At 71.7% G+C, this 40,410-nt stretch carries 28 protein-coding genes and 2 pseudogenes; 16 read left to right on the plus strand and 14 right to left on the minus strand.

Annotated features, from left to right (window positions below; genetic code table 11):
- Positions 1-289 precede the first annotated feature (289 nt).
- Positions 290-784 carry a DUF3145 domain-containing protein gene (locus D455_RS0119110; protein ID WP_026122777.1) on the minus strand — a complete coding sequence of 165 codons (495 nt, stop codon included), beginning with the start codon at positions 782-784 and terminating at the stop codon, positions 290-292.
- Between the two features lie 373 nt (positions 785-1,157).
- On the opposite strand from D455_RS0119110, the gene D455_RS36045 reads away from it, so the two are divergent.
- The 3 genes from D455_RS36045 (at position 1,158) to D455_RS0119125 (ending at position 4,893) form a co-directional block, all read left to right on the plus strand.
- Positions 1,158-2,036, plus strand: a complete 879-nt coding sequence (locus D455_RS36045) for a sigma-70 family RNA polymerase sigma factor (protein WP_017572313.1) — start codon at positions 1,158-1,160, stop codon at positions 2,034-2,036.
- The gene (locus tag D455_RS0119120) at positions 2,033-2,449 is read left to right on the plus strand and encodes a hypothetical protein (RefSeq protein ID WP_017572314.1); all 417 of its coding nucleotides are present in this window, start codon (positions 2,033-2,035) and stop codon (positions 2,447-2,449) included. Before D455_RS36045 ends, D455_RS0119120 begins: the two co-directional genes overlap by 4 nt.
- A gap of 245 nt (positions 2,450-2,694) precedes the next feature.
- A complete protein-coding gene (locus D455_RS0119125) occupies positions 2,695-4,893 on the plus strand; it encodes a CHAT domain-containing protein (RefSeq protein WP_026122778.1) in 2,199 nt (732 codons plus the stop codon).
- A 32-nt stretch (positions 4,894-4,925) separates the two neighbouring features.
- On the opposite strand, the gene D455_RS0119130 is transcribed toward D455_RS0119125, so the two are convergent.
- The 4 genes from D455_RS0119130 to D455_RS0119145 form a co-directional block, all read right to left on the minus strand.
- Positions 4,926-5,579 (minus strand): MBL fold metallo-hydrolase, encoded by a 654-nt coding sequence (locus D455_RS0119130; protein ID WP_017572316.1) that lies wholly within the window; start codon positions 5,577-5,579, stop codon positions 4,926-4,928.
- A 100-nt stretch (positions 5,580-5,679) separates the two neighbouring features.
- Positions 5,680-6,495 (minus strand): enoyl-CoA hydratase-related protein, encoded by an 816-nt coding sequence (locus D455_RS0119135; RefSeq protein ID WP_017572317.1) that lies wholly within the window; start codon positions 6,493-6,495, stop codon positions 5,680-5,682.
- An 81-nt stretch (positions 6,496-6,576) separates the two neighbouring features.
- A complete protein-coding gene (locus D455_RS0119140) occupies positions 6,577-7,155 on the minus strand; it encodes a DUF5998 family protein (protein WP_017572318.1) in 579 nt (192 codons plus the stop codon).
- A gap of 86 nt (positions 7,156-7,241) precedes the next feature.
- Positions 7,242-9,962, minus strand: coding sequence for a bifunctional acetate--CoA ligase family protein/GNAT family N-acetyltransferase (locus D455_RS0119145; RefSeq protein ID WP_017572319.1), 2,721 nt, complete (start codon positions 9,960-9,962; stop codon positions 7,242-7,244).
- 154 nt (positions 9,963-10,116) lie between these two features.
- Here D455_RS0119145 and D455_RS0119150 point away from each other — a divergent pair, with 154 nt between their 5' ends.
- Entirely contained in the window at positions 10,117-11,052 is a 936-nt protein-coding gene (locus tag D455_RS0119150) for a carbohydrate kinase family protein (protein WP_017572320.1), read from the plus strand.
- 156 nt (positions 11,053-11,208) lie between these two features.
- Here the strand turns inward: D455_RS0119150 and D455_RS0119155 are convergent, their stop codons facing one another.
- Positions 11,209-13,380, minus strand: a complete 2,172-nt coding sequence (locus D455_RS0119155; protein WP_017572321.1) for a RecQ family ATP-dependent DNA helicase — start codon at positions 13,378-13,380, stop codon at positions 11,209-11,211.
- A 402-nt stretch (positions 13,381-13,782) separates the two neighbouring features.
- Here D455_RS0119155 and D455_RS0119160 point away from each other — a divergent pair, with 402 nt between their 5' ends.
- The 5 genes from D455_RS0119160 (at position 13,783) to D455_RS0119180 (ending at position 21,913) form a co-directional block, all read left to right on the plus strand.
- On the plus strand, positions 13,783-16,641 hold the full coding sequence (locus D455_RS0119160; protein WP_241480279.1) for a glycosyl hydrolase: 2,859 nt from the start codon (positions 13,783-13,785) through the stop codon (positions 16,639-16,641).
- A 316-nt stretch (positions 16,642-16,957) separates the two neighbouring features.
- Complete coding sequence (locus tag D455_RS0119165; RefSeq protein WP_026122780.1) at positions 16,958-19,444, plus strand: DNA gyrase/topoisomerase IV subunit A; 2,487 nt, start codon at positions 16,958-16,960, stop codon at positions 19,442-19,444.
- Between the two features lie 89 nt (positions 19,445-19,533).
- A complete protein-coding gene (locus tag D455_RS0119170; RefSeq protein WP_017572324.1) occupies positions 19,534-20,064 on the plus strand; it encodes a beta-class carbonic anhydrase in 531 nt (176 codons plus the stop codon).
- A 180-nt stretch (positions 20,065-20,244) separates the two neighbouring features.
- The gene (locus tag D455_RS0119175; RefSeq protein ID WP_017572325.1) at positions 20,245-20,571 is read left to right on the plus strand and encodes a tetratricopeptide repeat protein; all 327 of its coding nucleotides are present in this window, start codon (positions 20,245-20,247) and stop codon (positions 20,569-20,571) included.
- A 211-nt stretch (positions 20,572-20,782) separates the two neighbouring features.
- Positions 20,783-21,913, plus strand: a complete 1,131-nt coding sequence (locus D455_RS0119180) for an L-cysteine desulfhydrase Cds1 (protein WP_017572326.1) — start codon at positions 20,783-20,785, stop codon at positions 21,911-21,913.
- 10 nt (positions 21,914-21,923) lie between these two features.
- On the opposite strand, the gene D455_RS0119185 is transcribed toward D455_RS0119180, so the two are convergent.
- Positions 21,924-24,029, minus strand: coding sequence for a DNA gyrase/topoisomerase IV subunit B (locus D455_RS0119185; protein ID WP_026122781.1), 2,106 nt, complete (start codon positions 24,027-24,029; stop codon positions 21,924-21,926).
- Positions 24,030-24,385: 356 nt separating this feature from the next.
- Here D455_RS0119185 and D455_RS0119190 point away from each other — a divergent pair, with 356 nt between their 5' ends.
- Positions 24,386-24,604: a DUF7455 domain-containing protein gene (locus D455_RS0119190; protein ID WP_026122782.1), complete on the plus strand. Its 219-nt coding sequence runs from the start codon at positions 24,386-24,388 to the stop codon at positions 24,602-24,604.
- 47 nt (positions 24,605-24,651) lie between these two features.
- On the opposite strand, the gene D455_RS0119195 is transcribed toward D455_RS0119190, so the two are convergent.
- Positions 24,652-25,338, minus strand: a complete 687-nt coding sequence (locus D455_RS0119195; RefSeq protein ID WP_017572329.1) for a GNAT family N-acetyltransferase — start codon at positions 25,336-25,338, stop codon at positions 24,652-24,654.
- Between the two features lie 162 nt (positions 25,339-25,500).
- On the opposite strand from D455_RS0119195, the gene D455_RS0119200 reads away from it, so the two are divergent.
- Both D455_RS0119200 and yaaA read left to right on the plus strand, forming a co-directional pair.
- Positions 25,501-26,229 (plus strand): hypothetical protein, encoded by a 729-nt coding sequence (locus D455_RS0119200; RefSeq protein ID WP_017572330.1) that lies wholly within the window; start codon positions 25,501-25,503, stop codon positions 26,227-26,229.
- A 39-nt stretch (positions 26,230-26,268) separates the two neighbouring features.
- Positions 26,269-27,015, plus strand: a complete 747-nt coding sequence (gene yaaA, locus D455_RS0119205; protein ID WP_017572331.1) for a peroxide stress protein YaaA — start codon at positions 26,269-26,271, stop codon at positions 27,013-27,015.
- 356 nt (positions 27,016-27,371) lie between these two features.
- Here the strand turns inward: yaaA and D455_RS0119210 are convergent, their stop codons facing one another.
- Positions 27,372-29,066, minus strand: coding sequence for an RNA polymerase sigma factor (locus D455_RS0119210; protein WP_152487104.1), 1,695 nt, complete (start codon positions 29,064-29,066; stop codon positions 27,372-27,374).
- A 367-nt stretch (positions 29,067-29,433) separates the two neighbouring features.
- A pseudogene (locus tag D455_RS31010) lies at positions 29,434-31,490 on the minus strand (SpoIIE family protein phosphatase).
- Between the two features lie 569 nt (positions 31,491-32,059).
- On the opposite strand from D455_RS31010, the gene D455_RS0119220 reads away from it, so the two are divergent.
- Together D455_RS0119220 and D455_RS0119225 are read left to right on the plus strand one after the other, a co-directional pair.
- Entirely contained in the window at positions 32,060-32,347 is a 288-nt protein-coding gene (locus D455_RS0119220; protein ID WP_017572334.1) for a hypothetical protein, read from the plus strand.
- Between the two features lie 183 nt (positions 32,348-32,530).
- A complete protein-coding gene (locus tag D455_RS0119225) occupies positions 32,531-34,147 on the plus strand; it encodes a hypothetical protein (protein WP_026122784.1) in 1,617 nt (538 codons plus the stop codon).
- An 82-nt stretch (positions 34,148-34,229) separates the two neighbouring features.
- Here the strand turns inward: D455_RS0119225 and D455_RS0119230 are convergent, their stop codons facing one another.
- The 4 genes from D455_RS0119230 to D455_RS0119245 all read right to left on the minus strand — a co-directional run bounded on the left by D455_RS0119230 (position 34,230) and on the right by D455_RS0119245 (position 39,217).
- Positions 34,230-35,027, minus strand: coding sequence for a tyrosine-protein phosphatase (locus D455_RS0119230; RefSeq protein WP_017572336.1), 798 nt, complete (start codon positions 35,025-35,027; stop codon positions 34,230-34,232).
- A 61-nt stretch (positions 35,028-35,088) separates the two neighbouring features.
- Positions 35,089-35,823 (minus strand): nucleotidyltransferase family protein, encoded by a 735-nt coding sequence (locus D455_RS0119235; protein WP_017572337.1) that lies wholly within the window; start codon positions 35,821-35,823, stop codon positions 35,089-35,091.
- A 41-nt stretch (positions 35,824-35,864) separates the two neighbouring features.
- On the minus strand, positions 35,865-38,324 hold the full coding sequence (locus D455_RS0119240) for an AAA family ATPase (protein ID WP_017572338.1): 2,460 nt from the start codon (positions 38,322-38,324) through the stop codon (positions 35,865-35,867).
- Between the two features lie 194 nt (positions 38,325-38,518).
- Positions 38,519-39,217 carry a ribonuclease HII gene (locus D455_RS0119245; RefSeq protein ID WP_017572339.1) on the minus strand — a complete coding sequence of 233 codons (699 nt, stop codon included), beginning with the start codon at positions 39,215-39,217 and terminating at the stop codon, positions 38,519-38,521.
- A 231-nt stretch (positions 39,218-39,448) separates the two neighbouring features.
- Between D455_RS0119245 and D455_RS0119250 the strand changes: the two genes are divergently transcribed.
- A complete protein-coding gene (locus D455_RS0119250; protein ID WP_026122785.1) occupies positions 39,449-40,021 on the plus strand; it encodes a DoxX family protein in 573 nt (190 codons plus the stop codon).
- A 75-nt stretch (positions 40,022-40,096) separates the two neighbouring features.
- A pseudogene (locus tag D455_RS0119255) lies at positions 40,097-40,410 on the plus strand (hypothetical protein); the annotation flags it as partial.

Genomic DNA, 40,410 nt, shown 5'->3' on the forward strand with positions numbered 1-40,410 from the left:
TCTCCCAGGGGATCCTCTGGCGCTCATCAAATGCCCGCCCACTGGCCTTGTCGGAACATCCATCCTCAAAGTCCTGTTCCAGGCTCTTTGATTCCGGATCCCCGCGCTCTGAGGCTCCCGGATCCTTGGATTCCGCCTCTCTGCCCATCCCTCCACGAGATTGTGGGCATGCCGAAGCGCGCAGGGGTGGGATCCCCCCTATTTCCAGGAAACCATCACGATCCCACCCCGGGACAGCCCCAACCACCACCTGTGGAAAACCCTCCGGTGCCTGGGGGTAATCGTTGGGTCAGCCGACCGCGTGAAGCCAACGCACGGGAGCGCCGTCACCCGCGTAACGGAAGGGTTCCAGTTCCTCGTCCCAGGCACGGCCGGTGAGGCGTTCGATCTCGGCGGCCAGGTCGGTACCGTCGGCGGCGGCCTGTTCCATGGCCAGGCGCAGGCGGCCCTCGGGCACGAGGACCTCCCCGGCGGCGCTGGTGACAGCGGTGAACATGCCAAGGGTCGGCGTGTAGCTGTAGCGCACGCCGTCACAGCCGGGCGACCCCTCCTCGGTCACCTCGAAGCGCAGGCGCTGCCACGTGTTCAGCGCCGAGGCCACCGCGCCCGCGGTTCCCGGCTTCCCCTGCCAGTTGAGCTCGGCACGGTGGTTGCCAGGCGCCGCCGGTTGGGCGACCCAATCGAGTTTCACGGGTACTCCAACGACGCCCGCGACCGCCCACTCGACGTGTGGGCACAGCGCCGCGGGCGCGGAGTGGACGTACAAGACGCCACGTGCGGACACCGAACCTCCTGATACGAACGAGTGCGCTTCCCCGACGCCCTCGTACCACGAGAAGGTTGCATACCCGCCTGGATGCTTTTGCCCCATTGTGCCCCAAGGGCACCCTGAGAACCAGCGATCACTTTGGTTTTTCCAGCGTTCCCACCGCGACCCGAGGCTCCAGAGACTAGCGTGATCCCAGGCGAGCGGGAGTCCGATCATAGTGGGGGCGGGTGTGTCAGACCAGTCGCACGAGAGCATCGATGACGCCCAGGCACCTCCCCAAACCGTACTTTCGGCCTTTTCGGGGGAGGAAGCACCCCCACCGTTGCCAGTTCCGGCCACAACCAGCCGTGATACGGCCGAACCCAATCCGGGGCAGACCGAACAAGACGTGACCGAATACGGCGAACGCGAGGCAGACGACACCGATCCGGACATCCCTAACTCCGAACTGGCCCCCAACCCGAACCCATCCGCCGCTCCCCACCCGGCTCCATCCGCCGACTCGGCCCCATCCACCACTCCACACCCGCGCACCACCCCGGACCCGTCCCGGGACCCCCTCTCTCCCCCGGAGCCAGCCCTCTCCCCCGACTCGGTTCCGTCCCCTCCCGGCGGGTCCTTCTCTGACGCCTCCGCCGACGCGTCCTTCTCCAACGCCTCCGCCGACTCCCCCGACGGCAACGGGCACTCCGACGCGCAGGCCCCGTCCCCCAGCGACGCCGAGCTCGTGTGGCGGGCGACCCATGGTGAGCGAGCGGCCTGGGAGATCATCGTGGATCGCCACCTACCCGTCGTGAACGCGGTCGCGCGCTCCTATCACCTGTCCGCCCCGGACCGGGAGGACGCCGTGCAGACGGTGTGGCTCACCCTCAACCAGCACCTGCCCCGCCTGCACTCGCCGGAGCGCCTCCGCGCCTGGTTGCGCCGGGTCACCCGCGACGTCTGCGGCCGCCAGCGCCGCCACAGCGCCCGTCTTCAGCCGATCGATCCCCAGAGCCTCGCCCACCGTGCCCTCCCCGAGACGTCCGGCCCGGAGGCGGAGTACCTGCGCAAGGAGGAGCGCGAGGAGCTGCACCGCGCGATCCAGCGACTCACCGACCCCGGAGAACGACGGGCCGCCCTCCGCTTCCTCAACGAGTTCGCGGGGCCGCCCACGCCCTCCGACGCTTCACGGCCCGCTGACGGCCAGGTCCACGCGAGGACCGCGGCCAACCAGCGGCGCCGCATGCTCCGCAGACTTCGCCGTTTCCTGGAGGACCCGACGTGAGAGACCAGACCGAACCGACGTGGGCGTTGGAGGGAAGGTCCGCCGCCCTGGCCGCCTTCGACCGCGGTGACGACAACGCCGACATGGCGCACCTGACCGAGGAGACCGTCCCCGGTGCCGAGACCTTCCGTTCCTCGGACGGCACACTGGTCGCCGCCCTGCGGTTCGCGCACGAGGACATCACCGTGGATCTCCGTGTCCAGTCACACGGCCGGCTGCGCTCGGTGTCGGGACTGGCCACCGGGGAGTACGACCACGTGTTCCTGCGCGTGCGCCGTCCCGGTTCCACGGAGGGCGTATGGCTCGACGACGACGGTGGCTTCGCCCTGCCCGGGCTGGCTCGGGGGCCGATCAGCCTGTCACTGCACAGGGCGGGGCACAGGCCGGTGGTCACCGGCTGGTTCACCATCTGACCGCACGGCCTCAGGTCCTCAGCCCTCGGAGCCGCGCCGAGCGACGTCCCAACCGTCACAGAACGGGACACTCCGAATTCGGATTGAAGGCGCGCGTGAACCCACGTCCGTTGGTGATCCTTCACCCGGGTTCGTCCGGTTTCGCACCCGCCGACTTGTCCACAGGTCCGCCTCGCCCCTCCCGCGCACCCCTCCCCCGCTGTTATCACTGAGGGCGGCCAGCCCCTCAGCGAAAGGCAGCAGCCTTGTCCCTGTGCGCCCAGCCAGACCCCCTCTCTCCGGGCTCCCGCCCGACCGCTCACTCCCACCCGACCGCCCCACCGACCGTTCCTCCGACCCCTCCCCCGCCCTTTTCCCGTGCGGACGGACTCGATGACGGCGCGCTGCGCTCCGGCAGGTTCCTGCTCGGGCACGTGACCCGAGGGGTCCGGCTGGCCCAGAGCGGCATGTTCGAACAGACCGTGACGCTGCTGGACGGCGTGTGCCGGCGCATACGCGGCCACCCGGTGTCCGAGTCCGCGACGGTGATGCCGGGGGTGCTGCTCAACCTGGGACTGGCACAAACGCTGTGCGGCCGTTTCGCGCAGGCCGAGGACCATCTGCACGAGGCACGGTCCCTCGCGGAGGAGCGCCGCCTGCCGCTGATGAGCATGGTCATCCGCCAGAACCTGGGCTGCCTGAGCCTCTACCGGGGCGACACCTCCACGGCCATCGCCATCTTCCACGGCCTGACCGACCGGCTGCCCTCCGACCGGAGGGAGGCCCTGCACGTGGACCTGGCCGAGGCCCTGCTGGCCGAAGGCCTGGTGGAGGAGGCGGCGACGGCGCTCGCGGACGTGCCCTGGACCGACGACGCGTCCGCGTCGGCGAGCACCATGCTGGTGGAGGCCAAACTGCGGTATCTGCGGGGAGACCATCGACGCACGGTCGAGTTGACCCGCCTGGTCCGGTACGCGCTGGGCACGGACTCGCTGTGGCACCGACTGGCCGTCCGCCTGGAGAGGATCGCCCTTCGCGCCGACCGCCCCGCGTCCCCGGTGGTCCGCGCCAGGAACGCCCTGACCGTTCGGACACCCCTGGCGGCACCGCGGTCACGCCGCCGGCTCTCCTCCCACCGGGCCCTGAACGCCCTGGACGGAGCCGTGTCTCCCGCCCCGGGCCCCTGGCTCGCGGACGCGGCCCAGGACCCGCACGTGGTCCAGGCGGGTCTGGAGAACGCGCTCGCCGCCGGGAAACCGGCCACCGCACTGGAATGGGCGGAGCTGGCCCGTACCTGGGCGCTGTCCCACGTGCCCGGTCCCCGCGTGCGCACACCGGCGACGGCATCGCTGTCCGACCACTACCGCGAGGCCCTGGTCCACGGCCGGGATCCACACCCCATCGTCCGGCGCATGGAGTCCACCCGCTGGCAGGCGCATCACGAGGTCCGCGCCGCCCGTCTGGCCGCCGCGCCTCCCGCCTCCCCTCCGCCTGCTCCCACAGGCACGCCGCAGGAGGCCCGAGTTCCGGCGCCGGTGACCGACACTCTGCTGGAGCGGCTCGGTGATCAGGCGTTCGTCCGGTACACGCGGGCCGGCGGGAACGCCGTGGCGCTCGTGGCCGTGGCCGGACGGGTGCACGCCCGCGTCCTGGGCCCGTTCACCCGGGTGGCGCGGGCCCTCGCCCGGTTCACGCACCGGGCGTCGTACACCGGAAGCACGTCCGGAGCCGATGTCCACGAGGCCGCAGACGACGGCTGCCGCGCCCTCCTCGCACCGCTGCTGCCGCTCATCGGGGACCGACCCCTCATCGTGGCCGGTGACGCCTACCTCGGCGATCCCCCGTGGGGCATGCTGCCCGCGCTACGGGGCCGGGCGTTGACCCTGGTGCCCACCGCCGGGTTCTGGCTGGAGCGGACGGCCTCCGGTTCCCCCGCGCACCTCCCGCCGGAACGGGTCCTGCTGGTGGCGGCCCCCGAACCCGCCGGGGCCGGACGCGAGGTCGCCGAGCTGGCCGGGCTCCATCCGGGAGCGCGGGTGCTCACCGCCGGCCGGGCTCCCCGCTCCGACGTCCTGGCCGCTTTCGGCCGGGCCGACCTCGTCCACCTGGCGGGGCACGGGCGCGTCCCCGACCGCTCGCCCATGCTCGCCTCGATCGCGCTGGGCGACGGCCCCCTGCTGGCCTGCGACCTGACCGCCCTGTCCCGAACCCCGGACGTGGTGGTCCTGTCGACCTGCTGGAGCGGTCGGGGGTTCGCGAGGAGGGCCGGTGCCCCGCTGGGGTTCACCGGTGCGCTGCTCGCCGCCGGAGTCCGCACGGTGGTGGCCAGTCCGGTCCCCGTCGAGGACACCGGGACCGGAGAGGCCATGCTCCTCTTCCACCGTGCGCTCGCCGTGGGTGTCCCCATGCCCGAGGCGGTGGCCGCCCACCTCGGGCATGTCGGCTTCTGCTGCTACGGGGCCTGAGGCCCCTGTCGGCCCGGTTCCGACGGCCGGACCTACCAGCCGCGCTCGCGCCACTCCCCGAGGTGCGGGCGCTCGGCGCCCAGGGTGGTGTCGCGCCCGTGTCCCGGATAGACCCAGGTGTCGTCGGCCAGCACGCCGAACAGGCGCTCCTCCACGTCCGCGAACAGGACCCTGAAGTCCTCGTCCGACCAGGTGCGGCCGACCCCGCCCGGGAAGAGGGAGTCGCCCGTGAACAGGTGGGTGCGGCCCTCGGGGTCGTCGTAGCGCAGAGCGATCGATCCGGGGGTGTGTCCACGCAGGTGGATGACGGTGAGGGAGCTCTCCCCGACGGGGACGCGCGTTCCGTGCACGACGGGTTCGTCCACGGAGACCGGGAGTTCGTCGCTGTCGTCGGGGTGGGCGACGGTGCGGGCTCCGGTCTGGCCCACGACCTCGGCGAGGGCCTGCCAGTGGTCCTGGTGGCGGTGGGTGGTGACCACCCGGGTCAGTCCCTCCTCACCGATCAGCTCCAGGATGCGCTCGGGTTCGGCCGCCGCGTCGATGAGGACCGCCTCGCCGGTGGCACGGCACCGCAGCAGGTAGGCGTTGTTGTCCATCGGGCCGACGGCCAGCTTGGTGATCGTCAGGTTCGGTAGTCGTCGCAGGTCGGCGGGGCCGCCGACCCTGGTATCTCCGGAGTAACTCACCCGACCATTGTGGCCTGTGTGTGGGAGCGGACGCACCCGGGTGACACGGGTCTCCGGGCACGTTCGGCTCCGGTCCCCACCCTGGTTCCCCGGACCCGGGCTACCGGGCCCAGCGGGGCGGACGCTTCTCGAAGAAGGAGGCGCGGCCCTCGGCGGCGTCCTCACCGGCGAAGAACTCGGCGGACAGCTCGCCCATCCGGGTGAAGGCGTCGGCGCGCCGGTCGGGGGCGGCGAGTGCGCCCGAGCCGAGTTCGCCCAGGAGTTCCTTGGTGCGGTACAGCGCGCGCGGAGCCGCGCCGCGCAGCCCTCGGAGGACGGCGTCCACGGCGTTCTCCATGCCGCTGTCGGGGACGGCCTGGGTGATGAGCCCCGCATCGGCGGCGGCGGAGGCGTCGAACGACTCGCCGGTGAGGTAGTAGCGGCTGAGCTGGCGTGAGTGCATCCGGGCGGACACCGGGACGGAGATGATGGCGGGGACCACGCCGATGCGCACCTCGGTGAAGGCGAACGTGGCGCTCTCGGGCGCCAGGGCGATGTCGGCGGCGGCCACCAGCCCGATGCCCCCGGCGCGGGCGGCGCCGTTGAGGACGGCGACCACCGGCGTGGGGGCGGCCATGATCTGCTCGAAGATCTCGGGGAGTTCGGGCGCCGGTTCGACCGGCTCGCCCCGCAGCGCCGCGCCGACCTCCTTGAGGTCGGCTCCCGCGCAGAACACGGGTCCCGTCCCGGTGAGTACGACGCCGCGCACATCGTCGTCGGCCACCGCGTCGGCGAGGGCCTTGGACAGCTCCGAGCGCAGCCGCGCGGACAGCGCGTTGCGGTTGCGGGGGGAGTCGAGGGTGATGGTGGCGATGGCACGGTCGACGGTCAGGCGTACCAGGGGTGTGTCGCCGGTGGGGGGCGGTGACTGCGTCATCGCGGGCTGGCCTTTCTCCGGGTCCGTACTCGTGTGCGCGGTGGGCGGGGAGGCACGGATCCCACGCCGTCCCCCCACCTCTCAGCGTCGGGTGGTCGCCTCGGACAGGGCGTCGGCGAAGTGCATCATGGCCACGACCGCCCCGGCGCCGTCCGCGGCCTCGCTGACCCGCAGGGTGAGGGGCTCCGCGGTGATCGCGCCGGTGTAGCCGTGGTCGAGCTCGCAGGTCTCGTCGGCGCAGGAGGCCGGTTCGAGGTCGATGTGGGCGATCGCTCCCCAGTTCACGGACAGGTTGACGCTCAGCACCAGCTCGCTGGGCATGCTGCCCGGGGTGTACTGGGCCGGGTTGGGCACCACGCGGGTCAGGGCCACCGACTGGACGTTGCCCAGCTGGATGCTGTCGGTCGTGGTGGAGGCGTGCGAGGTGCCACCGGGTTCGGTCGGTGGGTGCTCGTCGGTGTGGCACACCACGAGACGGGTCGCCGTCAGCAGCATCACCGTGATGTGACGACGCATCTCCATGGCCGGGTCGAAGGTCGCCTCGTGGTGCACGACGAACGCGTCGGCGCTCTCGTTGCCCAGGGCCGTGGAGACGGCGTCGATCACCAGCGCGGGGTAGTACCCGCTGCGTTCGATCTCCAACCGCCAGTCCGTGGACACGGCACGTGTTTTCCTCATACTCCTATCCTGCCCCCTTCCCGTGACACTTCGCGACCGGGATGTGAAACGGGACGCCCAACCCATGATCAGAACGTCACCCCGCGCAGCCGTCGGGGCCCGACGTCGGGCCGTACCTCGGGGGCCTCGCGCAGCCACATGCGCGCTCCCAGGACGTGGGCGCCGGTGGCGTTGACCAGGACCGGGTCCAGGTCGACGTAGCCGATCTCGGGGAAGGCCTCCACCAGGCGCGACACCCGGATGAGCAGTTCCTCCAGGGCCTCCACGTTGGGCTGCTCGGCGAGCGAGGTCGCGCCGGCGGGCAGTCCGAACAGCAGGGGGGCGGCGCGCACGGCGTGGATGATGTCGGCGGCGTCCATGTCGGTGAGCGGTGCCAGCCGGAACGCCCGGTCGTCGAGGAGTTCGGCGGTCACGTCCGCCAGCCCGAAGGAGACCACCGAGCCGAAGGACTGGTTGTCCCCCGCCCGGATGACCGTGGGCACCCCGGGTGCCGCCATGCGCTGCACGACGAGGGAGGCCTCCGCGCCGAAGCGGTCGTGCAGGGAGGCGAAGGCGCTGCGCACGTCCTCGGGGGTGCGCAGGTCGGCGCGGACGAAGGTACCGCCCGCGCGCAGGCGCAGGTCCGGGGAGTCGGCCTTGACCACCGCCGGATAGCCCAGTTCCCCGGCGGCCACCACGGCCTCCTCCTCCGACGTCACCGGGATGTCGGGGTAGGCGGCGATGCCGTAGCAGGCCAGCAGGTCGCGGGCGTCCTCCCCGGAGATCGCCTTCTCCTCGTCGTAGCGGCGCTCCCCGCCGAACCAGGCGATGTCCTCCTCCGAGGGGGTGGCGTTCCTGAGGGCGCGGGTGATGGTGGCGCGGGCGCGGGCCCGGTCGATGTCGGGCAGTTCGGGGTGGCGCCCGGGCTTGCGGTTGCGCCACTGGGCGTAGCGGGTGGCGTAGGCCAGCGCGCGCACGGCGTCCTCGGGCGACGGGTAGGAGGGCACGGAGCCGCGCAGGGTCTGGCCCCGCTCGCCGACCTGGCGCAACTCCTCGGGGACCCCCTGGCGGGCCAGGTAGGTGGTGACGATGGGCTTGGTGGAGTTCAGGGAGCGGGCCCGCAGCACCCGGGCGACGTCGTCGGAGATGGGGTGCAGCGCGGGCACGAACACGACCACGACCGAGTGCACGTCCTCGGCGGCCAGAACCGTCTCCAGGGCGCGGTCGAAGTCCTCCGCGGTGGCCTGCGGCCCCAGGTTGACCGGATCGTGTGGTTTGAGTCCCTGGCGGACGGCGGCGTCCTTGACCAGGAGTTCCAGGGAGTCGGAGTTGCCGATGATGCCCACGCGGGGCCCCTCGGGCAGGGGTTGGTAGGCGAACACCTGGGCGGCGTCGAACATCTGCGTGATGTCGTCCACCCGCACCACGCCGGCCTGCTGGAACAGCGAGGTGACCGCGTAGTCGGGCAGGGATAGCCCGCCCGCGGCGTGGCCGGTGGGGGTGGTCCGCGCCGAACCGCCGCTGCGCACCGCCACGACCGGCTTCTGCTTGGCCAGGCGCCGGGCCAGGCGGGTGAACTTGCGCGGGTTGCCCAGCGACTCCAGGTACTGGAGCACCACCTCGGTGGCGGGGTCCTCCTGCCAGTACTGCATGAGGTCGTTGCCGGACACGTCTGCGCGGTTGCCCGCGGAGACGAAGGTGGACAGGCCCATCCCGCGTTCGGCGACGCGCTGGAGGATGGCGCGGCCCAGCGCGCCGGACTGGGAGAAGAACCCGATCGTGCCGGTGGGCGGCAGGTCCGGGGACAGGGTGGCGTTGAGGGAGACCGCGGGATCGCTGTTGGCGATGCCCAGGCAGTTGGGGCCGACCACGCGCATCCCGGCCGCGCGTGCGGTGCGCACCAGTTCGTCCTGGCGGGCGCGGCCCTCCGGGCCGGTCTCGCCGAATCCGGAACTGACCACGACCAGCCCGTGCACGCCCTTCTCGGCGCACTGCTCGACCACGTCGACGACCATGTCGGCGCGGACCGCCACGACGGCGAGGTCGACCTGGTCGGGGATGTCCAGGACCGAGGGGTAGGCGCGTACCCCCACGACCGCCTTGGCCTCGGGGTGGACCGGGTAGACGGGGCCCTGGAACTCTCCGCCGAGCAGGTTACGCAGGGAGGTCTGGCCGATGGTGTGCGCGGTGCGGCTGGCGCCGATGACCGCGACCGAGTTGGGGAAGAGCAGGCGTGCGATGGAGCGCGACTCGGCGCGCTGTTCGCGTGCCCGCATGACCTCGGTGGAGTCGTCGGTGGGCTGGAGGTCCAGGGTGAGGCGGATGACGCCCTCGTCGAAGGTCTGCTGGGCGGTGTACCCGGCCTCCCGGAAGACGTTGATCATCCGTCGGTTCTCGGGCAGCACGTCGGCGATGAAGCGGCGCATGCCGCGTTCGCGCGCGGCGGCGCCGATGTGCTCCAGCATCACCGAGGCCAGGCCGCGGCCCTGGTGGGCGTCCTCCACGACGAAGGCGACCTCGGCCTCCTCCGGCGCCACCTTGTCGTAGCGCACCACGGAGACGAGGGAGTCGGAGATGGTGGCGACCAACGCCACACGGTCCTCGTAGTCGACCGTGGTGAAGCGTCTGACGTCGCGGTCGGAGAGTCGGGGGTAGGGCGCGAAGAACCGGTAGTAGACGGTCTCCGGGGAGAGCCGGGCGTGGAACTCGCGGAGCAGGTCGGCGTCTTCAGGGGTGATGGGGCGCAGGTGCGCGGTGCCTCCGTCGGTCAGGACGACGTCGGCTTCCCAGTGGTTCGGGTAGGACTGCACGACTGTGAGACTAAACGACGAACGGCCGGTTCCGGGGGCGCCCGGTGTGTCCCGGGCGCTGTCACTTCGTTACACGCCGCTGACGGTTCACCTGTTAACGTCGTGCGAGCACGGATTCTTATAACCCTCGGCGGTGGCTGGCGAAATGACACGAGTGGTCGTGATCGGTGACTTGATGACCGACGCCGTCGCGCGCGCGTTCCACCCGTTGGCCCGCGGCAGCGACACTCCGGCGTCCGTGATCATGTACGGCGGAGGTTCCGGGGCGAACATCGCCTCGTGGCTGGCCGTGGAGGGTGTCGACACCACGTTCGTCGGTCGCCGCGGCTCCGACATCACCGGCCGTACCCGGGAGATGGAGCTCATGGGGTACGGCCTGGACTCGCGCATGGTGATGGACCCCGAACGGCCCACCGGTACCTGCGTGGTGATGATCACGCACCGGGGTGACCGGACGATGTTGAGCGATCCGGGCGCCAACGCCCGCCTCCAGCCCGAGGACCTGCCCCGTGACGTGTTCGGTCCCGACGGGCACCTGCACGTGTCGGGGTACACGCTGATCAACCCCGACTCCCGGCGCGCCGCCCGGGTGGCGCTGCGGATGGCCCGTGAGAGCGGGATGTCGATCTCGGTGGACGGCGGTTCGCACGCTCCGCTGAAGCGCGCGGGCGCGGAGAACTTCCTGGACTGGACGCAGGGGGCGCGTCTGCTGTTCGCCAACCTCGACCAGGCCCGGGTGCTGACCGGTCGGGACGAGCCCGAGGCCGCCGCGAAGGTGCTGACCGCCTGGTTCCCGAACGTGGTGCTCAAGCTCGGTGAGAAGGGCGGCCTGTGGGCGTCCAAGACCCGCGAGGACTGCGTGACCGCGCCGGCCGAGCCGGTTGACCCGTCTCCGGGTTCGGTGGGCGCGGGTGACGCGTTCATCGCCGGTTTCCTGCCCGCGTGGCTGCTCGGCCGTCACCCCAAGGAGGCGTTGGGCCGGGCCCACCACCTGGCCGCGTCCGCCCTGCACCAGCCGGGCGCACGCCCGAACCTGGGCGAGGGCCAGCCGGTCCGCCGCGGTGCCCCGCGCGGCCAGCGCATCCGCTAGACGGTGCTCTCGGGGCCTTCGGCCGCAGCGTCTCCCCCTTCGTGGCCCGCCGTCGCCCGCCGGGGCGCTCCGCGCGGTACTCATCCTGTTCGAGCGCCCAGGAGGCCCGGACCGGACCCCCGTGGTGCAGGCCCTGGACATCGTTTCCGGGGGCGCTCAGGCGCCGGTGGTGGCCAGGGTCAGCGGAAGGACCTCGGGCGCACCGGCTCCGCGTAGCAGCGCGGCGCCCACGGTGAGGCTCCATCCGGTGTCGGAGTAGTCGTCGACCAGCAGCACCGGTCCCGGTGTCCGCTCCTGGAGCCGCGCCATCCGCTCGGTGAGCTCCTCCCCCGCCACGAGCGCCGAGTACACCTGTTCCAGGCGCATCGCGCTGTTGTGTCTGCGGGGCCCGGTGCCCTGCTCGGTGCGGTACTCCAACGTTCCCAGGGGCTCCAGACGCCCGAGCCGGGACAGCCGCTCGGCCAGGTCGGTGATCGTTCCGGGACGGGTGAGCGAGGGCATCGCCACCACCCCGACCGGGCGCCGCTCCCAGTCCCAGGAGGCCAGGACCCGCACCACGCCCTGGAGCATCCGCTCGTCCACGGGCGCGTCGGGAGCGTCGGCGGCCAGGACGCGGCGCAGCTCGTTGCCCCAGCCGATGTCGGTGAGACGGCCCAGGGCGCGGCCCTCCCCCGCCCGGAGGTCCTCCCTGATCCTCCCCGACAGGTTCACACCAAGGGTGCTCATCCCGGTCGGCCACTGGCGCCGGGGCGCGATCGGCGTGCCCGGCCGGTCCAGGTGCTCGGCGGCGGCCTCGCGTCGGCCCGGGTCGACGTCCGTGGGCCAGTACTCCCCCGTGCACACGTCGCAGCGCCCGCAGGGGGCGGCCTGGGGGTCGTCCAGCTGGCGGCGCAGGAACTCCATCCGGCAGGTGTCGAGGTCGAGGTAGTCCAACATCGCGCGCTGTTCGCGCTCACGCGCCGCGCTGACGGCCGCGTACCGGTCGACGTCGTAGGTCCACGGCTGTCCGGTGGCCTCCCAGCCGCCCCGGACCCGGCGGACGGCCCCGTCCACGTCCAGCACCTTGAGCATCTGTTCCAGGCGGGTGCGGCGCAGGTCCACCCGGGTCTCCAGGTGCGCGAGGGACAGGGGACCCCCGGCCTCGGCGAGCACCTCCAGGGTCTGGCGCACGGTCTGCTCGGGCGGGAAGGACAGTCCGGCGAAGTACTCCCAGATCCGGGTGTCCTCGCGGCCGGGCAGCAGCACCGCCTCGGCCCGCCGCACGCCTCGTCCGGCCCGGCCGACCTGCTGGTAGTAGGAGATCGGGGACTGCGGCGCCCCCATGTGCACGACGAATCCCAGGTCGGGCTTGTCGAAGCCCATCCCCAGCGCGCTGGTGGCGACCAGCGCCTTGACCCGGTTGGCGAGCAGGTCGTCCTCGGCCTCGCGGCGCTCGTCGGGGTCGGTCTGGCCGGTGTAGGCGCGTACGTCCATCCCCTGTTCGGCCAGGAAGCGGGCGGTCTCCTGGGCGGCGCTGACGGTGAGCGCGTAGACGATGCCCGAGCCCTCGATCTTGGGCAGGTGCTCGGCCAGCCAGCTGAGCCGCGCGGTGGGGTCGGGCAGCCGGGCGACGGCCAGGCGCAGGCTCTCGCGCTCCAGGGACCCGCGCAGGACGAGGGTGTCCCGGCGTCCGTCGCCCGCCTGGAGCTGCTCGGCGACGTCGTGGGTGACGCGCTCGTTGGCGGTGGCGGTGGTGGCCAGCACCGGGATGCCGTCGGGCAGGTCGTGCAGCAGGGAGCGGATGCGCCGGTAGTCGGGGCGGAAGTCGTGTCCCCAGTCGGAGACGCAGTGGGCCTCGTCGATGACGACCAGGCCCGCCCCCGCGGCCAGTTCGGGCAGGACCCGGTCGCGGAACTCCGGATTGTTGAGGCGTTCGGGGCTGACCAGCAGCACGTCGACCAGGCCCGCCGCCACGTCGGCGTAGGTGGTCTCCCAGTCGGTGGTGTTGGAGCTGTTGATGGTGCGCGCGCGGATGCCCGCGCGCTCGGCCGCTGCGATCTGGTTGCGCATCAGCGCCAGCAGCGGGGAGACGATGACGGTGGGTCCCGCCCCCTCGGCGCGCCTGAGGGCGGTGGCCACGAAGTACACCGCGGACTTGCCCCAGCCGGTGCGCTGGACGACGAGGGCTCTGCGGTGCTCGGCCGCCAGGGCGTGGATGGCGGTCCACTGGTCCTCGCGCAGCCGGGCTGAGTCCCCGGCCAGGGCGCGCAGGTGCGCCTCGGCGCGCTCGCGCAGCGCGCCGCCGGACGCGTCGGTGGAGACGGTGCTGTCAGGGGTGGGTGTGGCCATACGTCCTTTGGTACCAGAGCCGGAGGACGGTCGAGCGGTTGTCCACAGGCCCGGTTCATCCCGGCCCGGCGCCGCCACGAGCAGGGGCGGGGCGCGGGCGGTCGTCCCCGGTCCGGTCCCCCGGGGGGCGGGGCTCCGCTGCCCGGTCCCCGGCGCCCGAGGAGTCTCGCGGGCGCGCCCCGGCCTTCCGCCCCCTCTCCCCGCGACGCGGCCCCGGACGAACGGGGACCGAGTACCAGGGAACCCCACAAGGCCACCCGTGTAACAGAAAGGGAACTTTCCACTTTCCCGGCATTGCGCCACCCCGAGGGGAACTGAACACTCATTTACCAAGGCTCATGTCTGGGAGCGCTCCCGTACACATGGGGACGACCTCCCGAGGAAGCGAGCGAAAGGCACACCATGCAGCACCCATGGAGTCGGCCATCCCCCACTCCCCCCGACACCGGCCCGTCCAGGAGGAGGGGCGCGCGGTCCCCGCGGACCGCGGTCCTGGCCGCCGCCACCGCCCTGGTCTGCGCGGCGGGCGTGGCCTCCGCCCCGCCGACCGCCGTGGCCNCCGGCGGCTACAGCGACACCCTGCCCGCCGGAGCACCCGGCCCCTCCGACCTGAACGGCACCCCGGTCGACCCCAAGGTGACCGACGACTTCGAGGGGCACGCCCCCACCAACGAGTGGTGGTCGTCGCTGATCTTCCAGCGCTACCCCGACAACCCGTACGGTGAGAACCTCTTCGCCCACCCCGCCAGCTTCCGCCCCCACGAGGACGGGCTGGAGATGGGCTATCCGGAGGACCACCGGATCGTCGGCGACGGACTCAAGTACGAGTACCCCCACACCGCCGACCTGTCCCTGGGCGTCGAGGGACTGAGCTCGCCCGACACCCGGGTCGCCGACCACGGGGACTGGACCGTCACCGCGCACTGGGAGGGCGCCGGACGGACCCTGCGCGTGACCATGGGCCAGGGCCTGCCCTTCGCCTACGCCGACACCGCGGGCGGCGACGCCCAGGTGACCTTCGCCAGCGCTCCGGAGGTCTGGCACCAGGAGGGCTCGGTCATCGGCGCCAGCGTGGACGGACGCCACTACGCGCTCTTCGCCCCCTCCGGCACCCCCTGGACGCGCTCGGGGACCACCTTCACCGCGGCGACCGGAGCCGAGGGCCACTACTCCGTGGCGGTCCTGCCCTCCCCCGAGGACCTGGCCACGTTCGCCCCCTACGCCCACTCCTTCGTCACCGGCTCGCGCGTGGAGTACGACTACGACGAGGCCGCCGCCACCCTGACCAGCACCTACCGGTTGGAGACCACACCCCGCGAGGGCAGCGAGGAGGGCACGCTCATGGCCCTCTACCCGCACCACTGGGCGGAGGCCACCACCCCCGTCACCGACCTCTCCTACGCCTCCCCCAGGGGCGAGATGCGCGTGGTGGAGGGCGCGAGCTTCACCACCGAGCTGACCGCCCAGGGCATCCTGCCCAGCCTGCCGACCGTGGACGGCGCCGACCACGACCGCATGCGCCAGCTCATCGACGCGGTGTTGGCCGAGTCGGAGCACTTCCCCTCCCCCGGTGACACCTACTGGGACGGCAAGGCGCTGGGCAGGCTGGCCCAGCTGGTCCCCATCGCCGACTCCATCGGCCACACCGCGGGCCGTGACGCGCTCCTGGACCTGGTCAGGAGCCGTCTGGAGGACTGGTTCACGGCCGGGGGCACGCACCAGTTCGCCTACGAGGCCGACTGGGGCACCATGCTCGGCTACCCGGACAGCTTCGGCGCCGCCACCGAGGTCAACGACCACGACTTCCACTACGGCTACTTCGTCTCGGCGGCGGCGGTCGTCGCCCGCTACGACAGCGCCTGGGCCGACGAGGACGCCTGGGGCGGCATGGTCCGCATGCTGATCCGGGACGTGGCCGAGACCAACCCCGACAGCGACATGTTCCCGCGCCTGCGGTCCTTCTCCCCCTACGCGGGGCACGGATGGGCCTCCGGGCACGCGGGGTTCGCCGCCGGCAACAACCAGGAGTCCTCCTCCGAGGGCATGCACTTCGCCGCCGCCACCGCGCTCTTCGGCGCCCTGACCGGCGACGAGGAACTGCGCGACCTGGGCGTGTACCTGCACACCACACAGGCCTCCGCCATCACCCGCTACTGGCAGAACCACGGCGGTGACACCTTCCCGGAGGACTTCGGGCACGACGTCGTCGGCATGGTGTGGGGCGACGGCGGGGACTACCGCATCTGGTGGAACGGCGGCGAGGAGGAGCACTACGGCATCAACTACCTGCCCATCACGGCGGGTTCTCTGTACCTGGGGTACGACCCCGGACACGCCGGAGCGATGTACGAGTCGTTGGTGAACCGCCTCGGCCACGAGCCGCGAATCTGGCGCGACATCCACTGGGAGCACCGCGCCCTCTCCGACGGCGACGACGCCCTGCGCATGTTCGAGGAGCAGTGGAACACCTACGAGCCGGAGGCGGGTGAGTCCAAGGCGCACACCTACCAGTGGGTCTCGACGCTCGCCGAGGTCGGCACCGTGGACACCTCCGTCACCGCCGACACCGCGCACTACGCGGTCTTCGGCGACGGCGGGGAGCGCACCCACGTCGCCTTCAACCCCACCGGATCGCCGCTGACCGTCACCTTCTCCGACGGCGTCCAGCTGAACGTGGAGCCGCGTTCGCTGGCCTCCACCACGGGCGAGGGCGGCGGAGGCGACCCCGGCGACCCGGACGACCCGGGTGACCCGGGCGGCCCCGGTGAGGGCAACGTCGGCGACGGCCGCCTGCACCTGACCCCCTCCGCCCTCTCCGACGCCCCGCACGGCTCCGTCGACGCGGTCACCGTCGCCTCCGCCGGAGGCCGCAACCAGGACGGCCTGCCGCCGGACGACCGGGTGGTCCTGCGCGCCGACGACCTGACCGGAACCCACACCGGCGGCGCCACCGCCTTCTCCCTGCCGGTGGACTCGGGCGGCGGCGTCGGCAACGCGGTCCAGGTCCGCGTGGTCTACGACCTGGACGGCGACGGCACCGACGACCGGACGGAGACCTACCACTACTTCGCCACCAACGACCTGGAGGGCTGGGAGGAGTACACCCAGGACCGGGGCGTCGCGGGCGGCGACGGAACCCTCGGCGACCTGGAGGGCGGCTCCGTCCGCGTCGAGGTGTGGAGCGCCCTGGGCGACCATTCCTCACAGATCCTGGTCGGCCCCGAGGGCGGCGCCTCGATCACGATCCCCTTCACCGACTGACGACGGCCCCCGCGGTCCCGGACCCTCGGTGCCCGCGGGCGCCGAGGGTCCGCGCGTCCCGTGCCGCCCCCGTGGCGGCACGGGACGTACCGGCCGAAACCGCCCGTTCCACCGCTCCGTTTCGGTGGTCCCGGGCACGATCGGACCGTTTTCCGTCCGTCCCGCACGACGGTGGAGAGGTACCCCTCCACCCGTACACCACCAGACCAGAGCGCGTGCCACCCGGTCGCGGGCGGCACTCCGTCACACGACTCACACGCGCCCAACCACGCTCCCGTGTACGTTTCAGTCTCTGGCACAGGCCAGAATTACGGACATGGCCCGTACTACTTCCCGTCCCCCCGAGGATCTCGCCGAGAAGATCATTGACATCGACGTCTCCGAGGAGATGCGCGGCAGCTTCCTGGAGTACGCCTACTCGGTGATCTACCAACGCGCGCTACCGGACGCCCGCGACGGTATGAAACCGGTGCAGCGGCGCATCCTCTACCAGATGAACGAGATGGGGCTCCGGCACGACCGCGGCCACGTCAAGTGCGCCCGCGTCGTCGGGGACGTGATGGGCCGCCTCCACCCCCACGGCGACAGCGCCATCTACGACGCGCTCGTGCGCCTGAGTCAGCCCTTCGCCATGCGCGTCCCGCTGGTCGACGGCCACGGCAACTTCGGTTCCCTGGGCGGTGACGACGCGCCCGCCGCCATGCGCTACACCGAGGCCCGTCTGGACCGCGCCGCCGAGCTGCTGGTCGCCTCCATGGACGAGAACGTCGTCGACTTCAAGCCCAACTACGACGGGCAGGAGACCGAACCCGACGTCCTGCCCGCGGCCTTCCCGAACCTGCTGGTCAACGGAGCCTCCGGTATCGCGGTGGGTATGGCCACCAACATGGCCCCCCACAACCTGGGCGAGGTCATCACGGCGGCCCGCCACCTGGTCGCCCACCCCGACGCCACCCTGGAGGACCTCACCGAGTTCGTGCCGGGTCCGGACCTGCCCACCGGCGGCACCATCATCGGTCTGGACGGCATCCGCGACGCCTACCGGACCGGCCGGGGCACCTTCAGGACCCGTGCCACCGTCTCCATCGAGAAGGTGTCCGCGCGCCGCACCGGCCTGGTGGTCACCGAGCTGCCCTACAGCGTGGGCCCGGAGAAGGTCGTCAGCCGGATCAAGGAGCTGGTGCAGTCCAAGAAGCTCCAGGGCATCTCCGACCTGAAGGACCTGACCGACCGCAACCAGGGACTGCGCCTGGTCATCGAACTCAAGAACGGCTTCAACCCCGAGGCCGTCCTGGAGGAGCTGTACCGGCTCACGCCGATGGAGGAGTCCTTCGGCATCAACAACGTCGCCCTCGTGGACGGCCAGCCCCAGACGCTGGGCCTGCGCGAACTCCTCCAGGTCTACGTCGACCACCGCCTCGACGTGGTGCGCCGCCGCAGCGAGTTCCGCCGCACCAAGCGCCAGGAGCGCCTGCACCTGGTGGACGGCCTGCTCGTGGCCCTGCTGGACATCGACCGGGTCATCGCCCTGATCCGCGAGGCCGACGACACCGCGGCGGCCCGCGAGGCGCTCATGGGCGCCTACGACCTCTCGGAGGTCCAGGCCCGCTACATCCTGGACACCCCGCTGCGCCGCCTGACCCGTTTCGACCGGCTGGAGCTGGAGACCGAGCGGGACAAGCTCAACAAGGAGGTCGAGGCCCTCACCGCGATCCTGGAGTCGGACAAGAAGCTGCGCCGCCTGGTCTCCAAGGAGTTGGGCGACGTCGCCAAGGAGTTCGCCACCCCGCGCCGCACCGAGCTGCGCGAGAGCGACGGCGCGGCCCGCAGCGCGGTGATCCCGCTGGAGATGGCCGACCAGCCCTGTCACGTGCTGATGGGCGTGGACGGCACGATCGGCCGCAGCAAGGGCGCCACCGTGCCGCGCGTGTACGAGGGCCTGCGCACCCGGCACGACGCGGTCCACGTGTCCGTCCCCACCACCTCGCGCTCCGACGTCGGGCTGGTCACCGACCTCGGACGGATGATCCGCGTGCCGGTGGTGGAGCTGCCCGAACTGCCCGACGAGGGCGAGGGGAGCCCGCCGCTGGCCTCGGGGCTGGCGGTGTCCGAGTTCGTCCAGCTCGACGGGGACGAACGGGTGGTGTCGGTGGTGGCGATGGACGCCTCCGGCCCCGGCTTCGTCGTGGGGACGCGCGGCGGCGTGGTCAAACGGGTCGCCCCGGACTACCCGCCCAACAAGGACGACTTCGAGATCCTGACGCTCAGGGACGACGACCGGGTCGTGGGCGTCACCCAGCTGTCCACGGGCGAGGAGGACCTGGCCTTCATCACCTCCGAGGCGCAGCTGCTGCGCTTCTCCGCGAGCACCGTACGGCCCCAGGGACGGCCCGCGGGCGGTGTGGCGGGTATCCGCCTGTCGGAGGAGGCCCGGGTGCTGTGGTTCGGCGCCGTACCCAGCCCGGAGGACTCGGTGGTGGTCACCGTCTCCGGCTCCTCCAGCGCCCTGGAGGGCACCCAGGCCGGTTCGGCCAAGGTCACACCGTTCGAGACCTACCCGACCAAGGGCCGCGCGACCGGCGGTGTGCGCTGCCACCGCTACCTCAAGGGCGAGGACACGCTGCTGTTCGGGTGGATCGGGCGCTCACCGGCCCGCGCCGCGCGCGCGGACGGCAAGCCGGTCCGCCTGCCCGACCTGAGCGAGCGCAGGGACGGGTCGGGTGAGGCCCTGCCACGGGCGATCGTTACCGTAGGTAGTGGTCAGACCGACTCCGGGATCACCGTCCCCGGAGCGGACGCCTGACACGTCACGCCCACACGCACGCGCCGCGCGCACCGTCGCGCGCACCGTCGCGCGGCGCGTCCACGACACGGACAAGGGAGCGAACCCACGTGAGCGACAACAGCGGCGCCGTCCCTCCGACGGATGCCTTCGAGGACCTTCTCGCGGGCAACGAGGCCTACGCCCGGTCCTTCTCCCTGAAGGGCCTCCAGCCGATCGCTGCTCGCGGTCTGGCCCTGGTGACCTGCATGGACTCCAGGATCGAGCCCCTTGACATGCTGGGACTGAAGCAGGGGGACGCCAAGATCCTCCGCAACGCGGGCGCCCGGGTGACCGACGACACCCTGCGCACCCTGGTCCTGGCGGTGTACCTGCTCGGCGTGGACCGCGTGATGGTCATGCCGCACACCCGGTGCAGGATGGCCTCGGTGGAGAGCGACGACGCCGTCCACGACCTCATCCAGGAGCAGTACGGGGTGGACACCCGCAGCCTGGAGTTCCACACCGACAACGACCAGCTGGGGGCCCTCCGGCACGACCTGGAGCGCATCCGCCACCACCCTCTGCTGCCCGAGGGGCTGCCGGTGATGGGCGCGATCTACGACGTGGACACCGGCAGGGTCGAACCCGCCGGCCTCTGACGCTCCGACCGATCGCGGCGACCGGACACGTGTGCGCCGCGCGTGCGCGGGGATCTCCCCAGTGGGGACGGAGGCGCGAAGCGCACCCCGAGGGCGCCTCCGCCCCACACGCCCGGGGAATGCGGCCGCCACCTCGGCCGTTGTGACCCCGGACGGCCCCGCGCCGTCGGAAGGAGCACCGTGGCAGACAACACCTACGACACCTTCAACCGCGCCCGTATGTTCCTGGAGCTGGGCGACCCCATCTACGCCGCCCGCATCCTCGAACCGATCGCCGAGCACGAACCCGAGAGCCGTTCCCTGCTGGAGCTGCTGGGCCGCGCCTACTTCCACTCCGCACAGCTCAACAAGGCCGAGCGGACCTTCCGCAGGATCATCGAGCTGGACCCCGTGGACAACTGGGCGCACATCGCGCTCGCACGCACGCTGGAGCGCCAGAGCCGACACGAGGAGGCCGCCACCTACCGGCGCATGTACTCCGTGATGTCCGGCGGTTCGCTGGACTGAACCGTTGGCCGGTGCGCCGTCCCGCCGTGGTCTCGTACCCGTGGCGCGTCCCGGCGCTCCACCCTCGCCACAGGCACGGGATCGTCCGAGGCGGGAACACCCCGGTGGTCACACCGGCACCACATCCGGCCGGCCCACGAGCCACCCCGCGGAGCGGGGCCGGGCCCAAGGGCCCGGCCCCCGTACGCGCGGACGGGCTACCCTGCTGGGCATGGCATCCTCACCGACAGGTCCGGAACCGGGCGACGGCGCCCCGTGGGTGGACCGTTGCGACGACAGCGTCCGTTCCTGGGCCGACGAGGCGGTGCGCCGGGTCGTCGCGGACGCCAACCGCTCGGCCGACACCCACCTGCACGTGTTCCCGCTTCCCCCCGGGTGGGGCATCGACCTGTACCTCAAGGACGAGTCCGTGCACCCCACCGGCAGCCTCAAGCACCGGCTGGCGCGCTCGCTGTTCCTGTACGGGCTGGCCAACGGGTGGATCCGTGAGGGCACCACGATCATCGAGGCCAGCTCGGGCTCCACGGCGGTGTCGGAGGCCTACTTCGCACAGCTGATCGGGCTGGAGTTCATCACCGTCATCCCGAGGAGGACGAGCCCCGAGAAGATCGCCCTGATCGAGCGCCACGGCGGCAGGTGCCACTTCGTGGACGCCCCGCCCGAGATGTACGCGGAGGCCGAGCGGCTGGCCGCCGAGACCGGCNACCAGTTCACCTACGCCGAGCGGGCCACCGACTGGCGCGGCAACAACAACATCGCCGAGTCGATCTTCGAACAGCTCGGCATGGAGCGCCACCCGTGTCCCGAGTGGATCGTGGTGGGCGCGGGCACCGGTGGCACCTCCGCCACCATCGGGCGCTACCTGCGCTACCGGCGCCTGGCCACCCGCCTGGCGGTGGTGGACCCCGAGAACTCGGCGTTCTTCCCCGGCTGGGTGACCGGCGCCCCCGACTACGCCACGGGCATGCCCTCCCGGATCGAGGGGATCGGCCGCCCCCGCATGGAGCCGAGTTTCGTCCCGTCGGTGATCGACCTGATGATGCCGGTGCCCGACGCCGCGAGCATCGCCGCGATGCGCCACCTGCACGACCGCACCGGGCTGTCCGCCGGGGGCTCCACGGGCACGAACCTGTGGGGGGTGTGGCACCTGGTCGCCAGGATGCTCCGTGAGGGCCGCCGGGGCAGCGTGGTCACCCTGATCTGCGACGGCGGCGAACGCTACCAGCACAGCTACTACAACGACGCCTGGGTTGCGGAGAGGGGGCTGGACCCCGCTCCCTACCGGGCGGCCATCGACCGCTTCCTCGACGAGGGGGTCTGGGAACCTCCCCAGACCCCCTGAGGGTTCCCGGTCAGGTGTCGATGCGGGCCACGTCCAGCTCCTGGGCGCCCTGCTGGATGAAGCGGCGGCGCGGGGCGACCTCGTTGCCCATCAGCAGGCTGAACACCGATGCGGCCTCCTCTGCCTGCTCCACCCGGATCCGGCGCAGGGTGCGGTGGCGCGGGTCCATGGTGGTCTCGGCCAGCTGGTCGGCGTCCATCTCGCCCAGGCCCTTGTACCGCTGCACCGGCTCCTTCCAGGAGATCTTGCGCTTCTCCAGGTCCAGCAGCGTGCGGGAGAGCTCGGCGTCGGAGTAGGTGTAGATGTAGCGGTCCTGGGGCTTGCCCCCGCGCTTGCGGCGGGTGTTGGTCAGCTCGATGCGGTGCAGCGGCGGCACGGCCGCGAACACCCGCCCGGCCTCCAGCATCGGCCGCATGTAGCGGTAGATGAGCGTGAGCAGCAGGCAGCGGATGTGCGCGCCGTCGACGTCGGCGTCGGCCATGAGGATGATGCGGCCGTAGCGTGCGGCGTCGATGTCGAAGGTGCGCCCCGAACCGGCCCCGACCACCTGGAGGATGGCCGCGCACTCGGCGTTCTTGAGCATGTCGGTGACCGAGGACTTCTGCACGTTGAGGATCTTGCCCCGGATCGGCAGCAGCGCCTGGAACTCCGAGTCGCGGGCCAGCTTGGCGGTGCCCAGGGCCGAGTCACCCTCGACGATGAACAGTTCGCTGTGCTCCAGGCCCTCGCTGCGGCAGTCCACCAGCTTGGCGGGCAGCGCCGAGCTCTCCAGGGCGTTCTTGCGCCGCTGGGTCTCCCTCTGCTGACGCGCGGCCAGGCGTGCCTTGGCGGCGCCGACGACCTTCTCCAGCACGGCGCGGGCCCTGGCCTTCTCCACCTTCCTGGTCGAGGTCAGGAACTCGCGCAGTTCCTTGCCGACCACCTGGGAGACGATCTTGGCGGCCGCGGAGGTGCCGAGGATCTCCTTGGTCTGGCCCTCGAACTGGGGTTCGGGAAGGCGGACGGTGACGACCGCGGTGAGCCCCTCCTGGGTGTCGTCCTTGGTGACGGGGTCGTCGCTGTTCTTCAGCAGCTTGGTGGTGCGCAGCTGCTCGTTGATCACCCGCACCAGGGCGCGCTCGAAACCGTTGAGGTGGGTGCCGCCCTTGGGGGTGGCGATGACGTTGACGAACGTACGCACGTTGGTGTCGTAGCCGGTTCCCCAGCGCAGGGCGACGTCCACGTCCAGGCGGCGCTCGACGTCGGCGGGCACCATGTGCCCGGCGTCGTCCAGGACCGGGACGGTCTCGGTGAAGTTGCCGCTGCCCTGGATGCGCAGCACGTCGCTGACCGCCTCGTCGGGGGCCAGGAAGGTGCAGAACTCGCTGATCCCGCCGTCGAAGCGGAACTCCTCCTCGTGGGCGGGCTCCCCCTCGGTGCGCTCGTCGCGCACGGCGATGGTCAGACCGGGCACCAGGAACGCGGTCTGGCGGGCCCGGTCCAGGAGCGCCTCACGGGCGATCTCGGCGTCCTTGAGGAAGATCTGCGTGTCCGGCCAGAACCGGATACGGGTTCCGGTGATCTTCTGGGCCACCTTGCGGACCTGCTCCAGGCCCGAGGCGGGCGTGAACTCGGCGTCGGGCCCGGCCCCGGCGAAACGCCCGGCGATGCCCCGCCGGAAGCTGATCGCGTGGGTACGGCCCTGGCGGTCGACCTCGACGTCCACACGGGCCGACAGGGCGTTGACCACCGAGGCGCCGACACCGTGCAGGCCGCCGGAGGCCGTGTAGGAGCCGGAGCCGAACTTACCGCCCGCGTGGAGTTTGGTCATGACCAGTTCCACACCGGACAGGCCGGACTTGGGCTCGGCGTCCACGGGGATGCCCCGGCCGTCATCACTCACCGACACCGATCCGTCGGCGTGCAGGGTGACGTCGATCCTGCCGCAGAAGCCGCCCAGGGCCTCGTCCACGGAGTTGTCGATGATCTCCCACATGCAGTGGGTGAGGCCGCGGCTGTCGGTGGACCCGATGTACATGCCCGGCCGTTTGCGCACCGCCTCCAGACCTTCGAGGACCGACAGGTGCCGGGCCGAGTAATCCTCGGGGTCGTGGACGGCTGCGGTCAAGGCTGTCACTCGGACATCTCCTGCGTCTTGAGGGCCATCGGGGCGCTGATGCGGTGCGTGCCCTTTGTACCGCGCCGCACTGACGATAAGGGGGCGGCGTGCCGGTCTCTCGCTACCACCGGGGACACGGCGGGAGGACGGGGGCCTGCCCCGCGCGAGACTACCACCTCTGGTGGATGCGACCCGGATACTCCCCTTTTCCTGGGATGCGGGGCCCGCGACCGGGTACAACCAGGACATGAGACAACACCAGGGCATCAACCAGGCAGATTCCGCTGTCGGCGTACAGGGGACCAGGTTGGGAACGTCCTGGTCGGGTTAAATGTTGTCAGAGGTGACTAACGCCGAGTATTGAGGATGGCGAAGTGACTGGAACCCTTGCCCCCCCCCAGCCGCTGACGGCTGCTGACCGTTGCGACCGCTGTGGTGCGCAGGCTTACGTCCGGGTGCTGCTGAACTCCGGCGGCGAGCTGCTGTTCTGCGCCCACCACATGCGCAAGCACGACGACTCTCTCCGCAAGATCGCCTCGGACATCCAGGACGAGACCGACAAGCTCCACGAGAGCAAGACGGACGAGCGTTAGCCACAGAGCACAACAGAACAGGCCTGAACGTCGGCGGCGGCTCCTCCTCAGGAGCCGCCGCCCCCGTGTGTGCGGGGTGTGTGCTCCAGCACCCGGTTGTGGTAGCGCGACACCCGGGTGAACCCGGCGCGCTCGTACAGCCGCAGGGCCGGGGCGTTGTCGGCGACCACACACAGGTAGGCCCGCCGCGCGCCCCCGTCGTACCCCCAGCGCAGCAGGTCGGCCAGCAGCCCGGAGGCCACGCCGCGCCCGCGTGCCCCGGGCGCGGTGAACATGGCGCAGACCGCCACCGACTCCCCGTCCAGCACCGCGGCTCCCCGCCCCCGGCCCTCCGCGGCCACGCCGTAGGCGGCGTTCACCGGACCGAGGATGCGTGCGGCCTCCGGAGCGGACCATCCGGCACCGGGAGAGGCCGACACCGACGACGTGCCGGGGGCCTCGGGGCGTTCACCGAGGTCGCGTGCCAGGACCAGCGAGGGTTCCACCACCGCGTACCCGTGCTCGTCCAGCCGCCGGTCCACCTCCTCCTCGCCCGGCCACACCTGCACGCAGGGCCGCACCCCGCGTCGGGTGTAGTAGGCGGTGACCTCCGCGACGTCGGCTCCGGGGTCCAGCACGAGCGCGCTGTTGGCGCGCTTGGTGATCCCCTCGGCGAACCCGAACCGCCAGCCGCCGCGCTCCTCCACCTCGAACGGCGGCCAGTCCGACGTCACCCGCCGCGCCCACTCGTGCATGCCGTCTCCCTCTCCTCCGGCCCGTGAGCGCATGATGTTATCCGGAGGGCTCTCGGCGCCCGGAACCACCTCCCGGTAGGACTGACCGGTGGTGCGGGCACCCGGCGGAACGTCGTGTCAGCGTTCCTGACGCAGCGGCCTCCCGGCACCGAGGATGGCGGTATGCGCTCCACCCTCCGGAAACGTCTCCCCGCCCGGGGCTCCCTGTCACGGGCCCTGCGCCGCGACCTACCGGGACGGGCCGAGGCTCCCGTGCCCGGCCCCTTCCCCGGCCGCTGGCCGACCGTCGTCTCCCTGGTGGCGGCCCCGCTCCTCCTCCTGGCGGGTGAGCTGGTCAAGGCACCACACCACTTCTTCTTCCCGGAGCAGATCGCGGCGTACGCCGACCACCCCGACCAGCTCGCCTGGGGCTACGGACTCTGGCTGGTGGGACAGCTGGCCCTGATACCCGCCTTCGTCGGACTGGCGACCTCCGTGGCGCGCACACGCCCGGTCCTGGGTACCGCCACGGGGTTGGTCTGCCTGGTGAGCGTGGTGGTGACGGGCTTCACGGAGGGCGCGAACTTCGTACTGTTCCAGCTCGCCGACGCCCACTCCCCCGGTACCGCCACCGACGTCGTCGGCCACGTCTACTCCCAGACGAGCGTGGGTTACGTGTTGGCGTGGACGTGCCATGCCAACTGGGTCCTCCTCGCCGTGGCCCTGCTGTCGACCCGCGTGGTGGGGCCGGTGCGCGCCCTGGCCCTGGCCCTGGTGTGGGCGCACCCGAGCGGCGTCCTCAAGGGCTTCACCCCCGTCGGCGCGGTCGTCCTCGTCCTGCTGTGCGTCGTCTTCGTCACCCTCGCCGTCCGGATCCTCCGCCACCGGGGACGGTTCGCGGACACGGCCTAACATGGGCTGGTACCCGACCACCACCTGGGAAGTTCCACCATGCTCATCCTGCTGCCGCCGTCCGAGGGCAAGGCCACCTCCGGCGAGGGTCCCCGTCTCGACCTCGGGACTCTGACCCTTCCGGAGCTGACCGGGGCCCGGGAGAGGGTCATGGCGGCGCTGGCGGACCTGTGCTCGGGACCCGAGGACACCGCGCTGGACACCCTGGGCATCAGCGCCAGGCAGGCCGACGCGCTCAAGCGGAACCTCGACCTGGCCACCGCGCCGACCCTGCGCGCGGCCGACCTGTACACGGGCGTGCTCTACGACCGGCTCGGCCTGCCCGACGTTCCCGGGGCCGCCGGAAGGGTCCTGGTCTTCTCCGGGCTGTGGGGCGTGGTCGGTCCCGCCGACCGGCTTCCCCCCTACCGCCTGTCCATGGGTGTGAAACTGCCGCCGCTGGGCGGTCTGGGCGCCTACTGGCGGCGCGCGATGGCCGCGCCCCTGGACGCGCTCACCGGGGACCAGCTCCTGGTCGACTGCCGCTCGGCCGCCTACGCCGCCGCCTACACCCCAGGCAACGGCGTCACCGTCAAGGTGCTGCGCGAGCGCGTGGTGGACGGGGTCGTCAGGCGTTCCGTGGTGAGCCACATGGCCAAGGCCACCCGGGGCGACATCGCCCGGTCCCTGCTCGTGGAGGGTGTGGACGTCTCCACCCCCGGAGAACTGGTGGACGCCCTGCGCGACCTGGGGCACGCCGTGGAGCTGTCCGCTCCCCGCGTCCTCGACGTCATCGTCCGCGACTGAGACCGCGCCGGTCCCGGGCTCCGGCCGTGCACGCGAAAGGGGAGTGGCGGCCNNNTCGGTATCGCGACTTTATGCCGCACCTACAGTACGTGCGGCAACATGGGCACCGTCGGATGGATGACACGCAGTGCCGGGAGACCAAGGACGCTCCCGAGCACGACGGGCGCCCTGGAGTACCACGGGGGATGCTCCGGCACACGCGGGAGTCGCCACACCCGCGCGGACCACGGGGGCACCGGATCCCGAGTGCGCCGTCCCGCCCCAGGCAGGCGGGACGGCGCATCCGGGCCGGTCCGGTTCTCGTCAGTCCCCGGCCGACGGTCGGACCCGCCAGCCGGTCGACCACCTGGAGGAACCTAGTCCAGGTAGTCGCGGAGCACCTGCGAACGCGACGGGTGACGGAGCTTCGACATCGTCTTGCTCTCGATCTGCCGGATGCGCTCGCGGGTGACCCCGTAGACCTTGCCGATCTCGTCTAAAGTCTTGGGCTGGCCGTCGGTGAGCCCGAAGCGCATGGACACCACGCCCGCCTCACGCTCGGACAGCGTGTCCAGCACCGAGTGCAGCTGCTCCTGGAGCAGGGTGAAGCTGACCGCCTCGCCCGGCTGGATCGCCTCGGAGTCCTCGATCAGGTCACCGAACTCGCTGTCGCCGTCCTCACCCAGCGGGGTGTGCAGGGAGATCGGCTCACGGCCGTACTTCTGCACCTCGACGACCTTCTCGGGGGTCATGTCGAGTTCCTTGGCCAGCTCCTCCGGGGTGGGCTCGCGACCCAGGTCCTGGAGCATCTGGCGCTGCACGCGGGCCAGCTTGTTGATGACCTCGACCATGTGCACCGGGATACGGATGGTGCGCGCCTGGTCGGCCATGGCGCGGGTGATCGCCTGGCGGATCCACCACGTCGCGTAGGTCGAGAACTTGAAGCCCTTGGTGTAGTCGAACTTCTCCACGGCGCGGATCAGGCCGAGGTTGCCCTCCTGGATCAGGTCCAGGAAGAGCATGCCGCGACCGGTGTAGCGCTTGGCCAGCGACACCACCAGCCGGAGGTTGGCCTCCAGCAGGTGCTTCTTGGCGCGACCGCCGTCCTCGGCGATCCACTCCAGCTCGTCGCGGAGCTCGAAGGTGAGCAGCTCGCCCTCCTCCGACAGCTTCTCCTCGGCGAAGAGCCCGGCCTCGATCCGCTTGGCGAGCTCGACCTCCTGCTCGGCGTTGAGCAGCGGGACCTTACCGATCTGCTTGAGGTAGTCCTTGACCGGATCCGCCGTCGCACCGGCCGCCACGACCTGCGCCGCCGGGGCGTCGTCATCGTCGTCGTAGAGGACGAACGACTCGTCCTCGTTGGCGGGCTTGGCGGGAGCACCCACGGCCTCGGGCTTGGCGGGCTTGGCGTCCTTGTCCGCCGGGTCCGGCGTGTCCTCGACCAGCTCCAGCTCGGCGCCGGTGTGCTCGAGGTCGTCCATGCCGTCGTCGAACTCGCCGTCCGCCGCGAGTTCGAGCTCCTTGGCCGCCGTCTTCTTGGTCGCGGTGGCCTTGGGACCCTTGGCGGCGGTCTTCTTCGCCGCGGTCTTCTTGGGCGCCGCCTTCTTGGCGGGCTTGGCCGCGGTGGACTTCTTGGCCGCGGGCTTCCTGGCCGCCTTCTTGGCGGTGCCCTCGCCGTCCTCCACGGAGTCGACCACGGCGGTGACCGTCTCGGTCTGCTCCTGGGCCGCCGCCGCGCGCACGGGCTTGGCGGTCCTGCTCGCCGCGGTGGTCTTGGTGGACCTGGTCGAGGTGGACCGCGTGGCCGCCGTCTTGGTGGTCGCCGCCTTACGCCGCGGGGCCTTGCGCCGGGAGGAGGCCGACTCGGGAACGAGTACGGTCACGCCCTCCTTCGCGAGGCTGCGGAGCACGGACTGCGCCTGCGACATCGGGATTTCGGCCTCTTCGAAGGCACGGCGCACGTCCTCGGGCTCAAGGAAGCCCTGGGACCGCCCACGCTCGATCAGCTGCTGAATGACGGGCTCTTGCAGTGACTCGGACTGCTTCGAGCGAGTCGAACTGGCAGATGACACAAACACCTCTCGAACGGACGTGTGGCGAGATTGTCGGACCCGGTGGTCCGCCTGGCCGGGACCGGGCACGGCGCCCTCTCCCACCTGCGGCCTGGGATCGTCCCCACTGGGGCGGGGAAGCCGTTGGTCTTTCAAGCGTATGCGCTCCCCGGGATTCGTCCCCGTCAAGCGTATGCGCTCCGGGAGGTCATCCCCGCAGGGAATTCCTCCGCGTCGCGGGGCGGAACGGCTTCTTCACTGTAGGCAAGGCAATGGACTTGTTCGTACGGTCTGTTGTCGGTCTGTCGCCGGTACACCGATCCGGCACGGACTGGTGCGCACCGGTCCGCCACAGACCGATGCCCACCGGTTCGTCTCGGACCGGCGTCTACCGCTCCGGCACGGAGTCGATCACCGGAAGCTGAACGGCGAGCAGAGTGACGTCATCGTCCTGCTCATACCCATCGAGCATGCTCTCAACAAGGTACTCCAGCATCTGCTGTGGATCGCCCACCACCTCCGGAGGCGCCGAGGACGCCACGTCGACGAGTTCGTCGAGTCCGGAGTCGACGGACCGTTTGCGGTTCTCAACCAGTCCATCGGAGTACAGGGCGACGGTGTTACCGGGTTGCACGAAGAATTTGTGGTGACCCCGCGCGGAGCTGATCCCGAGCGGGGTGTCGGGCTCGGTGTCCAGCAGTGACGGCCCGGCGCTACCCGCCACGACCAGCGGCGGAAGGTGTCCCGCGTTACTGAGGTCGAGCTGGCCGGTGACCGGGTCCAGCACGAAGTACACCAGCGTGGTCACCTGGTCCATCCCCTCCGTGGCCGTGAACATACGGTCCAGTCCGGCGAGGACGTCGGCGGGTTCGGGCATGGAGAACGCCAGGGCGCGCAACGCGTTGCGGATGCGGCTCATTCCCGCCGCGGCCGGGATGCCCTTGCCCATGACGTCGCCCAGGACCCCGGCGACGCGGCCGTCCGGCAGCGGGAAGGCGTCGTACCAGTCGCCGCCGACCTGTACGTTCTGCGATCCGGAGCGGTAGTAGGCGGCCAGGCGTACGCCCCGCACCTCCGGCAGCTCCTCGGGCAGCATGCTGCGCTGGAGCTCCTCGGCGGTGCTGTGCTCCTGCTCGTAGAGGGTGGCGCGGCCGATGGCCAGCGCGCACTGCCCGGCCAGGGCCTCCAGGAACACGCGCTCCTCGTCCGTGACCTCCCGGGGCGTGGAGAAGGCGAAGCGCAGCGCGCCGATGGGGCGCCCCGCGGCCATCATCGGCAGCGCGACCCAGGCCCTCTCCGGTGTGGAGCGGACGAGTTCGGCGACCTCTGGGGCCTCGTCGAGCAGCGCGCCCAGCTCGGCCGGGTTGGCGGCGAGGCGGGGAAGCCGGTCGGCGATCGCCTTGGCGGCGATGTCGGGGTGGTCCGCCGGGAATGCGGGCCTGGGCAGCGGATGGGCGTGCGTGGCGGCGATGGTGCGCAGCCGCAGGCGGTTCCGGTCCAGCAGGACGACGCTGGTGTGGTCGGCCCCCACTCCGGAACGGCCGATCTCGGACACGGTGTTGACGACCTCGTCGGCGGTGAGCGCCTCGGCCAGGTCGGAGGTGGCCTTCTGGAGGCGGGCGGTGCGCATGGCCGCCTCGCTGAGCTGCTGGTTCAGGCGCTGGCGGAGTTCGTCGGCCTCGCGCTCGGTGGTGATGTCGACGAGGGTGCCGACCCACTCCGCGGCCCGGGGTCCGTCCATGATCGGGTGGGCGCGGGCCCGGTAGTGGCCGTAGCCGCCCGACGCGGTGCGCACGCGGAACATGGCGTCGAAGGGGGTGACGTCGAGGACGGCGTCCTCCCAGGCACGTTCGACGCGGGAACGGTCGTCGGGGTGGACCGCGTCGAGCCAACCCCGGCCCAGGTAACGCTCCAGGTCCTGGCCGGTGATGGCCCGCCACCGGGGGGAGTCCTCGTGGACATCGCCGCTGGGCCCGGCGGTCCAGACGATCTGGTTGCCCACCTGGAGCAGGGCGCGCAGCCGCTGCTCGTCGCGGCGGGGGNGCGGCCGACGTCACGGACGGCGATGAGGGCGACGTGCTCCTCGCCCGTTCCCGGTTCGGTGACGGGAAACCAGGTCAGGTCCCACCGCTGCCCGGCGGGCGTGCGGTGGCGTTCGCGGACGGCGTGTCCGTGCTCGCGCACGCTGGCAAGGCAGGCCTGGTGGCTGGCGGCCGCCGTCGGGTCCCCGCTCTCGTCCAGCAGGCTTCCCGGGGTCCGGCCCAGGCACTCGGCGGGCGTCCGGCCCAGCACCGCGTCGGCCAGACGCTGGTTGATCGTGCCGAAGGCGTCGTCGGGGCCGAGGAGCGCGAACCCGATCGGGGAGTCGGTGAGAAGGGATTTCACCGCGTCGGGGAGGTCCGCGCCGTTGATCCGGGGTGGTGGAATGGACGTCTCGGCGCTCAACTGCTCGACACCTCCGGAACCGTCGATTCCCCATCCGTGTTTCGTTGGGGGATGTGCTGCCTGAACCGCGTGGCCCCTGTCGACCGGCCGTCCACGGCGCAAAGACCGGGAGTCGCGCGGCGCCGAAGGTGATCGGGGGCTCCGCGGCTCTCGGAAGTCACGCTCGATGACTCCTCTCGGCCGCTGTCACGGCTCAAGCATAAGACACAGCCGTCCACACGCAACGGCCGTCGTGGGGAGACACCGTCTCCAGGCACGGATGGTAAATAATAGGCCACCCGACGCCCGTATCACAGGGGCCGGAAGTCACACGGGCGTGTTTTCCGCGCATTCACGGCGATGGGGGTTCGTGGCGGGTTTGCGTTCCATGCAGGTGAACAGGAACGCTATATGCCCGAAAAGCCCTTTTCGCCTTGTTGACCTGCGGGGATGGTGGTGATCGGGTAAACGATGCTTCCCCGAGGTTTTATCAACAGCGTGCCGGGAGAGGGGTTGACAGTCTGTTCAGAACAAGTGGAATGGGTGAAGGTCACCGTCCAGGCCATCTTCAGCTAGGGGTGTGAGCGAGAATGCTCCAGACCTTCCCGGTCCAGGATCTCAGGCGGATCTCGGCACGGCTCCACGACGAGTTCAGTGCCCTGTCCCACCGCTGTGTCGAACGCTGTGTCAGCGACACCTGGAACTGTGTCGAACACCTGGGCATCACGGTCACGCCGCATCTGGTCGAGCGGGTCGCCCGCGAACACCTGGAGGCGATGGTGAACTCCGTGCCGCCCTCCCAACCGATCAGGACCGCGCCGCACAGGTCGGCGACCGGCCTGTTCGGCGGCCATCACGGGGTTCCGGAACCGCGCTGAGCCCACGGCTCCCCGGCAGGGCGCGGTTCCCCGCGGGGTGTCGTGCTCCGACCGGTCCGGACGGGTCCGGAAGCCGTCGGGCGGCAGAGCCCACACCCGGGTCTGGCATACGCTCGGGTGGTGCCCTCCCCGACACCTCCACCCACAGGTCCCGAACCGGTGCCCGGCGCCGTCTTCGACGAGATGCTGCGCGCCGCCAGGGCGCTGCTGGCCATGCGCCACCCGCTCGACGCCGAGCTGGCCTTCAGCGAGATGCTCGGCACCTGGTGGGGTGAGCGGGTTCCCGGCGTGGACGTCGAACGGCTGCTCGGCGAGGGCCTGATCGCACACGCCACCGCCTCCGGCAAGCCCGCCGGGCTGGGCGTGCTCGCGGCGATCACCGCCCTGGGCACCTCGTCCGGACAGCGGAGCCTGGCCGAACAGGGGATGATCGCGCTCAGGGAACGCGGTCTCCAGGTGCCCGAGTGGGCCTCCCAGCTCGGCGTGGTCACGCCCGTGGCCGCCTACGTCAGCACGGACCAGTTCGGTGACACCGACGATTTCGTGTGCGTGTTCAGCCGCGACCGCGGCCACACCGGTGATCCGGGGTCACTGCCGCCCGAGCACGCGCTGATCCTGGTCCTGGACCACAACGGCGGCGGTGTGCTGCGGGACGCCTGGGTGACCACCAAGGTCGAACGGCTGTTGCAACGGTGCCGGGAGAGAGCCGAGACCGACGAGTTCGCCCGGTTCTCGCAGGTGGAGCTGACCGAGGCGCGGGCGGTGCTGTCCCGGGCGTTGGAGCGCACCGGACAGGTGGTGGCGGGCGCGTCGGAGGACCGGGCCTCGGGCCCGGCCGTGGAGCCGGTGGGCCTGAAGGTCTCCGACCTGACCGGCGGTTCGCTGGCCGCGCACTTCGCACTGGTCAACGCACGGGTACGGGCGCTGCCCGGACCGCCCGACGGGGTGGACCCCTCCCCCGTGCCGGTGTGGCGGCGCGACCGGCGGGCGGTTCTGGCCGCCCGGTTCCTGGCCTCGGACGAGGCCGCCGAGCTCTCCGACTCCTACGCGGCGAGCCGTTGCGCCGACCACATCATCGCGCACGGCTGTGACGTGGACAGCGGTCGGCCGATGCGCGTCAGCCCGCGCAAGGTGGAGTCGTTCCTGCTGCACTGGCTGCCCGGCAGGGTGGTGCTGCTGCCCGAGGAACAGGAGGCCATGCCGCATGTTCTGGCGGCGTGGGTGCGTTGGGCGGGCGGACGCAACGGGCTGCCGGAGGTGGCGGTGGGGGCGACGCTGGACGCGGTGTGGGAGTCCACGTCCGAGTTCACCCGCACCTACCGGGATCCGGCGCGGCCGCTGGGGCTGCGCCAGGAGGCGGTGCGGCGGCTGCTGCCGGACGGCGACTTCGCGTCGCTGGCGCGGCGGATGTTCGCGTTCCCGCTGTTGGCGAGCGAACTGGTGACGTGGGCGCCGGAGGAGTTCGATCCGGACACGGAGAGGGGGCGGCGGGCGCTGCTGCGGCTGGACCACTACGGCGAGTACGAGGCCGCCAGGCCGCACACCGGCCGCCACTCCAGCGGGCAGGACCGCTGGTACCGGCCGGTGACGGGGGACGACCCCGACCGGGAGCGGGATCTGGCCCGGCACGAGCGCCTGGCCCGACGGCTGTGGCACGGCAGACCCGCGAACCTGTGGGCGGCGGCGCGCCGGATGCTGGACCGGGGTGTAGACCGGCCCACGGTGCTGGCCGCGCTGGCCGAGGTGCTGGACTCCGCCTCCGGGGAGAGCGACCTGCGCCGCCGCCTGGACTCGCTCTAGCGGTACCGGGCCGAAACGCTCCTGGTGTGACCGGAGTGGCCCGACCCCGAGTACGACGGACAGGACCCGTCGCCCGAACGGCCTACTCCAGCATGCGCTCGCGGAGCCGCTCGACGGTGCCGTCGGAGAGCCCGAGCCCCTCCTTGACGTAGGCGTCGAAGGACCCGTGGACCTCGTCGACGTGGTCGAATGCGGTCTCCAGGTACTCGGCGCGCACCCGCGTCATCGGGACGACCTCCTCCCAGTCCAGATCGCTGTGCCGCGCCAGCCTGCGCATCCACTCGTCGGTGTTGGCCTGGCGCTCGTTGCTGGCGAGGTAGTCGGCGACCACCACGTCGCGGTCCACACCCAGCAGGCCCAGCAGCAGGGCGGCGCCCCACCCGGTGCGGTCCTTGCCCGCGCTGCAGTGGAAGACCAGGGCGCCCGGCCCGTTGGCGACGCGTTCGACCAGTTCGCGGTAGCCGGTGAGCGCCTCGGCGTCGGAGACCAGCTCGCGGTACACGCCGTGCATGAAGCGTTCGGCGGCGCCGTCGGCGAACATCTGGCGCGCCTTCTCCGGGTCGGCGAGGGCCAGCGAGAAGTTGGCCCCGGCCGCCTCCGGGTTCTGTACGGCCACGACCGCGTACTCGGCGCCCTCCGGGATGATGTCGGGCAGGGTCTCCCGCTCGTGCGGGGTGCGCAGGTCGACGAGCTGCCGGATGCCGAAGCCGTTGTAGACCGGCAGCTCGTCCGCGGAGATCGTGTGGAGGGCGTCGGAACGGTACACCAGGCCGTGGCGGACCCTGTGGCCCGAGGCCGTGCGGTGGCCGCCGAGGTCGCGGAAGTTGGGAGCGCTGGAGAGGAGGAAAGCGTCGTTCGTCACCTTCGTGACGATACCCACCCCGCCAGGACCACGTCAGCGGACGTCCGGTTCTCCCCGGAGGGGACGCTCGAATCCCCGGTCAGGAACCCTCGCGCATGGCGGTGATCTGCTCCCCCGCCTCCTTGACGTCCTTGGCGGTGTCCACTCCGCGCCAGAACCCGTCGATGCGGTAGGCGGTCAGACGCCCCTCCTTGGCCAGTTCGGGGAAGGTGGAGGACTCGTGGTCGCCCTTGGTCGGCAGCAGCGGGGTGATCCCCGGCTCGAACAGGTACACGCCCGCGTTGATCCACACCGGAAGCAGCGGGCTCTGGGTGAAGCCCTCGATCCGGTCCCGGTCGTCCACGTCCACGATGCCCCAGGTCGTACGGAACTGGGACAGGGCCAGCGTGGCCATCCCGCCCCTGTCGCGGTGGTGGGCGGTCATCTCGTCCAGGGGGAACCAGGTGAGCACGTCCCCGTTGAGCGCGAAGTAGGGGGCTTCCTGGTCACGCAGCCCGGTGGAGGCGAAGCGCAGGGCGCCGCCGCGCCCGAGCGGTTCGTCCTCGACCAGGAGCGTGATCTCCGGTCCCGTCCCACGGGCCTCCAGGTACTCGCGCAGGACCTCGGCCTTGTAGCCGCAGGAGACGACGACCTGTTCGACGCCGTGGCCGGTGAGCCACTCCAGCTGGTAGTCGATGATGGGCCGTCCGGCCACCTCCACCATCGCCTTGGGGCGGGTGTCGGTGTAGGGCCGCAACCGGGTGGCCTGGCCCCCGGCGAGGATGAGGGCCTGCGTGACGGGGGACGCGGAGGATGAAGTGGGAGAAGCGGTCATGTGTCGGACACTAGCAGCCCGCGGCTCCGCGGCCCCCGGGTCTACTGCGTGGCCTCGGCGTAGGCCCTGCGGACGTCGGCACTGGTCAGCACGGTGAGTTCGGTGGCGGTCGCGGCCTCGCCCACCTCCTGCGACACCCGCAGGTCGCGGTGGGAGCACGCCTTCTCGAACAGGGAGCGGGCGAAGCGGCCGTTGCCGAGCTCGTCGATCCACCCGGCCTCGCACACGTGCGTGAAGATGCTCCGCAGGTCCCCGCGCGCGGTGTCGTCGAAGGCGTCACCGGTGCGCGCGGCCACCGCCTCGGCGATCTCGGTGAGCTCGTCGGGGGTGTAGGAGGGGAAGCGCACCCGCACGTTGAACCGCGAGGACAGCCCGGCGTTGGAGGCCAGGAAGGTCTCCATCTCCGCCGGGTAGCCGGCGAGCACGACCACGAGCCGGGACCGGTCGTCCTCGGCCCGCTTGAGCAGGGTCTGGACGGCCTCGGCCCCGAACGCGTCGCCGCCGCTGTAACCGGGGTTGACCAGGGAGTAGGCCTCGTCGACGAACAGCACGCCGCCCAGCGCGCGGTCCACGAGGCGGTTGGTCTTGACCGCGGTGGCGCCCAAGTGCTCGCCGACCAGGTCGGCCCGCTGGGCCTCGACCACGTCGGCGCGGCCGAGCAGTCCCAGGGCGGCGAAGACCCGGCCGAGCACCCGGGCCACGGTGGTCTTGCCGGTGCCGGGAGGGCCGGAGAACACGAAGTGCCGCATGGGCGCCTGGTTGAGCAGCCCCTGCTCCTCGCGGAGCTTGGCCACCCGCAGCTGGGCGACGATGGAACGGACCTGCTCCTTCACCGGTTCCAGACCGATCATGGCGTCCAGTTCGGCGAGCGCCTCCTCGATGCCGGGCGCCTCTCCGAATCCGGGCAGGCGGGAGGTGAGTTCCCGGTAGGCGGACTCCACGTCGGCGGAGCGGACGGTGATGAGGTCCTCGGCGCCGGGCCGGGGCGTGGGCCCGCCGCCGTCCGTTCCCGCGGTGACCACGCGCACGTCGCGGGCCTGGGCGGCCTTCTCGACCACCGAGCGGGCGAAGCGGCCGTTGCCGAGCTCGTCGACCACCTCGCGCTGGACCACCTGGTCGAATCTTCGCCGGAGTGTCTGCGCGGCCCCGTCGTCGAGGGTGTCGCCGCGCTGGTGGACGAGGGACTCGGCGATGCGGAAGAGCTCGTCGGCGGAGTAGCTGGGGAAGGTGATGCGGGTGGCGAAGCGCGAGGCCAGGCCGGGGTTGGAGGCCAGGAAGGCGTCCATCTCCTTCTCGTACCCGGCCAGGACGACGACGAGCTGGTCACGGTCGTCCTCGGCGCGTTTGAGCAGGGTCTGGACGGCCTCGTTGCCGAACCGGTCGGACTGCCCGTCGCCCTCGTTGACCAGGGAGTAGGCCTCGTCGACGAACAGCACGCCGCCCAGCGCGCGGTCCACGAGCTCGTTGGTCCTGATGGCGGTGGCGCCCAGGTACTCCCCCACCAGGTCGGCCCGCTGGGCCTCGACCACGCGGGAGGTGGGCAGCAGGCCGAAGGAGTGGAAGATGGTGGCCAGGGTGCGGGCGACGCTGGTCTTACCGGTGCCAGGCGGCCCGGAGAAGACCAGGTGGCGCAGCGGCCGTTCGACCGGGAAGCCCGCGTCGGCGCGTAGGCGGGCCGCCTCGATGGAGGCGGCGATCCCGCGCACCTGCTGTTTGACCGGGTCGAGCCCGACCATGTCCTCCAGTTCGGCCAGGGCCTGGTCGACGGGGACGGGTTCGGAGGGTTCGCCGTCGGCGGCGTTCCGGGATTCGGCGCCGGAACGTGCGCGCAGCGGTTGGGTACGGGAGCCGGTACCGCCTTGGTCTGCCTGGCCGCCCGGGGGACCGGTGCGCCGGGAGACGGGCATGGACCTGGCCGTCTCCCTCCGGTGGGCCTCGCTGTCCCGCCTGATCTGGTGGGAGGCCGACAGCCGCCACAACAGGCAGGCGCCGGCGGCGGCGTAGAGCAGGGCGATGCCCCAGGACGCGGGGAAGGCCTCGACGACCAGTCCGACCAGGGCGAGGGAGAACCCGGCGATGAGCCCGGCGGTGAGGGCGAGGGCGGCGGTGTGCCAGGCGGGGAACTCACGTGCCCGGCTGGTCGCCAGGACCACGAGCGGGGGCAGGGGCAGGACCAGTAGCGTGACGGGTTCGCCGGTCAGGGGGATCTGGAAGAGGGGAACGGCCACGGCGAGCCAGAGCACGCACACCATGACGGTGACGAAGGCGTCGACCGAGCGCATGAGGGCGGCGAGGACCATCAGCAGGACGAGGGTGCCGGTGACCGCGCCGAGGACGGAGATTCCCGTGACGAAGGCGACGACGGCGACCACGGTGAGTAGGACCAGGCCGGACACGAGGCGTCGGCCGAGGGGGATCCGGTGGTAGAGGGCGCGCAGACGGTCGAGTCCCGAGGGGCGTCCCGGCTCCGTGGCGGCGGTGGAGCGCATCTCACGCGTCATCCATGCCCCTTCCTGCGTGGGGGTCCGTGGGCGGTCGGCTCTCCTGACCGGCGGGGGTCGGGCCGGATGGCGTCGGGGGGACCGACGTCCACAGCCACAGCCTTGCCCCAAGTGGGGCGGATGTCCAGTGCGGTACAGCGTGTCGTGTCCCCTGGTCGGTGCCTCCCGCCTCCTTCCACGGCGCGCCGGGAGGGTCACAGCAGGGGTATCTGCCCGCCGGAGCCGGGGCGGACCCTGCGCAGGTGCCTCCAGCGGGGCAGGTCGTCGAGGTAGGCCCAACTCATGCGGTGGTGCGGGGTGGGTCCGGACTCGGCGAGGGCGGCGCGGTGCACGGGTGAGGGGTAGCCGGCGGCCCTCTCGAACCCGTAGCCGGGGTGGTCGGCGGCCAGGTCGGCCATGAGGGCGTCGCGGTGGACCTTGGCCAGGATCGCCGCGGCGGCGACGCTGACACAGGCCAGGTCGCCCTTGACGCAGGTGCGGACCCGCCAGGGGCGGCCGATGAAGTCGTGTCTGCCGTCGAGGATGACGGCGTCGGGCCGTGGGGCGAGCGCGTCCAGGGCGCGGCGGGAGGCCCGGTGCAGGGCCTCGGTCATGCCGACCTCGTCGATCTCCTCGGGGGAGGACCAGCCGAAGGCGTGGTCGGCGACCCAGGGCCGGAGCTGGTCGGCGAGCTCACGGCGGCGTTTGGGGGTCAGGCGCTTGGAGTCGGTCAGCCCGGAGGGCGGGGCGCCCTCGCCGGGGACCGCGGCGCAGACCAGGAGGGGGCCGGCCCAGGCGCCCCGGCCCACCTCGTCCACACCGGCGACCACCCGCGCCCCCGAGGCCCGGAGTTCGTCCTCCAGCTCGTAGGTGGGGGCGGTGGGCGGTGTGGCTGGTGAAGGTGTGGTCGGCACGGTCCCACCCTAGTGCCGAGGTACCCCGCTCCCGGACGCCTTCCCCGGACGGACCGGCACCGCCCCCGCGACCGACGTCACCGGGGGTCCAGCGGCGGAGGCACTCCCACAGCCCGCGCCCCTCGGTCCACCGGAAACCGCGCGACTCGCCGACCACAACACCAGGCTGTTGACCGTCACTTTGGGTAGTTTCCGCTTGTCAGTACCGTCGGCCGCCCGAGAGGGATGGACATGCAGCGCGCCAGGCCGTATCCCCGGCCACGGATCTCCCGGGACCGCCTCCACGACGTCGTCGCCGCCCTCGTACGGATCGGGGTCGGATGGATGTTCGTCGGTTACGGGTTCACTCTGCGTGGCCGGGAGGACTCGGTGGCCGAACAGCTCTCCGCCACCGGGTTGGGCGCGCTCTCCTTCACCGCGGCCGCCCTGCCCGCCCTGCTCGTGTCGCTCTCCCTCGCCTTCGCCGTGGGCCTGCTCACATGGCTGACCGGCCCCCTGCTCGCCGCGGCGGCCCTGCTGGGCGCCCTCACGGCGGGCGCGCCGGAGCTGGCGCCCCTCCCCTCGTGGGGGACGACGGCGCTGGTCACGGCGGTGTGCGTGCTGATGGCGGTGAACGGCGGACGCTGGTCCTGGGACCACCTCGTCCTCTCACCGAGGATCTCCGTGCGGCACCGGAGACACCGCCACCGGACGTCCGGGGAACGGGGAGGGAGACCCGCCGTTTCGCGCCGACGCCCCGAACACGCCCCTCCACTGCTCTATCCTGTGGGACAGGCCGCGCTACGGCGGTCGTATCGACTGTGACGCGATACCCCGCGGCCCCCTTGGCGTCCGCGCGGGTCCGCGTCTCCTTGACACGGATTCGGTGGGGGGAACGCCATGTCCGCCGCAGCTTCCGGCCCGAACCCTGACAGGTCCCTGGCCAAGCTGATCGAGATCGCGGAGCAGCCGACGCTCGGCCAGCGCCTGATCAGCTGGGGCGCCCGTCCGCCCGGTCGGCTCTACATCCCCGCGTGCGGCGTGGTCGGCCTGGTCCTGCTCTTCGAGGACAGCGTTCCCGGGGGGCACCTGGTCACGTTCGTCATCGGCCTGGTGGGCGGCCTGCTGCTCGCCGGGATGGGCGCCCTGCGCCTGGGGATCGCCCTGGCCGTGGCCCGTCCGATGATCCGCCACTACTGGCTGCGCTGGGTGTC

This window comes from Nocardiopsis halotolerans DSM 44410 (genome assembly GCF_000341065.1).
GTDB lineage: Bacteria > Actinomycetota > Actinomycetes > Streptosporangiales > Streptosporangiaceae > Nocardiopsis > Nocardiopsis halotolerans.

What these genes read in the sequence shown, in the direction of transcription:
- D455_RS0119200 (WP_017572330.1), top strand. Translation starts at nt 25,501, where the DNA reads ATGCGCTCCACCCTCCGGAAACGTCTCCCCGCCCGGGGCTCCCTGTCA.
- D455_RS0119155 (WP_017572321.1), bottom strand. Translation starts at nt 13,380, where the DNA reads ATGGCCACACCCACCCCTGACAGCACCGTCTCCACCGACGCGTCCGGC.
- D455_RS0119220 (WP_017572334.1), top strand. Translation starts at nt 32,060, where the DNA reads ATGCTCCAGACCTTCCCGGTCCAGGATCTCAGGCGGATCTCGGCACGG.
- D455_RS0119165 (WP_026122780.1), top strand. Translation starts at nt 16,958, where the DNA reads ATGGCCCGTACTACTTCCCGTCCCCCCGAGGATCTCGCCGAGAAGATC.
- yaaA (WP_017572331.1), top strand. Translation starts at nt 26,269, where the DNA reads ATGCTCATCCTGCTGCCGCCGTCCGAGGGCAAGGCCACCTCCGGCGAG.
- D455_RS0119225 (WP_026122784.1), top strand. Translation starts at nt 32,531, where the DNA reads ATGCTGCGCGCCGCCAGGGCGCTGCTGGCCATGCGCCACCCGCTCGAC.
- D455_RS0119195 (WP_017572329.1), bottom strand. Translation starts at nt 25,338, where the DNA reads ATGCACGAGTGGGCGCGGCGGGTGACGTCGGACTGGCCGCCGTTCGAG.
- D455_RS0119135 (WP_017572317.1), bottom strand. Translation starts at nt 6,495, where the DNA reads ATGACGCAGTCACCGCCCCCCACCGGCGACACACCCCTGGTACGCCTG.
- D455_RS0119240 (WP_017572338.1), bottom strand. Translation starts at nt 38,324, where the DNA reads ATGACGCGTGAGATGCGCTCCACCGCCGCCACGGAGCCGGGACGCCCC.
- D455_RS0119250 (WP_026122785.1), top strand. Translation starts at nt 39,449, where the DNA reads ATGCAGCGCGCCAGGCCGTATCCCCGGCCACGGATCTCCCGGGACCGC.
- D455_RS0119235 (WP_017572337.1), bottom strand. Translation starts at nt 35,823, where the DNA reads ATGACCGCTTCTCCCACTTCATCCTCCGCGTCCCCCGTCACGCAGGCC.